The following is a 41,445-nucleotide window of genomic DNA, read 5'->3' as shown; positions in this document are numbered from 1 at the left end:
GCAGCCGCGCCGGGCGCGCCGCGCGCTGCGGGTGCCTCGGCGGGAGCCGCCGGACCCGCGGCGGCCGGCGCCGGTTCGCTCTCGATCTCGGCCTTGAGGTTCTTGGCGAATTGCCCGATCAGCTGCCCGGCGACGCTCTGGATCATGCCGACGCCGCGCCCGTACTGCGCCACGCCGCCGGAGAGGCTGAGATCCGTGTCGACATTGACGCGCGTGCCGGCCCCGCTCGGCTCCAGCCCGAAGGTCACCGTGGCGTTGGCGCCGCCGCGTCCCTTCGCATCCGAGCCCTGCGCCTTCACGCGCGCGGTCCGGCCGGCGGCGTCGACCGCCTCGAACTTGGCGGTCCCGACGAAGGTCAGCGCGACCGGCCCGAGGCGGACCGACACCCTGCCCCTGTAGGTCTCGGGATCGATCGTCTCCAGGAGTTCGGCGCCCGGCATGCAGGGCGCGATCCGCTCGATGTCCATGAGCACCGCCCAGGCCCGGTCCGGCGGAAGCGGTACGTCGAAACTGTTCTTGAGCTGCATTTGAAGGTCCTCGAGGCGGGTCCCGGCCGCGGACCGGGACGGCACGCCGATATGCACATTTTGGAGACACTAGCCAAAAAGTGAACACTTGGCCAGACGCGGCGCCGTCCAGCCCTCGTCACGTTCGCCACGCGGCATCGCGCGATCCCGCTTGACGGCGCGCGGGCCCGCATGAAAGCAGGATGAAGCAGGAACGCGGGTCGAGACCGGCGGGAGAGGAGGATTCATGGGCTTCCGGTATGACGAGATCGGCGACCGGCTGAAGGCGTTCCGGCTCGGCTCCGCGCTCAGCGCCGACGAGATCGCGCGCCGCATCGGCATTTCGCGGACGGCGCTCTACCGGCTCGAGAAGGGCGAACTCGTCAAGCTCGAGACGCTCGAGAAGCTGTCCGACCTCCTCGAGGTCTCCGTTCCGACCCTGCTCGGCGTCGGCATCGAGTGGATCCCCTCGGCGGTGAGCTATTTCGAGCGCACCCGGCAGGTGGAGGAGAAGGCCGAGCAGATCGTCGTGCTCGCCGGCCCGATCTCGTTCCTGCTCGCCTCCGACCGCTTCGAGCAGAGCCTCGAAATGGTGCTCAACGAGAGCATTCCGGAGGATGCGAGCGACCGGGCGCGCGCGCTCGCCGATATCGGCCAGATCATGGAGCTGCTGCGCGAGCGCAAGAGGGTCTACCGGCAGCGCAATCCGGGGATCGTGAACCTCATCTCGGCGATGGATATCGAGCGCTTCCTCCGGAACGGCTTCATCGGGCGCACCTTCCTGCCCGAGAAGGTGCTCGCCGAGCGCCGCGCGCTGGCGCGCGCCGAGGTGGAGCATTTCGCGTCCGTGATCGAGGACGAGCCGATGGGCGTCCAGATCGGCCTCGTCACCGGCACGCTGCCGCATACCGGCTTCCAGATCTTCCGGCAGCCGGACCGCAAGATCCTGACGATCAGCCCGTTCCGGCTCGGCGAGCAGCCGAACATCCGGCTCGGCGTCGCCATGCTGACCTCCGCGCCGGAGGCGCTCGCGCTCCACGAGCGCTCGGTGAAGGAGATGTGGCGGACCGCGCTCAAGGGACGCGCGGCCTCCGAATATCTCCGCGAGCTTCTCGCCTCGAACGGCAGGTCGGCACGGTAGGCCGGCAAGGCGCGTCCGGGCCCGCTTCCCCGGGCCGGACTGTGCGGGGAAACGGCAGTTTCGTGCGCGGAGGGACCGGCTCGCCGCCGGCCCGCAGGCGCTATCGCGCGGCCTCTCCGATCGCCGCGCGGGCATGGGCGAGCGTCTCCTTCGGCGTGGCGTAGAGGTCCGCCACGAGCTCGTCGAGCTCCTTGCCGGTGATCGGGCTGACCTCCAGACCGCGGGCCTCCGCCTCGGCCAGGAAGTCCGGGTCCTTCATGGTCGCCTCGAAGGCCTTGCGCAGCGCCTCGGCACGCTCGGGCGGCAGGCCGGGAGGTGCCGCATAGGGCCGCCCCATGACCTGGCGGCCGAGCACGAGCTTCAGCACCTGCTTCTGCTCGTCCGTCTGCGCGATGTTCATGACGTTCGGGACGTCCGGCAGGTCCTCGATCGGGTGCAGCGACATCTGGAGCAGGATGTTCAGCTTCTTGTCGCGCACCCAGTCGGCCTGCGCGGTCTTGATGACGTTCCAGGACCAGCCGCAGCGTCCGTCGACCTCGCCGCGCTCGATGGCGAGCGTCATCTCGTTGGTTCCGGGATAGCCGGTGACGAGCTCCATCGGCACGTCGAACAGGCTCTTCACGACGCTCGAGAAGATGTCCGGATCGGACCCCGAACCCTCGCCGGCCACCTTGAACGGCGTCTTCTGGGCGTCCTCCCAGGTCTTGACCGGGGAGGTGTGCCAGGTGACGCAGACGCTCTTCTCTTCCGCGATGCTGCCCAGCCAGGTGAACTTGGAAGGATCGAACTGGGTGCTGCTGGTCCCGATCAGCGGTTCCATGGCGAGCCCGCGCGCGAAGGTCCCGAACACGGTGCCGTCCTTCGGCGCCACGTTGAAGATGTAGTTCGCCGCCTTCAGGCTGCCGGCGCCCGGCATGTTCTGCGGAACGACGGTCGGGTTGCCCGGGATGTGCTTGCCCATGTGCTGCGCCAGCACGCGGGAATAGGTGTCGTAGCCGCCGCCGACGCTGTAGCCGATGATCAGGTTGACGGTCTTCCCCTTGTAGAAGTCTTCGACGGAGTCCGCCTTCGCCTGGCCCGCGAGCGGCACGGCCAAAGCGAGGAGCAGGCTCGAGGCGAGCCGAGTGAGCATTGCAGGTTTCCCTTCCTGTGTTCCCCGATTTCGGAGGCCTCATCCCGAGGGATGCCCCTGGCCCCGTTGCGCCAGTTCATCGCGCCAAAATTGGCAAGTCAACGCCATTCAGGAATTCGTATCATTTTTTGGAAGATCGCGCGGAATCTAGACACTCCACGCTGATGTCGCCCGCGCATCTCCCGGCCGGAGCGCCTGCGCTGGCTCCCGCCCGATGGCGCGGCGGGCCTCATCGGGCGAAAGAGGCAGGACGGACGCTGCCGGGAGCCAATCTGTACGAAAAACGGGATTCAGGCTTGATTTCTGAACCGCGCCCGATGTCAATGATGCGCTGCACTACGCACCGAATTGCCGCCCGGCAAGCGCCGGCGGCGCATCCGAGCCCCAGGTCGCCCGCATGAAGCACGTCGAGTATCCGGCTCCCCCGCCAGCGCGCGAGCGCCGCGTGATCGGTCACGGCGTGACGCGGATCGAGGACCGCCCGCTCGTCACCGGACAGGGCGCGTTCGCGGGCGACATCAATTTCCCGCGGCAGATCCATATGCGCGTCGTCAGATCCGCTCACGCCCACGGCCGGATCCTCGGCATCGACGCGGAGGCCGCGCGCGACACGCCGGGCGTGGTGGCCGTCTGGACGCATGACGACATCGCGGACCTGCCGCCGATCGACTTCCGGGACCCGACCGCCGAGGTGCTGAAGCCCTATCGCCAGCCGGTGCTCGCCGCGGGGCGCGTCCGCTATGTCGGCGATCCCGTCGCCGCCGTCTTCGCCGAGGACCCTTACCTGGCCGAGGACGCAGCCGAGCGCGTCGCCGTCGACGTCGAGCCGCTCGACGTGGTGGTCGACGCGGCCGGCGCGACCGGCTGGTTCGGGGACGGGCTCGGCAGCGAGCCGATCGTCGTCGACTACAGCTACGGAGACATCGCGGCGGCGTTCGCGGCGGCGGCCGAGATCGTCGAGCTGGACCTCGCGATCGGCCGGCATTCCGGCGTCCCGATGGAGACCCGCGGCGCCATCGGGCGCTACGATGCGCGCAACGACATCCTCGAGCTCTTCGGCGCCGCCAAGGTGCCGCACCGGAACCGGGAAACGCTGGTCCGAATGCTGAAGCGGCCCCCGGCCTCCATCCATCTGCACGAGGGCAATGTCGGCGGCGGGTTCGGAATCCGCGGCGAGCTCTATCCGGAGGACGTGCTCGTGCTGGTGGCGGCGATGCGCCTCGGCCGCCCCGTGAAGTGGATCGAGGACCGCCGCGAACACATGATGGCGGCGAACCAGTCGCGCCAGCAGCGCCACGTCGTGCGCGCCGCCGTCGACGCGTCGGGCCGCCTTCTCGGCCTCGACGCCGTGATCTACCACGACCAGGGGGCCTATGTGCGCACCCACGCGGCGCGCGTGGTGGGGCGGACGATGAGCATGCTGCCGGGACCCTACCGGATCCCGGCCTACCGCGCGTCGGGCCGGTACCGGCTCACCAACAAGACTCCGGCCGCCACCTACCGCGCCCCCGGCCGCTACGAGGGCACCTTCGTGCGCGAGCGCCTGATGGATGCGGTAGCCGAGCGGCTCGGCATCGACCGGGTCGAGATCCGGCGCCGGAACCTCATTCCGGGCGAGGCGATGCCCTGCACCATCGCGTTCGACCAGCCGGGGGCCGAGGCGCTTGCGCTCGATTCCGGGGATTATCCCGCGCTCTTGGAAGCAGGGTTGCGGCGGTTCGGATGGGACGAGCTCCAGGCGGAGATCCGCGGCCGCCGCGAAGCCGGCGAGGCGGTCGGCCTCGGCGTCGCCACGTTCCTCGAGGAGAGCGGCCGCGGCCCCGCGGACGGCGCCCGCGTCAGCGTCGACACCAGCGGCACGGTCGAGGTGCTGACCGGCGGCGCCTCGGTCGGCCAGGGCTTCGCCACCATCATGGCCCAGATCGCCGCCGAGGCGCTCGGCGTCGCGTACGGCCGGATCCGGGTCATCCACGGCCAGACCGACCGGATACCGTACGGCATCGGTGCCCATGCCGCGCGCGCCACGGTGCTGACCGGAAATGCGGTGCATGTCGCGGCGACGAACCTCCGCCGCAAGGCGCTCGAGGTCGCCGCGGAGATCCTGCAGACGCCGGCCGATCTCCTCGCGATCGTCGACGGGACGATCCGCCGGAACGACGTGCCGGCCGGCCCCTCCATCTCGCTCGGCGACCTCGCGCGCCGGATGGCGCCCGGATCGGAGGTGCTGGGCGATCGCGATCCCGGCCTCTCCGCGGAAGGTTGGTTCAACACGGACGAGACGGTCTTCCCATACGGCGCGCATTTCGCCGTCGTCCGCGTCGACCGCGACACCGGGCAGGCGGTGGTCGAGCGTTTCCTCATCGCCTACGACGTCGGCCGCGCGATCAACCCGCTCCTCGTCGAGGGGCAACTCGTCGGCGCCTGCGTCCAGGGGCTCGGCGGCGCCCTCCTCGAGGAGTTCACCTATTCCGAGACCGGCGAGCCGCTGGCGGTGACCTTCGCGGATTACCTGATCCCGACCGCGTCCGAGGTGCCGCCGATCGACTGCCTCATCGCCGAGGACGCGCCGAGCCCGCGCAACCCGCTCGGGGTGAAGGGTGCGGGGGAAGGCGGCATCAATGCGGTCGGCGCGGTGGTCGCGAGCGCGATCGACGATGCGCTCGGCATCCCGGGCGCGGTGACCCGGCTGCCGGTCACGCCGCGCCGCGTCCGGGAGATCCTGCGGGCGCAGGCCGGCGGGGCGCCGGGTTGAAGCCGGCCGTGCTCCGTCGGTAGGGGCGCCGCATGGTGAGCTGGTCGGCGCTCTTCTTCCTGCTGCTGGCAATTGCCGCCGGCTTTGCCTGCCTCAAGGTCGGCGGGCCCGAGCTCCTGGAATCGAGCGCCGTCGACGCCGTCTGGCAGCTCCTCGACTTCGTGCCCGAGCTGACGATGGGGCTCCTCATCGCGGGCTTCAGCTCGGTCCTGCTGCCGCGGGAGAGGATCGCGCGTGCGCTCGGCGGCCAGTCGGGATTCCGGGGCATCCTGCTCGCCACCGCCATCGGCTCGTTCATGCCGGGCGGTCCGTTCGCCTCCTTCCCGCTCGTCTTCGCGCTGAGCCAGGCCGGCGCCGACATCGGCGCGCTGATCGCGTTCCTCGTTGCCTGGGCGACGATCGGCATCAACCGTCTCGTGGTCTGGGAAATCCCGCTGATGGGGATGAAGTTCGGCATTCTCCGGCTCGCCTGCAGCATCCCCCTGCCGATCCTGGCGGGTCTCCTCGCGCGCTGGCTCACCGTGCGGTTTCCCCTGCTGAGGGTGGAGCGGACCGATGATTGAGCCCGCGAGCCTCCTCCTCTTCGCCCTCACGATCGTGCTCGGCACGCTCGTCCTGCTGAAGCGGCGCGAGCGGCTCGGCGACGCGCTCCGGCTGGCCGGCCGCCAGGGCGGACGGATGCTGATCCCGCTCTGCCTGGCGGTCTTCGTGGGCTCGGCCCTCGCCCGTCTGGTGCCGACCGAATCGATCGGCGCCCTGATCGGCGCGGAGAGCGGCTGGCGCGGGATCGCGGCCGCGTCCCTGATCGGCGCCTTCGTGCCGGGCGGCCCGATGGCGGCCTTCCCGATCGCCCTGCTGGTCTGGCGCATGGGCGCCGGCCAGGCCCAGCTCGTCACCTTCCTGGCGGCCTGGTCGATCTTCGCCGTGCACCGCGTCGTCTCCTACGAGCTGCCGCTCCTCGGCGGCCGCTTCGTGGTCGTGCGGCTCTGCTCGTCATGGTTCCTGCCCCCGGTCGCCGGGGTGCTCGCCTCGATCTGGCTCGCCCTGACATGAGCCGGGACGTGAGCCGGGATGCGGGACGGCCGGGCCCGTCTCCGCCGGACGCGATCAGATCCGGAACTCGTCGCCGCGCTTTCGCCCCTGGGTGACCGGAACGAAGAGGTCGTCGGGGGACATCGGCCGGCGGATGAGCCCCTGCTCGTAGGAATAGCCGGCGAGGGTCGCGAGCGCATGCCGGTTGCGGTCGGTCAGCCCGTATTCCCAGGGATCGGGGCCGAGCACCTCCTGCTGCTCCTCCCAGGCCTCGCGGTACCAGGCGAGCGGGACGATGCGCGGATTCTCCATGCGCTTCATGGCGATCGCCTTCGCCTCGTTGAACGCGTTGAACATGTTCACGGCGACCCAGGGATACCGCTCGAGGACTTCGTTCTTGATGCCGAGCACATGCATGATCGGGAAGATCCCGGTCTTCCCGAAATAGCGGATCTCCTCGGCCTTGTAGTCCGGGAACAGGCGCGCGACGCGCGGGTCCTTGCTGACGAGCGGCTTGATGAGGCTCGAATGGATGAGCGCGTCGAGCTCGCCATCGGCGAGCATCGCCTCGACCGACCTGTCGTGCGGCAGCCGCGTCGTCCTCAGATCCGGCGGCGGCGTGAAATCGACGTCCTCGTCGAGCTCGGTGACCCATTCGATGGACCGGTGCGGCACGCCGTATTCGTGCTCGAGGATGCCGCGCATCCAGTGCCCGGCCGTGACGAGGAAGGATTTCAGGCCGACCTTCCTGCCGATCAGGTCGGTCGGCCTGGTGATGCCCTTCGTGGTGTTGATGTAGACGAAGCCGTGCCGGAAGCGCCGGTGCAGGAAGACCGGGAGGGCGTTGATCGGATAGCCGTTGTCGCGCGCGACGATGTAGGAGGAGGCCGAGGTCTCCGCCATGTCGAAGTCGCGGTTTCGCAGGAAGCGCCAGTGCCGCGTCGTGGAATCCATGCCGGTCAGCACCGTGAGCTCGATGCCGTCCGGCTGGACGATCCCCTCCTTCAGGGGACGCACGATCTCGTAGTCGCCGCAGGCGAGCGTCAGCTGAATCTTCTTCGACATTTCGGTCCGTCCTGGTGGTCGTGGGCAGCTCTTGCGGGCGGGGCGGGCGCCTCCGGGCCTCAGACGAGGCCCGTTGCGAAGCGCAGCGCGGGGAACTGGTCCCCGAGATAGGATTGCGGCCAGGGAACGTTGAAGACGTAGCCGAAGCAGATCCAGATGAAGGCGACGGTGATCACCGTCACGCCGACCGAATAGGCCCAGCTCTGCCTGAATTCGAAGCGGCTCTGGGCGAGCACGAGGACGAACAGCGCCGGCAGCAGCCCGACCAGCGCGGCGAGCACGAGGAAGCCGCCGAACCAGAGGAAGAACCGGAGCGGCCTGTTGGCGACGATCCAGGCGGCCGCGCGGCGGGGCGCGCTCATGCCGGCGGCCGTGTCCGGCTCCGCCGCGCGCGGCGCGAAGAGCTCCACCACGAGCGTCGCCAGCGCGAAGAAGAGGGCGGCCGAGCCGGCGATCTGGGGAACGATCCTCGCCGCGTGCGGCCAGGCCGTGGAGGTCCAGAGCGCCGCGGCGATCACGGCGATCACGGCGAGCGTGAAGAGCGCCTGTGCGCTCACCTGGAAGTGGCGGACGTGGCTTTTGCGGAGGTCGCGGATGGTGGCGCCGAGATGCGTCTTCAGCGGTCCGTAGATGACGTAGGCGGATGCGAGGAACACCGCCAGGACGACCGGGCGGAGCACCCATTCCCAGCCATAGGCCTGCGTGGAGATGAAGAAATAGCGCTCGAAGAGGGCGCCCAGCACGAAGCCGAGCATCATCGGCGGCCGCGGCCAGCCGTTCTCCTTCATGCACCAGCCGACGAGCCCGAAGATGGCGAGGGAATAGAGGTCGCCCCAGCTCGCCGAGCCCTGATAGGCGCTGATCACGATGAAGGCGATGACGAGCGGCACGAGCTTGCCGGCGCGCACGGTCGACAGGCGCGCGAAGAGCCCGCTTGCGGAGAGGCAGATGAGGGTGCCGATGACGTTGGCGAGCGTGAGGCTCCAGACGATCGAATAGGTGAGGTCGAGATGCTTGCCGAGCATTTCGGGGCCGGGCACCAGGCCGTGCAGCAGGAACGCGCTGAGGAGCACGGCCATGCCGGCCCCGCCCGGCACGCCGAAGGCGATGGTGGGCAGGAGCGCGCCGCCCTCCTTCGCGCTGTTGGCGGCTTCCGGCGCGATCACGCCCCTGATGTCGCCCTTGCCGAAGCTCTCGGCATTCTTCGAGAAGCGCTGCGCCTGGCCGTAGACGATCCAGTCGATGGAGGCGGAGCCGATGCCGGGGACGGCGCCGAGGAAGGTTCCGACCCAGGAGGAGCGCAGCACCAGCCCCATGTTGCGGCGCACCTCGCGGAGCCCCTCATATTGCGCCCGGAGGCGGAAATCCGGCTTGGCGCCGTCGCGCACGACCGAGCCGCGGGAGACGAAGAGCTCGATCATCTCCGGAACGGCGAAGAGCCCGAGGGTGAACGGGACGAGCGGCAGGTGGTCCCACAGGTAGAAGCTGCCGAAGGTCCAGCGCATGGTGCCGGTCTGCGGGGTGAAGCCGATCATCGCGATCATCAGCCCGATCGCGGCGCCCGCCAGGCCCTTCAGGGGCGCCTTTCCGCTCAGCGTGCCCACCATCGAGAGCCCGAACACGGCGAAGGAGAGGAGCTCCGGCGAGGCGAGGAAGAGGACGAGCGGCCGGATGATCGGGATGCAGAGGGCGAGCAGCACCGCGCCGAAGAGGCCGCCAAAGAGCGCGGCCGAATAGCCGGCGCCGAGCGCCTGCCCGGCGCGCCCGAGCTTGGCGAGGGCATGGCCGTCCATCACCGTCGCGGAGGCGCCGACCGTTCCCGGCACGCCGAACAGGATGGCGGGGATGAGGTCGGAGGTGGTCGTCACGGCGTGCATGCCGACGAGGAGGGCGAGCGCGGCATAGGGATCCATGCCGTAGGTGAACGGGATGAGGATCGCGAGCCCGATCACCCCGCCGAGCCCCGGTATGACCCCGATCACCAGGCCGATGAGCACGCCCCCGACGAGCGCCACCATGCGGTAGGGATCGAGCACGATGGCGAGCGCGTGACCCAGCATATCCATCCGTCACTCCCCACAGCGATCGGAGATGTTCAATTTCTGGCCACGAGAGCGGACGAAGCGCTTGGAAGGTGGTCGAGCCGGAATCCGCGCATGCCGCGAATGCCGCCGCATGCCCCGCCACGGCCTCGGAAAGCTCATCATGACAAGAGCTTACCCCTGGTTCCCCTCCCCGGAGTCCTGAGGGCGAAGCTCACGCGACAAGCTTTGCCCGGGCGGGGAGGCATGTCAACCGACTGTTCAAAAAAACGTACAAATCCCGCATCCGGCACGGCGGCCGGCAGAAGGGCCGGCAGAAGGGCCAAGAGGGCGGCCGGGGGACGGACGCCGCGCGGGCGCGCGTCCCGGGGTGCGCGAACCGGTCGCTGGTCGCCGGGCGTGGACCCCAGGAACTCCGAATGCGGATTTCTTCTTTTCCTGGAATGGACGTCCGATCGGTCGCTTTGGTCGTGAACGAGAAGGCCGGCGCGACGGCCGGAATTTCCCGCCGCGACCTCGCTGCCTTGTTCCGGGAGGCCGGCTTCGCCCCGCGCATCATGGAAGGCGCCGACGCGGCCGAGTGCCTGGCGGCGGCGCGGAGTGCCGGCGCGGACGCGATCGCCGTGCTCGGCGGCGACGGCACCGTGAGCCATGCCGCGCAGGCCCTCGCCGGGACGGGGATTCCGCTCGCGATCCTCCCGGGCGGCACGGCCAATCTGCTTGCGCGCGACATCGGCATGCCGCTCGACCTCGCGTCGGCGGTGGCAGCACTCGCCGCCGCCGTCCCGCTCGCCATCGATCTCGGCGAGGTGAACGGCCGCATCTTCGTCAGCAAGTGCACGATCGGGCTCGCCGCGACCTTCTCCGAGATCCGGCGCAGGCTGAAGGCGAGGATCGGCGCCAGGAGCTGGGCCGGCCTCGCGGCCGCCTTCCTGCTGCTGTTCCGGCGGGCGCCCCGGCTCCGCGTGCGGGTCAATGTGGACGGCGCGTGCGAGGAAGTGCGGGTCCGCTTCCTGGCCGTCCTCAACAACGAATATGACGAGGGGCTCGGCCGGATGTTCCGGCGCTCGCGGCTCGATGGCGGCCATCTGACCCTCTATACGGTGCGCCATATCGGCCCGCTCGGCTTCCTGCGGCTGGCGGCCCGCATGGCCGTCGGGCACTGGAAGAAGAGCCGCTATCTCCGCTATCGCCGGGCGGAGAAGGTCGAAATCGAGAGCCGGCGCCCGCTCCTCCACGTCACCATCGACGGCGATCTCTGCCGCCTCGCGCCGCCGCTCCGTTTCAGCGTCCGCAAGCGGTCGCTGGTGCTGATGGTGCCGCAGGGCCGTTCGCGGCGGCAGCCGGGCGCGCGCACGGCGAAGGCGGCCGGGACGAAGGAACGCGCGGCGGCTAGCGGGTCGGATTGGCGGAAGTCCGCCGGCTTCCTACCTGTGCCGTGCACAATTGACAGGTCGATATTCTGGTCCTACCGTATGACGGTACTCCTACCATACGGGCCTGACCTGAATCGGTCCGATCCAGAGCGCCCCGCCCGATGGCGCGGGGCTTCGTCGAGGACAGGACCATGAGCAACCTTCAGCACGAGACCGTGCTCGACGTCCGGCATTGGACGGATTCGCTGTTCAGCTTCAGGACCACGCGCGACCAGTCGTTCCGCTTCCGCAGCGGCCAGTTCACCATGATCGGCATCGAGATCGAGGGAAGGCCGCTGCTCCGGGCCTATTCCATGGCGAGCGCGCACCACGAGGAGACGCTCGAATTCTTCTCGATCAAGGTGCAGGACGGCCCGCTCACCTCCCGGCTCCAGCATCTGCGCGAGGGCGACGCCATCCTCGTCGGGCGCAAGCCGACCGGCACGCTGGTCTACGACAATCTCCTGCCCGGGAGCGCGCTCTGGCTGCTGTCGACCGGGACCGGGCTCGCGCCGTTTCTCTCGATCATCAAGGACCCCGAGACCTACGAGCGGTTCGAACGCGTGGTGCTCGTCCACGGCGTCCGCCACATCGCCGAGCTCGCCTACCAGGATCTGATCACGCGCGACCTTCCCGAGCACGAATTCATCGGCGAGGAGATCCGGGAGAAGCTCGTCTATTATCCGACGGTGACCCGCGAGCCCTACCGCAACCGCGGCCGCATCACCGACCTTGTCACGTCAGGCCGCCTGTTCGACGATCTCGCGACGCCGGCCTTCGACGAGGCGCGCGACCGGATCATGCTCTGCGGCAGCCCGGACATGCTCGCCGACATGCGCGGCCACCTGCTCGGGATCGGCTTCTCGGAAGGGAGCCAGGCCGAGCCCGGCCATTTCGTGGTCGAGAAGGCGTTCGTGGAACGCTGACCCGCGCCGGCCGGACTAGCTGTCCGCCGGTTCCCGGCCCGAATAGAGCGTGGTGAGGCGCGCCGCCGTCTCGCGCGCGACCGCGCCCAGGCTCTCGATCCGCTCTGCCGGCATCCGCACCGAGGGTGCCGAGATCGAGACCGCGCCGACCGGCTCGCCCCACTCGTCGAGGATGGCGGCGGCGACGCAGCGCATGCCCGGCGTGTGCTCCTCGTCGTCGATCGCGTAGCCGCGGGAGGTGGTCTCGGCGAGCCGCTTCATCAGCTTCTTGCGGCTGTGCGCGGTGTTGGGCGTGAAGGTCTCGAGCTCCAGCCGCTCCACGAGCTGCGCCTGGCGCTCCGGCGAGGAGGCGGCGAGCACCGCCTTGCCGGCGGCGGAGGCGTGGAAGGGCAGGCGGCGGCCGAGCCGGAAGAAGGCCCGCACGGCGGCGTGGCTCTCGGCCTGGGCGACGCAGACGATCTCGTCGCCGTCGACCACGGTCACGTTCACGGTTTCGTCGACCGCCTCCAGCACCTCGCGGATGATCGGGCGCGCTATCTCCGGCAGCTTGCGGATCCTGAGATAGGCGGAGCCCAGCCGGAACAGGCCGACCCCGACCATCCAGAGCCCGGTCGCCGGGTCGTGGCTCGCGAGCCCGCGGTTCTGCAGCGTCGCGAGCAGCCGGTGCACGGTCGAGACGGGGTAGCCGGTGCGCCGCGCGATCTCGCTGAGGCTGACGCCGTCCGCTGCTGCCACGGCCTCAAGGATGGAGATCGCCCGGTCGAGCGACTGCACCTCGGAAGCCGGCTCGCCGCCGGCCGACGCTGGGCGGCCCCGCCGCGGCCTCTGAACTGCCTGATCCTGCATGCGCTCCCTATACACCGCCGGAGCGCGGACGCTCCATCCGCATTCCGTCTGCGACATTTTCGAAGAGCGAGATAAGAACCCACTTGACGGAAAACATTTGATGGGATCAATTTCCATCAGACAGTAAATGAGACGAATTTCCACGATGCGGCCAAGTCGCGGGGCGGATCGTCTCCGGAGGAGGAACGGACATGGCTCGCATGACGGCGATGGAAGCGGCGATCCGCGTGCTGGAGAGCGAAGGCGTCGAGACGGCCTTCGGGATTCCCGGGGCGGCGATCCTGCCGTTCTACGATGCGCTTCGCGGCAGCTCGATCCGGCACTATGTCGTGCGCCACGAGGAGGGCGGCACGCATGCGGCGGAGGGCTACAGCCGCGCCGCGCCGGGCCGGATCGGCGTCTGCGTCGGAACCTCCGGTCCGGCCGGAACCAACATGGTGACGGGCCTCTATTCGGCCTTCGCCGATTCGGTGCCGATCCTGTGCATCACCGGCCAGGCGCCGCGCGCCAAGCTCCACAAGGAGGATTTCCAGGCGATCGACGTCGCCGCGATCACCGCGCCGGTGACCAAGTGGTCGGTCTGCGTGATGGAGGGCGCCCAGGTCCCCTGGGTGTTCCGCAAGGCGTTCCAGCTGATGCGCTCGGGCCGGCCCGGCCCCGTCCACATCGACCTGCCGATCGACGTCCAGAAGGAGATGATCGAATACGACCCGGAGGCGGACGGGCCGCTCGCCGTCGACCGGCCGAGCCCGAACGGCAATGCGGTCGCCCGCCTCTTCGACATGCTCGCCGAGGCCGAGCGGCCGGTGATCGTCGCGGGCGGCGGGGTCGTCCTCGCCGAGGCGTCCGAACTCCTCGTGGAATTTGCCGAGCTGACCGGCACGCCCGTGGTGCCGACCCTGATGGGCTGGGGGACGATCCCGGACGACCATCCGCTCAATGCCGGCATGGTCGGCCTGCAGACGCAGCACCGCTACGGCAACGCGAACTTCCTCAGGAGCGACCTCGTCATCGGAATCGGGAACCGCTGGGCGAACCGGCACACCGGCACCACCGAGATCTACCGCGGCGACCGCAAGTTCGTGCATGTCGACGTCGAGCCGACGCAGATCGGCCGCGTCTTCTGCCCGGATCTCGGCATCGTCGCGGATGCGCGGCTCGCGCTCGAGGCGTTCGTCGCCGAGGCGCGCCGCCGTGCGCTCCCCGACCGCGGCGGCTGGGCGGCCGAGTGCCGCGAGCGCAAGAGGACGATGCTCCGCCGCACCGATTTCGACGACAAGCCGATCAAGCCGCAGCGCGTGTTCCAGGAGATCAACAGGACCTTCGACGGCGATACCCGCTTCGTCACCGCGATCGGCCTCTACCAGATCGCCTCGGGCCAGTTTCAGAAGATCCAGAAGCCCCGCAACTACATCATCTGCGGGCAGGCCGGGCCGCTCGGCTGGGAGATCTCGGCCTCGACCGGCGCGAAGCTCGCCGATCCGTCGGCGGAGGTCGTGGCCGTGGTCGGCGACTATTCCTTCCAGTTCCTGATCGAGGAACTGGCCGTCGCCGCGCAGTACAACATCCCCTTCGTGATGGTGGTCCTCAACAACGCCTATCTCGGGCTGATCCGCCAGGCGGAGCGCGGCTATGGCATGGACTACGAGGTCCAGCTCTCGTTCCGCAACATCAACGCGCCCGAGATCGGCGAGTATGGTGTCGACCACGTCCGCGCCGTGGAGGCGTTCGGCTGCATCGGCGCGCGCGTCTTCAACCCGGAGGACATCGCTCCGACTCTGGAATGGGCGCGGCGGGAGGCGGCGGAGCGGCGGGTGCCGGTCGTGGTCGACATCATCACGGAGCGCGTCACGAACATCGCGATGGGCACCGAGATCGACAAGGTCGTCGAGTTCGAGGAGGTCGTGGACCTTCCGGCGCTCGAGCCGGCGGAGTAGGAACGGCGCCAGCACAGAGGAGGGAACGATGCCGCGCTTCTCGGCCAATCTGACGATGCTCTTTAACGAGGTGCCGTTCCTCGACCGCTTCGAGGCGGCCGCCCAGGCCGGCTTCCGCGGGGTCGAGTTCCTGTTCCCGTACGATTTCGCGGCCGACGAGATCGCCGCGCGCCTGCAGCGCCATTCGCTCGCGCTGGCGCTCCACAACCTCCCGGCCGGCGACTGGCCCGGCGGGGAGCGCGGCATCGCCTGCATTCCCGGCCGCGAGGCGGAGTTCCGCCAGGGCGTCGAGACGGCCATCGCCTATGCCAGGGCGCTCCATTGCCCGCAGCTCAACTGCCTCGCCGGCATCGCGCCGTCGGGCACCGATCCGCAGCTGGTCCGCTCGGTCTTCGTGGACAATCTGCGCTATGCCGCCGGGCGGCTCGCGGAAGAGGGGCTCAGGCTCCTGACCGAGCCGATCAACACCCGCGACATTCCGGGCTTCTTCCTGACCACCACCCGGCAGGCCCGCGAGATCCTGAATCTCGTCGGCAGCGACAATCTCTACATCCAGTACGACGCCTACCACATGCAGGTCATGGAAGGCGATCTCGCGCGGACGATCGAAGCCAATCTCGACCGGATCGCGCATATCCAGATCGCCGACAATCCGGGCCGGCACGAGCCGGGGACCGGCGAGATCAACTTCGATTTCCTCTTCCGCCACCTCGACGCGATCGGATATCCGGGCTGGGTCGGGTGCGAATACAAGCCGGCCGGCAGGACCCGCGACGGCCTGGGCTGGATGGGGCCCGTGCAGCAGCAACGCGCCGTCGCCTAGGGAAACGTCATGGATCTGGGTTTCATCGGACTGGGCGTCATGGGCCGGCCCATGGCCGGCCATCTCATCGCCGCCGGGCACGATCTCTACCTTCATTCCCGCAGCGGCGTGCCCCAGGACCTCGCCGGCACCTGCAGGGAGGCCTGCGCAACGCAGCGCGACGTGGCCGCCCGCGCCGAGATCGTGTTCCTGATGGTGCCCGACACGGCCGATGTCGAGGCGGTGCTCTTCGGCGCGGACGGGGTCGCGGCCGGCCTCTCGCCCGGCAAGGTCGTCGTCGACATGAGCTCGATCTCGCCGATCGAGACGAAGGCGTTCGCCCGCCGGATCGAGGCGCTCGGCTGCTCCTATCTCGACGCCCCGGTCTCCGGCGGCGAGGTCGGCGCGAAGGCGGCGAGCCTCACCATCATGGTGGGGGGTCCGGAGGAGGCCTTCGCCAGGGTCGAGCCCCTCTTCCGCCTGATGGGCAAGAACATCACCCATGTGGGCGGCAACGGCGACGGGCAGACCACCAAGGTCGCGAACCAGATCATCGTCGCGCTGACGATCGAGGCGGTGTCCGAGGCGCTCGTCTTCGCCGCCAAGGCCGGCGCCGATCCGTCCAAGGTGCGCCAGGCGCTGATGGGCGGCTTCGCCTCCTCGCGCATCCTCGAGGTGCATGGCGAGCGCATGATCAAGCGGACCTTCGCGCCGGGTTTCCGCATCGAGCTCCACCAGAAGGACCTGAACCTCGCGCTGCAGGGGGCGAAGGCCCTCAAGATGGCGCTGCCCAACACCGCCACCTGCCAGGAGCTCTTCAATGTCTGCGCGGCGCATGGCGGCGGCGGCTCCGACCATTCGGCGCTGGTGCAGGCGCTCGAGATGATGGCGGACCACGCCGTCGGCGCGGCGTCCGGCGGCGACTGACCGCCTCGCTACAAGTCGATCGTCGAGACCGGGATCGTGGCGCGGCCCCGGCGGGCCGCGAAGGCCGCGCTCGTCCCGCGGGCAGGAAAGGACGCGGAATGGCGCACTGGCTTCGCTTCGAGAAGGACGGCGGTTCCGGGTTCGGAACGCTCGCGGACGGCGCGATCGCCGTTCACGACGGCTCGATGTTCGACGACCCGCGCCCGACGGGCGAAAGGCTGCCGCTCGAAGCCGTCCGCCTGCGCACGCCCTGCGATCCCGGCAAGATCATCGCGCTCTGGAACAACTTCCATGCCCTCTCCGCGAAGCTCGGCGTCGGGATGCCCGCGGACCCGCTCTACCTCCTGAAGGCGCCGACGAGCGCCCTTGCCCCGGGCGAGACCATCCGCCGGCCGGCCGCCTATGCCGGAAGGATCGCCTATGAGGGCGAGCTCGGGATCGTGATCGGCCGCCGGTGCCGGGATGCGGCGCCGGCGGAGGCGGCCGCGGCGATCTTCGGCTACACCTGCGTGAACGACGTAACGGCGGCCGACCTGATCGGCAGGGATCCCCATTTCCCGCAATGGGCCCGGGCCAAGAGCTTCGACGGGTTCGGCCCGTTCGGTCCGGTGATCGCGACCGGGCTCGATCCGTCCGGCCTCGTCGTCCGGACGCTCCTCGACGGCGAGGAACGGCAGAACTATCCGATCGGCGACATGATCTTCCCGGCCGCCGAGCTGGTGCGGCGGCTCTCGCAGGACATGTCGCTCGAGCCGGGCGACCTCGTCTGCTGCGGGACCTCGATCGGGATCGGGAGCATGAAGGGGCCGACGAACCGGATCGAGGTCTCGATCGACGGAATCGGAACGCTGTCGAACACCTTCCTGTCCTAGCGACGTTTCCGCAATGCAAAAACGAATCCCGTTGACAGACTGGCATTATGTATACCACCATCCTTCCACCGGACCGGAGACGGTTCGGATCTGACCTCAAGGGAGGATGAGATGCGCGTCGAGCAGATCCTGCGGAAGAAGGGGACGAAGGTCGTCACGGTCCGCATGAACGAGAGCTTGCAGACCGCCGCGCAGCTGATGCGGCGCGAGAATATCGGTGCGGTCGTCGTGAAGGATGTCTGCGGCACCGAGGGGGAGGTCGTGGTCGGCATGCTCTCGGAGCGCGACATTCTGCGCGCCGTTGCCGATCGCGGCGCGTCCGCGCTCGCGCTGCCGGCCTCGGTCTTCATGTCGCGGCCGGTCATCTCCTGCGGTCCCGGGGATACGCTGGATGCCGTCCAGGCCCTGATGGACGAGCACCACATCCGTCACGTCCCGGTGCTCGACGAGCACACGCTGATCGGCGTCCTCTCGATCCGCGACGTGCTTGGCGCCGAGCTCGGCGGCGCCCGAGAGACCGTGCCACTCTCGTCCTGGCGGAGCGTCCGGGTCTCGACGCTCGGCGCCAGTTCGTAGCATGGCGGCAGGCCGGGCCCCGGCCGCCGCCGTCATTGACTCGTCCGGCCGCGGTTCGCACTATCCCGGACCGATGCCGGGCGGCGCGGGGCACCGCGCCGAGGCAACAGAGAACAAGCGGATCGCCGCAAGGCTCGTCCTGCCGCAGATCCGCGGAAGTGGGAAGGAAAGGTCGTGAAAGCCAGGAGCGTGATGACCAGCCCGGTCATCTCCGTCGGCCCGGACACGCCGATTTCTGAAATCGCCGCCCTTCTGATCGAACGCCGGATCAGCGGCGTGCCGGTCGTGGATGGCGGCGGCCGCCTCGTCGGGATCGTGAGCGAGGGCGACCTCCTCCGCCGCGCCGAGATCGCCACCGAACCGCGCCGCCCGCACTGGCTCGAGCTGCTGACCGACCGCTCGATCCAGGCCGCCGATTTCGTCAGGTCGCACGGCCTCACGGCCGCCGATGTCATGACGCGCGACGTCGTCACGGCGGACCCCGAGACCGACCTCGCGCAAATCGCGGAAACGCTGGAGCGGCGCTGCATCAAGCGGGTCCCGATCGTCGAGAACGGCACCCCGGTCGGCATCGTGAGCCGCGCGAACCTTCTGCACGGGCTGGTCGCCGGGCGTCACGCTCCGGTGGCCGGCGGGGTCTCGGACGATGCGATCCGGGACGCCCTCAACGAGGAGCTCCGCGACGAGGGCTGGATCGATCTCACGCGCATGAACATCGTCGTTACCGACGGCGTCGTCCATCTCTGGGGGATCGTGAAGTCGGATGAGCAGGCGCGCGCACTCGAAGTCGCCGCCCGCAACGTCGCGGGCGTCCAGCGCGTCGAGAACCATCTGGCGCCCGACCTCTTCACGAACGATTCCGGCTGATCGCGCCGGCCGGCGACGGCGGGGCCGCTCAGTCGGCCTCTTCCTCGATCTCCTCCATGTCGTCGTCCGAAAGGCCGAAATGGTGGCCGATCTCGTGGATCAGGACGTGCTCGATGATCGCCTCGATGCGCTCGTCGTGCTCCTCCCAATAAGCGAGGATCGGCCGGCGGTAGAGCCAGATGCGGTTCGGCATCGCGCCGGTGAAGGGCGTCGAGGAGCCGTGCGCGAGCCCGACCCCCTCGAAGAGGCCCATCAGGTCGAGCGGGTCGTCGAGCCCGAGATCCTCCAGCGCGTCGCGGTCGGGCAGCTCGGCGACCCGGATCTCGATCTCGCCGGTCAGCGCGCGGAACTCGGGCGGCAGCCGGCCGTAGGCGGCCGCCGCCATGCGCTCGAAGTCCTCGATGGAGGGAAGGCGGTACGGGGGAAGGCCGGGTCGCCGGCCGGATGCGTGCGACATGCCGGAAAGATAGGCGGCGGCGCGCACGGGCGGAAGCGTCTGCGTTCCGCGTTTCGCGCCGCTCCGGCCGTGGCCCGAAGTAGGACGGGCGGAGCCGTGCAGCCCCGCCCGCCCGTCAAGATCGGGTGCCGACGGTCAGGCCGTGCGGCCCCATTCCCTGACGTCGACGAAGCGCCCGGCCACCGCCGCGGCGGCCGCCATTGCCGGCGAGACGAGATGGGTGCGGCCCTTGTAGCCCTGGCGGCCCTCGAAATTCCGGTTCGAGGTCGAGGCGCAGCGCTCCTCGGGGGCGAGCTTGTCGGCGTTCATCGCGAGGCACATCGAGCAGCCCGGCTCGCGCCAGTCGAAGCCGGCCGCCCGGAACACCTTGTCGAGGCCCTCGGCCTCGGCCTGCGCCTTGACCAGCCCCGAGCCCGGCACGACCATCGCGCGGACCCGCTCGCTGACCCGGCGGCCCTCGACGATCTTCGCCGCGGCGCGCAGGTCCTCGATCCGTCCATTGGTGCACGATCCGATGAAGACGCGGTCGAGCGCGATGTCGGTCATGCGGGTCCCGGGGGTCAGGCCCATATATTTGAGCGCCCGCCATTTCGACGCCCGCTTCGTCTCGTCCGGGATCCGGTCGGGGTCGGGCACGAGGCCGGTCACGGCGACCACGTCCTCCGGGGAGGAGCCCCAGCTCACGATCGGCGGCAGGTTCGCGGCGTCGAGCCGCACCTCGCGGTCGAAATGGGCGCCTTCGTCCGAGGGGAGCCGCTCCCAATAGGCCCGGGCCATGTCCCATGCCTTGCCCTTCGGCGCGCGCGGACGGTCCTTGATATAGGCGTAGGTCGTCTCGTCGGGCGCCACCATGCCGGCGCGGGCGCCGCCCTCGATCGACATGTTGCAGAGCGTCATCCTGCCTTCCATCGAGAGCGAACGGATCGCCTCGCCGGCATATTCGATGACGTGGCCGGTGCCGCCGCCGGTGCCGATCTCGCCGATGATGGCGAGGATGATGTCCTTCGCGGTGACGCCGTCCGGCAGCGTGCCGTCGACGAGCACGCGCATGTTCTTCGCCTTCTTCTGGATGAGCGTCTGCGTGGCGAGCACGTGCTCCACCTCGCTCGTGCCGATCCCGTAGGCGAGCGCGCCGAAGGCGCCGTGCGTGGAGGTGTGGCTGTCGCCGCAGACGATCGTCATGCCCGGCAGCGTGAAGCCCTGCTCCGGGCCGATGATGTGGACGATGCCCTGCCGGATGTCCCGCTCGCTGTAATATTCGATCCCGAACTCGCGGGCGTTTTCGGCGAGCGTCTCCACCTGCAGGCGAGATTCCGGATCGGCGATGCCCTCGCTGCGGTCGGAGGTCGGCACGTTGTGGTCGACGACGGCGAGGGTCCGCTCCGGCGCATGCACCGGGCGGTGCGCCATGCGCAGGCCCTCGAAGGCCTGCGGGCTCGTCACCTCGTGGACGAGGTGGCGGTCGATATAGAGGAGGGCGGTGCCGTCCGGCTGCTGGTCGACGACGTGGTCGGCCCAGATCTTGTCGTAGAGGGTTTTCGGTTCGCTCATGGTCGTGTCTCGGAAATGCGTTGGTTCGGCGGCTCTTGCCGGCGCGTCGCGGCGCCGGTCACGCGGGCGTAATGAGCGAACCGTCGGCCGCGTGGAGGCGCGCGAAGAACCGCCAGGGCAGGCGCGCATGGTCGCAGATCGCGGCGAATCCGAGCGTCGTCCGCGCGCGCGCGGGCAGCGGCGCAACGAGGCTCGGGCCCATCCTGGTGTCGGCGATCGACGGCATGGCGGCTATATAACAGCGGCGCGCCGCGTTCACAATCGGCGCCGGGCCGGCGCTCAGCCGGCCATCGGCGCTTCTGCGGGACCGGCCTCCGCCTCGTCGCCGAACCCGTCGGGCCGTGCGAAGTCGCCCGTCGCGGAATCCATGACCCAGAGCTCGCCGGTGCTGATGTCGAACCAGGCCCCGTGCAGCGCGAGCCGGCCGCTGCCTTCCATCGCCGCGATGTCGGGGAAGGTCCTGAGATTGGCGATCGAGTGCCGGACGGAGATGCGCTCGAGCGCGGTCTCGCGCTCGGCGGCGGTCATCAGCGTGGTGCCGGAGAGCGTCTGCGTGGCGGGAGCGAGCAGGCTCACCCACTTGCCGATGAAATCGCCCTGCGAGAGCGGCTCAGGGCTCGCCTCGAGCGCCGCCTTGATGCCGCCGCAGCGGCCGTGGCCGAGCACCACGATATGGCCGACCTTCAGCACCTTGGTGGCAAATTCGAGGGCGGCGCTGGTGCCGTGGTACTCGCCGTCCGGCTCGTAGGGCGGCACCAGATTCGCGACGTTGCGGACGACGAAGAGCTCGCCCGGCCCGGCGTCGAAGATCGTCTCGGGAGCGGCGCGCGAATCGCAGCAGCCGATCACCATCACCGAGGGGCGCTGGCCCGTCTCCGCGAGGAGGCGATAGCGGGTGCGTTCGGCCTCGAGCCGTCCGGTCAGGAAGTTGCGGTAGCCTTCGAGGAGATGCGGCGGAAACTTGATCATGGCGGGTCCGGTTTGCGCCGTTCCGCGCCGCGACGCAACGCCGTAGCACGCGAATTCAGACGAGCGGCCGCGGCTTGAGGCTCGGTCGCGGCGCGAACCGCCGGATCGCGACCGGCGCCCGCGGCTGCACGAGCGCCGTCTGGAACTCGGCGAGCATCATCTCGTCGCCGCCCGCACGCGCGGTTGCCGCCACCACCTCGAACACGCTGGCGGCCGCCATTTCGAGCGCCTTGACGATGCCGCGCCCCTCCAGGAGCCGCGCGAGCAGGAGGGCGGCGAGGAGGTCGCCGGTGCCCTTCACCGCGGTCTCCACCGCCCTGTGCTCCGCCAGAACGGCGTCGCCCTCGGTCGACAGCAGGTTGCCGATATGGCCGCGCATCAGCGCCGGCACGGACGTGACGACCACGTTCGGGCAAGGCAGAAGCGCCGCGAGGGTGGCCGCATCTCCGGTCCGCCCGGGCTCGCCGGCGAGCCAGGCGCATTCGAAGGCGTTGGGCGTCGCGACGTCGGCGAGCGGCAGGAGACGGTCGCGCACCGCCGCCGCGACGCTGTCGTCGACATAGAGCCTGCCGGAATCGCCGATGACGGGATCGCAGACGAAGAGCGCGCCGGGACTGGCCTCCTTGAGGGCGCTGACGAGCCGCGCCACGGCCTCGACCTGGCCGGCATCCGCGAAATAGCCGCTCACCAGCCCCCCGACGGCGGGAAACCGGTCGGCGGCGCCGAGCGCGTCGAGCATCGCCGCGAAGGTGTCGCGGGCGATCGCCGTGCGCGGTCCCGGGCCGCGGCCGGGGTGGTGCGCGAGGAGCACGGTCGGCACCGACCACACCTCGTGGCCGAGCCGCTCGAGCGCGAAGGCCATGGCGCGGTTGCCGACGCTCCCGCGCGCCACATGGCTCGATATCGCAACGACCGGCGGACGCGGCATCAGATCACGGCCGCCTCGATCACCGGGCGGCCGGCGGCGATCCGTCCGAAGCCGAACAGGCCGAGGTCGATCGAGCGGTAGCTCCCGAACCGGATGAGTTCGGCCACGGCACGCCCGACGCCCGGCGCGTGCTGCAGCCCGTGCCCGGAAAAGCCGTTGGCGTAGAAGAGGTTCGCGATCTCAGGGTCGGGCCCGACAACGGCGTTCTGGTCGAGCGTGTTGAAATCGTAGTGGCCGGCCCAGGCATTCCTCACCTTCAGCGTCTCGAAGGCCGGGATCCGGCTGGCGAGCGCCGGCCAGAGGCGCTCCTCGAACATCGCGTGGTCGGGCTCGAAATCCTCCGGATCGGCCGCCGCGTCCTCCGCCTCGGGCGGCGAATATCCGGTGATGAAGCCGCGCCCCTCGGGACGTATCCAGACGCCCGACGGGTCGGCCACGAGCGGCATTCCCTCCGGCGCGGCCGGGCAGTCGACCACGAAGACGGAGCGCTTGCGCGGCTCGACCGGGAGCGTGCGGCCGGCGAGCGCGGCGAGCGCGCCCGCCGCCGTGCCGGCGGCGTTGACGAGGAGGCCGCATCCGACGATCTCCCCGCCGCCGAGCCGGACGGCGGCGATGCGGCCGCCGGCGGTCTCGATGCCGGCGATCCGGTCCGTGACGGCAGCGGCGCCGGCGGCGCGCGCGCCGTGCCGAAGACAGCCGAGGAGCGTCGCCGCATCGAACCAGCCTTCTCCGGCAAGGCCCAGAGAGCCGGCGCCGAGGCCAGCCGCCGCGAGCCAGGGGAACCGGCGACCGAGCGCTTCGCGGTCGAGAAGCATGACCTCCGCACCTTCGGCCCGCTGGATCGCGTGGTTGGCGGCGAGCGTCGGCGCGCCCTCCGGCGTCGCGAGGATCAGATAGCCGCCTTCGCGCAGCTGAGGGTCGAATTCGGGGCCGTGCTCCGCCGGGAGCCCTTTCAGGAATTCCAGCCCGAAGCGGGAGAGCCTGATGTTCTCCGGCGTCGAGAATTGCTGCCGGATGGAGGCGGCGGAGAGCATGCTCGCCGCGCGGCGGAAGGTCGGGTCCGGCTCCACGAGCGCCACGGTTCCGGGAAAGCCGAGCTCGCGCTTCAGAAAGTAGGCGACGGCCGACCCGACCGCGCCGCCTCCCGCGATCACGACGTCGAAGGTCCTGTCATATGCCATTCCGCCAGCTCCGCCCGGACGGCGCCGCCGTCCCGCTCGCGCGAATCGAGGCCCGATCCTTGCACGCCGAAGGGCCTCCCGCTAAAGCCCGGATATGACGAAATTCCGCCCGCGCCGATCCGTGCTCTATGTCCCGGCCGACAAGCCTCGCGCGATCGAGAAGGCGCGGACGCTCGCCGCCGACGCGATCATCCTCGACCTCGAGGATGCGGTCCTGCCCGAGACCAAGGCCGAAACCCGCGAGGCGCTCCGGGTGGCGGTCGCCTCGCTCAAGGGCGAGCGCGAGGTCATCGTGCGGGTGAACGGGCTTGAGACCGACTTCGCGACCGAGGACATGCTCGCCGCGGTCGGCGCCGGCGCCGACGCGATCCTCGTTCCGAAGATCACCGGCGCCGCCGACGTCCGGACCGCTGCCGCGGCGCTTGCGGATGCCGATTCCTCAGCCCGCCTCTGGGTCATGATGGAGACGCCGAAGGCGCTCCTTTCGGTCGCCGAGATCGCGGCCGCGGCGGAGGATTCCGCGGTTCCGCTCGACTGCCTGGTCCTCGGCACCAACGACATCGTCCTGGAGACGCGGGTCGCGGCGCGGCGCGACCGGGCGCCGCTGGTCCCGTGGCTCTCCGACGTGGTGCTCGCGGCGCGCGCCTTCGGCCTCGACGTCATCGACGGCGTCCTCAACGACTTCCGCGACGCCGCGCGCCTCGAGGAGGAATGCCGGCAGGCGCGCGATCTCGGCATGGACGGCAAGAGCGTCATCCATCCCTCCCAGATCGAGACCGCGAACCGCATCTTCACGCCCGGAGAGGCCGAAATCGCCGAGGCACGCGCCATCGTGGAGGCTTTCGCCAGGCCCGAGAATGCCGGCCGCGGCGTCATCGCCGTCGACGGGCAGATGGTCGAGCGGCTCCATCTCGGCCAGGCCGAGCGGCTTCTGGGCTTCGCGGAGGCCTTCGCGCGGCGGGGCGCCGCATGAGGCTCTATCGCCTTCTGACCGGACCGGACGATGCCGCCTTCTGCAAGAAGGTGTCGGAGGCGCTCAACAAAGGCTGGCGGCTCGAAGGCTCGCCGGCGCTGACCTTCGATCCCGTCCAGGGCCGCGTCATCGGCGCCCAGGCGGTGGTCAAGGACGTTCCCGGCGAATGGGACGATTCCATGAAGGGCGACGACTTCAAGCTCGGCCAGCAATAGCCGTCCGCAGCCGCTCCCTGCCGGCTTCCCCCCGCCCGCTGCCCTTGCCGTTCCGGGAACGCGGTCCATCCTTCCCCGGGCGCCGCGCCGTCGCGCGGATCAGCAACCTGAGTCAGGGAGGCACAAGAACATGATCCTGAGGATCTCGCTCGCGGCCGCGGCGGCCGCTCTCCTCGTGTCGCAGCCGGCGGCCGCCCAGCAGGGCGGCGCGGCGGAGGCGCTGGTCGCCAAGGCGGCCATGAAGGATGCCGACGGCAAGGACCACGGCACGGTGACCCTCACGCAGACGCCGTCGGGCGTGCTCGTCCACGCCGAGCTCACCGGCCTCACCCCCGGGCCGCACGGGTTCCACTTCCATGCGGTCGGCGAGTGCACGCCTCCCTTCCAGTCGGCCGGCGGCCACTACAATCCCGACGAGGCGAAGCACGGCTTCGTGAGCGAGGACGGCCCGCATGCCGGCGACATGCCGAACATCTTCGCCGACGGATCGGGCAATGCGACCGCCGACGTCCTCACGGCCTTCGTGTCGCTCGACGAGAACGACGAGAACTCGCTCTTCGACGAGGACGGCACCGCGATCATGGTCCATTCGGGGCCGGACGACTATCGGACCGATCCGGCAGGCGGATCGGGGAACAGGATGCTCTGCGGCCTCGTGGAATAAAAGATACCAGCGGCTGGCGCTAAGTCGCGTCCGCCGCGGCAATTTTGTCATTTTATTGCGTCGCATCATTTGAACTCGCGCGCGCTTGGCTCTATGAGCGTGTCCACATTCGGATACCGCAGGAGCTCCGGCCATGGCGCAGACCGACGTGAAGGCGGCGCGACCCCTCTCGCCGCACCTCACGGTGTGGCGACCAACGATCACGTATGTGATGTCGATCGTCCACCGCATCACCGGCGGCGCCCTCTATTTCGGCATGCTCCTCCTCGCCTGGTGGCTGGTTGCGATCGCGAGCGGGCCGGAAGCCTTCGGCACCGTCGACCGCTTCCTCGGATCCTGGTTCGGCATGCTGATCCTGTTCGGCTTCACCTGGGCCCTCCTGCACCACCTGCTCGGCGGCATCCGCCATCTCATCTGGGACACCGGCGCCGGTTTCAGCCGGGCGGGCCGAAACGGGCTCGCCTGGGCGACCATCATCGGGTCCGTCCTGCTCACGATCCTCGTCTGGATCGTGGGCTTCGTCGCGCGTTAGGAAGAGCGAGATGCGTACAGCGCTTGGAGAAGTCCGCGGCCTCGGCTCCGCCAAGGCGGGTACCGGCCATTTCGTCGTTCAGCGGCTGACCTCGGTCAGCGGCGCCATCCTCATCACCGCCTTCGTCATTCTCGTGATCGCGCTGAACGGGGCGAGCTACGAGGAGGTGCGCGCCACGCTCGCCTCGCCGCTGGTGACGGTGATCATGCTCGGCGCGGTCATCTCGACCGTCATCCACATGCGGATCGGCATGCAGGTCATCATCGAGGACTACGTCCACGGCGACCTGCCGAAGCTTGCGCTCGTCGCCGGCAACTGGATCCTCGCCTGGGCCATCGGGCTCACCTGTATCGTGGCGATCCTGAAGATCGCCTTCGGAGGCTGAGATGGCCGAACCTGCCACAGCGAACGGGGCGGCGCCGGCCGTCAACGGACGCGCCTATCCCGTCACGGACCACGAATTCGACGTCGTCGTCGTCGGCGCCGGCGGCGCCGGGCTCCGCGCCACGCTCGGCTGCAGCCAGGCCGGCCTGCGGACCGCCTGCATCACCAAGGTGTTTCCGACCCGCTCGCACACCGTCGCGGCGCAAGGCGGGATCGCCGCCTCGCTGGGCAATATGGGTCCGGACGACTGGCGCTGGCACATGTACGACACCGTCAAGGGCTCCGACTGGCTCGGCGACCAGGACGCGATCGAATATCTCTGCCGCAACGCGCCGGAGGCCGTCTACGAGCTCGAGCACTGGGGCGTGCCGTTCTCGCGCACGGAGGACGGCCGGATCTACCAGCGCCCGTTCGGCGGCATGACCACGAATTACGGCAAGGGCACCGCGCAGCGCACCTGCGCCGCCGCCGACCGCACCGGCCACGCCATGCTGCACACCATGTACGGCCAGGCGGTCCGGAACTCGGCGCAGTTCTTCGTCGAGTACTTCGCGATCGACCTCCTGATGGACGATGGCGCCTGCCGCGGCGTCGTCGCGCTCAGCATGGACGACGGCACCGTCCACCGCTTCCGGGCGCGCAAGACCATCCTCGCGACCGGCGGCTACGGCCGCGCCTACTTCTCGTGCACCTCGGCGCACACCTGCACCGGCGACGGCAACGCGATGGTGCTCCGCGCCGGCCTGCCGCTGCAGGACATGGAGTTCGTGCAGTTCCACCCGACCGGCATCTACGGCTCGGGCTGCCTCATCACCGAGGGCGCGCGCGGCGAGGGCGGCTATCTCACCAATTCGGAAGGCGAGCGCTTCATGGAGCGCTACGCGCCCTCGGCGAAGGACCTCGCCTCGCGCGACGTCGTCTCGCGCGCCATGACGATGGAGATCCGCGAGGGCCGCGGCGTCGGCAAGGAGAAGGACCACATCCATCTCCATCTCGAGCATCTCGATCCGGCGGTGCTCCACGAGCGGCTGCCGGGCATCTCCGAGACGGCGAAGATCTTCGCCGGCGTCGACGTCACGCGCGAGCCGATCCCGATCCTGCCGACCGTCCACTACAACATGGGCGGCATCCCGACGAACTATCACGGCGAGGTGCTGACCAAGGTCGACGGCGATCCGGATGCGGTCGTTCCCGGCCTGATGGCGGTCGGCGAGGCCGCCTGCGTGTCGGTCCACGGGGCGAACCGGCTCGGTTCGAACTCGCTCGTCGACCTCGTCGTGTTCGGCCGCGCGGCCGGCCAGCGCTGCGCCGATACCGTGGCGCGCGGGGAATCGCATCCGGAGCTTCCGGAAAGCGCCACCGACGTCGCCTTGACGCGGCTCGACCGCGCCCGCCACGCCAATGGCGGCACGCCGACCGCCGAGCTCCGCAGCCGGATGCAGCGCGTCATGCAGAGCAATTGCGCCGTGTTCCGCACCGGCGAGGTGCTGCAGGAGGGCCATGAGCTCATCCATGACGTCTGGCGCGGCTCGGACGACATCCGCGTCAGCGACCGGTCGCTGATCTGGAACACCGATCTCATCGAGACCCTCGAATACCAGAACCTCATCATCCAGGCCGTGGTGACCATGGATTCGGCGGTCAACCGGACCGAGAGCCGCGGCGCGCATGCCCGCGAGGATTTCCCCGACCGCGACGACGTGAACTGGATGAAGCACACGCTCGCCTTCTGCGACCAGTCGGCGCACACCGTCGCGATCGACTTCCGGCCGGTCCACACCTACACGCTCACCAACGACGTCCAGTACGTCGAGCCGAAGAAGCGGGTCTACTGACGCATGGTCCAGCTCACACTCCCGAAGAACTCAACCATCACGGAAGGCAAGGTCTGGCCGAAGCCGGCCGCCAGCAGGACCAAGGAGTTCCGGATCTACCGCTGGGATCCGGACGACGGCCGCAATCCGCGCATCGACACGTTCCACGTGAATGTCGACGATTGCGGGCCGATGGTCCTCGACGCGCTGCTCTGGATCAAGAACAAGGTCGACCCGACGCTCACGCTCCGCCGCTCCTGCCGGGAGGGCATCTGCGGTTCCTGCGCGATGAACATCGACGGCATGAACACGCTCGCCTGCACCAAGGGCTATGACGAGGTGAAGGGCGCGGTGAAGGTGTACCCGCTGCCGCACATGCCGGTCGTGAAGGACCTCGTGCCGGACCTCACGCGCTTCTACGCGCAGCACGCCTTCATCCAGCCCTGGCTGAAGACCGCCTCGCCGACCCCGCAGAAGGAATGGCGGCAGTCGCGCGAGGACCGCTCCAAGCTCGACGGGCTCTACGAGTGCATCCTCTGCGCCTGCTGCACGACCTCCTGCCCGAGCTATTGGTGGAACGGCGACCGCTATCTCGGGCCTGCCGCGCTGCTGCAGGCCTATCGCTGGCTGATCGACAGCCGCGACGAATCGACCGGCGAGCGCCTCGACGATCTCGAGGATCCGTTCCGGCTCTATCGCTGCCACACCATCATGAACTGCGCCCAGACCTGCCCGAAGGGGCTCAATCCGGCCAAGGCGATCGCCGAGATCCGGAAGATGATGGTCGAGCGCCAGGTCTGACCGCGGCGCCTCCCGACCGCCGTCCGGGCCAGCCTCAGCGGGCCGCGACCGGCTTGCCCGGCGGGGCGGCCTCAGGGCTCTCCGGGCTGCGGGGCGGGCCGGGGATGCCTTTTCCGCCGCCCGCCTTCTCGCGCGCGAAGCGGACGCATTCGGCCACCATGGGCGCGCAGAAGGCATAGCGCCCGGAGATCGAATCGTTCGCTCCGGAATAGCCGATCCGCGTTACCTTTCCGTTCTGGAACACGACCTGCATCCGGCAATCGCCGCCGCCGTTCACGTTCATCGAGGCGCCGACGATGGTCGGCAGCACCGGGAGGCTGACGCCGACGGAGGACGCCGTCGTCTTCTCGTAGCTCCAGATCTCGAGCGTGTTCTGCTCGTAGCGTTTCGAGGGGAAGCCGGCGCAGAGGCGCATCTCGTTCTCGTTGAGGCCGACAAGCGCGGTGCGCGCCTCCTGGACAGGGCCGAACCGGGACGTGACGCAGCCGGCGAGCAGCACCGGGCCGAGCGCCACCGCCGACGCGCGAAGAACCGTGCGGACGAAAGCTCGTGCGCGCATCGCTCGTGGCCTCTGTCTCTGTGGAGGCACTCTTCGTCGAAGCCGCCGCTCCGCGCTCCCCATCGGCCCGGCGCCGGCGCCCTGTTTGACGACTTAGGCTGGCCGGCCGGGCCCGCAACCCGTCCGGCACCGAAAATGCTGCGCTGCGTCAGGAGCGCGCAGGCGCATCGCGAACCGGGCAGGCGGTCTTCGCGATCGCGGCGTTTCGTCCTAGGCTCCGACCCGTGAAGGAGATCGAGGGGACGTTTCCGTGATCGACCATATCGGCCTCGGCTTTTCCGATTTCGCGGCCGCCAGGCGCTTCTACGTGGAGGCGCTCGCGCCGCTCGGCATCGGCGTGGTCATGGAGGTGACCAAGGCGGAGACGGGCGGAAGCTACGAGGGCGCCGGGCTCGGCTCGGCGGGCAAGCCGTTCTTCTGGGTCCGGGGCGGCGGCCGGACCGCCCCGAAGGTGCACATCGCCTTCGCCGCGGAGGACCGCGCTTCGGTCGACGCCTTCCATGCGGCGGCGCTCGCGGCCGGCGGCCGCGACAACGGTGCGCCGGGGCTCCGCCCGGACTACCATCCGAACTATTACGCCGCCTTCGTGCTCGACCCGGACGGCCACAACATCGAGGCGGTTTGCCACAAGCCCGCCTGAGGCGCGGCCCGCCGGCTGCGGCCCGGCTTCACGGCCTGGCCGGGAAGATCATGCAGCTGCCGCTGCCATGCGCGAACAGGCGGCCCTCGTCGTCGCGCAGCCATGCCTCGGCGGTCGCCAGCCGCCGGCCGCGATGGATGATGCGGCCCTCGCAATGCATCGTCCCGGTCGAGGCCGTGATCGGGCGGATGAGGCTCACCTTGAACTCGACCGTGGTGTAGCCGTCGCCGGCCGAAAGCGTCGCGTGGACCGCGTAGGAGAGCGCCGAATCGAGGAGCGATGCCGCCCAGCCGCCATGCACCGCGCCGAGATTGTTGTAGAACATCTGGCTCGCGCAGCCGCGGAAGAGCGCCCGGCCGTACTCGACCTCCGCGAGGTGGAAATCGAGCACGCCGCCCATCGGCGCCTGCGGGTGGTCGCCGGCGATGATCCGGCGCAGGAAGGCGAGGCCGTCCTCCGAATCGGCCGCCGGCGCGGAGAGGTTCTCGCCTTCCGCCATCTCAGTCCTTCACGGTCGCGATGTCCGGCGCGTCGACCGCCTTCATGCCGACCACGTGATAGCCGGCATCGACATGGTGCACCTCGCCCGTCACCGAGCGGCCCATGTCGGAAAGCAGGTAGACGGCCGAGTGCCCGACATCCTCGATGGAGACGGTCCGCCGCAGCGGCGCATTGTACTCGTTCCACTTCAGGATGTAGCGGAAATCGCCGATGCCCGAGGCCGCCAGCGTCTTGATCGGGCCGGCGGAGATCGCGTTGACGCGGATGCCCTTGGGGCCGAGATCGACGGCCAGATAGCGCACGCTCGCCTCCAGCGCCGCCTTGGCGACGCCCATCACGTTATAGTGCGGCATCACCTTCTCCGCGCCGTAATAGGTCAGCGTGAGGATGGAGCCGCCATTCGTCATTAGCCTTTCGGCGCGCTGCGCGATCGCCGTCAGCGAATAGCAGGAGATCTGCATCGTCCGGGCGAAGTTCGCCTCGGTGGTGTCGACATAGCGCCCGTCGAGCTCGTTCTTCTCGGAGAAGGCGATGGCATGGACCAGGAAATCGAGCTCGCCCCATTCCTCGCGCAGCCTCGCGAAGACGGCGTCGATCGTCTCGCCGGAGGTGACGTCGCAGTGCCCGATGACGAGGGCGTCGAGCTCGGCCGCAAGCGGCTCGACGCGCTTGCGCAGCGCGTCGCCCTGGAACGTGAAGGCGAGCTCCGCGCCGGCCTCGTGCGCCGCCTTGGCGATGCCCCAGGCGAGCGAACGATTGTTCGCGACCCCCATGATGAGGCCCCGCTTGCCGCGCATCAGTCCGTTGTTCTCGGCGCTCATCTGGTCCTGCCCGCTCTGCCGACGGCAAGAGACTACCCGACCGCCGCTGCCGGCCCTAATGGCATGACGTGCCGCGGCCATCAAGCCGCCTCGACGGCGCCGGTATGGCCCCTTATGTTCCGGCCATGGCTGAAGATCCTGACAGCGCCCGGCTTCTCGCGAGGCTCGCCGCCATCGTCGGAGAGCGGAACGTCCTCACCGATCCCGCCGAGCAGGCGCGCTATTTGGAGGAATGGCGCGGCCTCTATCACGGCCTTACGCCGGCGGTGATTCGACCCGCCACGGCGGACGAGGTGGCGGCGGTGCTGAAGGTGGCGTCGGAGACCCGCACGCCGGTGGTGCCGCAGAGCGGGAACACCGGTCTCGTGGGCGGCCAGGTGCCGGACGAGAGCGGGCACGAGCTCGTCGTCTCGCTCGACCGGCTCGACCGCATCCGCGCGATCGACGTGGAGGGCGGCACCATGACGGTCGAGGCCGGCACGGTGCTCCAGCGGGTCCAGGAGGCTGCCGAGGAGGCGGGGCTCTTCTTTCCGCTCTCGCTCGGCTCGCAGGGTTCCTGCCGGATCGGGGGCAACATCTCGTCGAATGCGGGCGGCACCGGCGTGCTCTCCTACGGCAATACGCGCAGCCTCGTGCTCGGGCTCGAGGTCGCGCTGCCGAGCGGCGAGCTCTGGAACGGGCTGCGGGCGCTGCACAAGGACAATTCGGGCTACGACCTGAAGCAGCTCTTCATCGGCGCGGAAGGAACGCTCGGGATCGTCACCGCCGCCGTCCTGAAGCTCTTCGCCAAGCCGCGGGGCAGGAGCGTCGCCTTCGTCGGGCTCTCCGCGCCGCGCCAGGCGCTCGGCCTCTTCCAGCTCGCGCGGGAGCGGACGGGCTCGCTCCTCACCGGCTTCGAGCTGATCGGCCGGACCGGACTGGAATTCGCCGTCCGGCATCTCCCGGGCGCGCGCGATCCGCTCGCCGAGGCGCATTCCTGGTACGTCCTGCTTGAAATATCGTCGGGCCGCAGCGAGGCGGACGCGCAGGAGCTGATGGAGGCGGTCCTGTCGGCCGCCTTCCAGGACGGGCTGCTGGCCGATGCGACGATCGCGAGCTCCGGCGAGCAGCAGGCCGCGTTCTGGGAGCTGCGTCACGGCCTGAGCGAGGTGCAGAAGCACGAGGGCGCCTCGGTGAAGCACGACGTGTCCGTCGCGGTCCATCTCATCCCGGAATTCATCGAGCGGGCGCTCGCCGCGGTCACGGCAACCGTCCCGGGCTGCCGGCCGGTTCCGTTCGGCCACATGGGCGACGGCAACATCCACTTCAACATCAGCCAGCCGGTCGGCGCTGCGCCGGGAGGCTTCATGGCGCGCGCCGGCGCCCTCAACGACGCCGTGCACGGCATCATCGCCGATCTCGGCGGCTCGATCGCCGCCGAGCACGGGATCGGCCGCTCGAAGCGGGAGCTCCTGAGGCGCGTGCGCGCGCCGCTCGAACTCGACCTGATGCGGCGCGTGAAGGCGGCGATCGACCCGCTCGGGATCATGAATCCCGGCCGGGTGATCTGACCGGACCGGCAGGTGACGGACGCCGTCGAGCCCGCGGCCGGCGCGGGCGGCCTCACCGAAGCGGCGAGCGTGGTGCTCCTCCGCCCGGATTCGGTCCTCCTGGTCGAGCGCGGCAGGCCGCCGGTCGCGGGTCGCTGGAGCTTTCCGGGAGGCCGGCTCGAATCCGGCGAGGCGCCGGAGAATGCGGCGCGCCGGGAGCTCTTCGAGGAGACCGGGATCCGCGCGGGGCGGCTGGTCCGGCTCGGGCGCTTCCACCCGGTCGGGGACCGCGCGCCGATCGTCCTCACGGTCTTTGCCGGGCACGCGCCGGAAGGTGTCGAGCCGGTCGCGGCAGACGACGCCTGCGCGGCAGAGTTCGTGCCGTTCGCGCGCGTCGGCGAGCGCCCGCTCACCCCGGGCGCCCTCGGCTGGGTCGCCCGGGCGATCGAGGCGGTCGGTCCCGCCGCGCCGTCCCTCTGCCGGAACGGCGGAAGCGGCGCGGCGTTGTCCGACCGGAGTCCCGGCGGTCCGCCGCCGATGGAGGCAGGCATGGCAGACACTGGCGCCGGCGCGCGCGTTTCCCCGACCCCGCTGATCGCCAGCGACCGCGTGGAGGGCACCGCCGTGCTGCGGCGGGACGGCGAGCGGATCGGCACGATCGAGCGGGTGATGATTGACAAGATGAGCGGCAGGGTGGCCTATGCCGTCATGGCGTTCGGCGGGTTCCTGGGGCTCGGCGAACGCTATTTCACCCTGCCCTGGTCGAAGCTCGACTACGATCCGGCCCTCGACGGCTACGTCGTCGACGTGACGGAGGACCAGCTCAAGGCTGCCCCGGATGTGGACGCGGAAGGCGAAGTCTGGACCGATCGCCGCCGGGAAGAAGAGCTCCACCGCTATTACGAGGCCCCGCCCTATTGGTGAGCGCACCCTGGATGCCGGGCTCGTGAGAGCCCGCGCGCTCGCGCTCCTGCTCGCGCTCGCCCTGGTCCCCGGCCTTCCGGGGATTGCCGCGCGCGCCGCGCAGAAATCCGGGACGCCGGCCCCGGCCGCGCCGGCCGCGCCCGCGCCCGAGCCGCCGCCTCCGGTCTACGACGCGTCCCTGCAGCGCCTCGCCGAGATCCTCGGCGCGCTGCATTTCCTGCGCGGCCTCTGCGGCGAGGACGACGCCGCGCTCTGGCAGGAGGAGATGCAGGCGCTGCTCGACGCCGAGAAGCCGGCGCCGACGCGCCGGGCGCAGCTCGTCGCGCGGTTCAACTACGGCTACGCGACCTACGATTCGGTCTACCGCACCTGCACGCCCAACGCGCGGCGCGCCATCGCGCTCTATCTCCAGGAAGGCCGCCGCCTCTCGGCCGACATCCGACGCCGGTTCGGCCAGTGACGCCGGCGTTAACGCATTCGTTACCGTTCTCGCCCGCCGGCCGCATGCCGTGGTATTGAGGTCGGACAGTCGAAAGGGGGGACGCGTGACCGGACCGGTGGACAGTGAAGGCGACGATCTGGGTCATCAGAAGCGGGAGGCCATGCGCCTCGTCTTCGAGGCCTGGGAAGAGGCGTCCGGGGCGGGAGTCGAACCGGAGGTGCTGGCGCATGTCTCGCTCTTCGCGGCGCTCCGCAACCTGGTCGAGATCTATGGCGAGGACGCGACGGCGGAATTCGCCGCGCGCCTTTCCGAGCGCATCCTCGACGGCGAGTTCACGGCCCCCATTCTGCTAAACTAGCTGCTGGATCCCGAGCTGGAGGAGGATCAGGGCGGCGAAGCCGATCAGCGCGAAGCCCGCCCAGTGGCTGAGCCGGTTGAGCCAGTCCTCGGGCAGGCGGTGGCGGTGCGTCGCGATCGTCGTCGCGACGAGCGTCCACCAGCAGAGGCAGCCGATCGCGACGCCGAGGACCAGCGTGAGGGCGGCGCCGATGTCGCCCTCCTCGGGCGCGAGCGGTCCGAGCGCGGAGAACAGGACGGCCGAGCCGAGCAGCGCGCCGGGATTGGTGATGGTGAGCGTGAAGGCGCCCAGGAACGCGCCGACGGCGCTTCGCCCGCCCGCGGCGCCGGGCCCCCTCAGCCGCGAATGCCGGCGCGCGATCCGCCATCCGACGGCAACGAGGAGCGCGGCTCCGACGATCTGCAGCAGCACGGCGTGATCTTCGAGCTCGTCGGAGATCGCCGAGACGCCGAAGGCGGCGACCGCCGCGAAGACCGTGTCGGCGAGCGCCCCGCCCGTGCCGGCCGCCATGGCCGCCGCGAAGCCCCGATGCACGGCGCGCTCCGCCGTCATGATGGCCACCGCTCCGACCGGTATCGAGACGGCAATTCCGATCAGGAAGCCGATCAGAACGTGGATCAGTGCGGACATCGCATCTCGGAGAACGGGGGAGCGCCGGTTTCGGCGCTTTCAACGCGCCATTCCGAGGGCTATCAGATTCCGCTCATCGAGACACGGGCTGCGCATGCGGAGGGACAGATGAGATCGGCACGGCTCGCTTCGGCGGCGATCCTCGGCTTCGTGGCCATGGCCGTCCATGCGCAGGCGTCGGGCGAGCCGGTTCGGTCCGCAGAGACGCGGCCAACATGGCTCGCCCAGGCCGGCACACAGATGCCGGCGATCGCGCCCGGCGGCCCGGGCGAGGAGGCGCCGGGGGCGGAGCCGCCTGCCGCGCCGGAGGGGCCGGAGGGAATGCCGCAGGAGCCGGGGGCGGAGCCGGACAACCCGGACGCCGCTCAGGGGCCGATGGAAGCGCCCCCGCCGGAGGGCGGCCCGTCCGAGAGCGGCCCGTCTGACGAGGGCGCGCCGGCGCCAGGCGAGGTCCCGGAATCGGCCGAGCCGACGCCCGGGCCGGGTGCCCCGGAGCCTTCGGCCCCGGGCGAAGGCAAGATCCTGACGCAGCCGCCGCCCGGGCCCGATTCGGCCCTGCCGAGCATCCTGCGCTCGCCCGACGACATGCCCGAGCCTGTCCGGAAGACCTGGGCGGACATCATGGCGGCCGCCCGCTCCGGCGACATCGAGCGCCTCCGGCCGCTGATCCGGCGCCAGGCCGACCCCCCGCTCTTTGCGCTCGACGCGGAGCTCGACGACCCGGTCGAGTACCTGAAGAGCCTTTCCGGCGACCCGGAGGGCCGGGAGATCCTGGCGATTCTTCTCGAGGTGCTCGAGGCCGGCTTCGTCCATGTCGACCAGGGCACGGCCGACGACATGTATGTCTGGCCCTATTTCGCGCAATATCCGATCGACGCGCTGTCGCCCGAGCAGATGGTGGAGATGTACACGCTCCTCACCTCCGCGGACTATCAGGAGATGCGCTCCTACGGCGCCTACATCTTCTTCAGGGTCGGCATTTCCCCGGACGGCCGCTGGCGCTTCTTCGTCGCCGGCGATTGAGCGGCTATTCCGCCGGTGCGGCCGATTCCCGCGCCGGCAGCATGCCCTTCAGCGCGTCCAGCGAGGGGCGCGCCGCCAGGATCGTCGTGTCGATGCCGAGGCGCTTGCGCGCGGCGAGCGCGAGCCAGAAGGCGCGCAGGCAGAGCGCGGCCGAGGTGCCGAGCGCCGCACCGGCGATCCCGAACGGGATGATGAGGGCGACGTTGAGCGCGACGTTGATCGCGATCGTCACGACATAGGTCCAGGCCGCCCAGGGGGCGTGGCCGGTCATGTTGAGGAGATCCTCCGCCGGGCCGGCGGCGACCCGGACGATCAGCCCGACGCTGAGGATCAAGAGCGTGACGAACCCTGCGTCGTAATTGGAGCCGAAGAGGCCGAGGAGCAGGTGCCCGCCGGCGATCACCGCCAGCGCGACGAGGACGGAGATCGCCGTCGTCCAGAACGTCACCTCGTGGGTGATGCGCGTCAGCCGCTCCGAATTGCCGAGCGCGTGGTTGGCGGAGAACAGCTGGGCCGTGCCGACCGAGGCTGCGAACGGGATGAGCTGGATCACCTGGATGATCCGCGTCGCGGCGAAATAGATCGCGAGCTCGTCCGGCCCCACGAAGAAGGAAAGCACCAGCACGTCGGCGAAGGCGAAGAGCTGCGCGGTCCCGTACATCACCGAGAAGGGGATCGAGCCCTTGATCCACTCGACCCGGCGGTAGGCGGCCGGGCCGTCCTCGACCACCTTGGAGAGCCGGCGGGTGATGCTCATCCATTGCGACACGAGCGAGACGAGAAGCGTCGCGATCAGGCAGACATAGGCGGTGGCGGCGGTCGGAGCGGCGCCGAGCGCGACGGCGAGCACCATCAGGATGAGCAGCAGGCCGTGGCGCATGATGTAGACGGGAAAGAGCGCCGGCATCGTCCACGAATAGGCGCGCCCGACCCCCTCCAGATAGCCCTGCAGCGAGGCGAAGGGCAGGCCTATCAGCATCAGGAGCAGCGGCAGGACGTAGGCGCTCTCCAGGAGGTCGCGCGCGATCAGGATCAGCGCGGCGCTGAGGAGACCGAAGCCCACTGCAGCGATGGCGACCACGACCCAGCCGGCCCGCAGGAAACCGCGGAGATGGTCGAAGTCGCCGCGCTCGCGATATTGCGGAAGGTAGCGGATCGGCGCCTCGGCGAAGCCGAGATTGGCGACCGTGCCGATCACCAGGAACCAGACCCAGACATAGGCGAACACGCCGTACTCGAACTGGCCCATCAGCCGGGCCATCACCACCTGCGCCACATAGACGAGGACGGCGTTGGCGAGCCGGATCACGAAGGCGAGGATCGTCGCGCGGCGCGCCAGCGACGGCTCGTCCTCGGCCGTCATCGTATGGCGGACGATGGCCCAGACGCGTCTGCCGATCTCGGCGTAGGAATTGCCGTTCTTCAAGCGCGCCTCGCCGCTGGCTGGTGCCCCGTGCTCGATGCGGAGATTTAGCAGATGCCGCTTAAGGAGCTGTAAGCTAACCGCCCGCGTGGTTACCGTTTGGCCCGCCCCAGGCGTTTCCGGCCGGTGAGCCGGCCCGGCGTGCGGGCTTGTTGCGCGCGGCGGCTCCGCTAGCCTAGAGATGCCGTCAGACCCCGGAGAAGCGTGCGATCATGCCGATAGCCTGCCTTCACGACCGTGCGATCCTGTCGGTCTCCGGTCCCGATGCCGCGGCCTTCCTCCAGAACATCGTGACGGCCGACGTCGCGGCGGTCGGGCCGGAGGCTCCCGGCTACGGTGCGCTGCTCACGCCGCAGGGCAAGATCCTCGCCGATTTCCTCCTGCACCGGCAGAGCGAGGGCTTTGCGGTCGACCTCCGCGCCGATCAGGCCGCGGGCATCGCCAAACGGCTCGCGCTCTACCGGCTCCGCGCGCGGGTCGAGATCGGTCCGCCCGCCGACGACCTTTCCGTCTTCGCCGCCTGGGACGGCGCGGAGGCGGGCCGGCCCCCCGATCCGCGTCTCGCCGCGCTCGGCGGCCGCTGGGTGGCGCCGCAGGCGAGCGTCTTCGCGGATGCCGAGCAGGAGGCCTGGCACCGGCACCGGATCGCGCTCGCCGTCCCCGAGGGCGGCCTCGATTTCGTCTTCGGCGACGCCTTTCCGCACGACGCGGCCATGGATTCCCTGAACGGCGTCGCATTCGGGAAGGGCTGCTACATCGGCCAGGAGGTGGTCAGCCGGATGCGCCATCGCGGCACGGCCCGGCGCCGCATCGTGGCGGTGCACGGCGAAGGCCCGCTGCCGGAGCCGGGCGCGGAGATCGTCGCCGGCGAGCGTCCGCTCGGCCGTCTCGGCTCTTCCGCCGGCGCGACCGGTATCGGCCTGGTCCGCCTCGACCGGCTCCGGGAAGCGCTCGATCTCGGCCTGCCGGTCCGCGCCGGCCCGGAGGAGGTGAAGCTCGCGCTGCCGGCCTGGGCGACCTATGGCTGGCCGGACGCGGGAGGGGAGGCCTGATGCCCGACCGGTCGGGCGCGCCCCCGCGCGCGTGGCAGCGCATGCTGTCGGGCCGCCGGCTCGACCTTCTCGATCCGTCGCCGCTCGACATCGAACTCGCCGACATCGCCCACGGGCTCGCCCGCGTCGCCCGCTGGAACGGCCAGACGCGCGGCGACCATGCCTATTCGGTCGCCCAGCACTCGCTGCTCGTCGAGCGGATCGCCATGATGCGACGGCCCGCTTCGGCTCCTGCCGAGCGGCTGACGGCGCTCCTCCACGACGCGCCGGAATACGTGATCGGCGACATCATCTCGCCGTTCAAGGCGGTCCTCGGCGGCCGCTACAAGGCGGTGGAGCAGCGTCTCCTCGCCGCGATCCGCATCCGCTACGGCCTGCCGCCGGAGCCTCCCCGTCCGCTCGCCGCGGCCGTCAAGCGGGCCGACCAGGTGGCCGCCTACCTGGAGGCGACCATGCTCGCCGGCTTCTCGGACGCGGAGGCGCGGCGCTATTTTGGCAGGCCGGAGGAATTCGCGTCCGGCGATCTCGGCGATCTGCTCGAGCCCTGGTCCGCAGTCCGGGCCGAATCCCGCTATATCGAGGCCGTTGCGGTGCAGGCGGCGCAGATCGGAAGCATGGCGGAGCGGAGCGAAATCGCTGCCTCCGGCTGAGGAGCGAAGATGAGCACCATCCATGTCTGTCCGCTGTCGCGGCTCGGCGAGACGGTCGAGATCTGCGGCGCCCGGCATGTCGTCACCCTGCTCGGCGACCTCACGCGCGTGAGCCGGCCGGCATGCGTCAGCGAGGCCGACCATCTCGTGCTCGGCTTCAACGATATCGCCGAGCCGATGGAGGGCTTCGTGGCGCCCGGCGAGGCCCATGTGCGCCGGTTCCTCGATTTCGTGCAGCGCTGGGACCGTTCCGCGCCGCTCGTGATCCACTGCTTCGCGGGGGTGAGCCGTTCGACGGCGGCCGCCTATACGGCGCTCTGCGCGCTCCGGCCGGATCTCGACGAGGAGCAGACCGCCTGGCGGCTCCGCAGCCTCTCGCCGCAGGCAACGCCGAACCGGCTCTTCGTCTCGATCGCAGATGCCCTCCTTGCCCGCGACGGAAGGATGATCGCCGCGGTCGAGCGGATCGGCCGCGGGGCCGACTGCTTCGAGGGCACGGTCTTCTCGCTCGACGTCGCGGATGGCTGAGCCTTTGCCGCATCCGCCCGGTCCGCCCGTCCGTCCGCCGGCGATCGAAATCGGCCTCAACGCGGCCATCGTCGCCGTCGACGGCCACACGCCGCTCATCCTCGTCATCGCGCCGCCGGCCCAGGATGGCACCGAGAGCCTCCCGTTCGGCCTGTTCGACCCGCTCCGCCACCGCACGATGGAGATCGGGCTCCGCGACTGGGTGGTGGCGCAGACGCAGCTCCGGCTTGGCTACGTGGAGCAGCTCTATACGTTCGGCGACCGCGGCCGGCTGGCCCAGCCCGGCGATGCCGCGCCGCACGTCATGTCGGTCGGCTATCTCGCGCTCACGCGGCGCTCGGCGGATTCCGCGGAGGCGCTCGCCCGGTCGCGCGCCGAATGGCGCGACTGGTACGATTATTTCCCCTGGGAGGACTGGCGCGGCGGACCGCCGCCCCAGCTCGCCTCCGTCATCCTTCCCGCGCTCGCCGCCTGGTGCGCACGGCCGCCGGAGGAGCCGGCATCCAGCCATCCGATCGGCCGGCGCGACCGCGTCCGCCTTGCCTTCGGTCAGGACGGGCTGCCCTGGGACGAGGAGAGGGTGCTCGAGCGCTTCGAGCTCCTCTACGAGGCGGGGCTCGCGGAAGAGGCGGTGCGCGACGGGCGGGCCTCCCCCGGTCCCTGGCCGGACCCGCCCCGGCTCGGCCGGCCCATGCAGCACGACCACCGGCGCATCCTGGCGACGGCGATCTCGCGGCTCCGCGGCAAGCTGAAATACCGTCCCGTCGTGTTCGAGCTGATGGCGGAGACGTTCACGCTGACGGAGCTTCAGCGCACGGTGGAGGCGATCTCGGGCCGCCATCTCCACAAGCAGAACTTCCGAAGGCTGGTGGAGCAGGGCGATCTCGTCGAGAGGACCGGCGGGGCGAGCCTCTCCACAGGCGGCCGCCCGGCCGCGCTCTTCCGGTTCCGGCGCGAGGTCATGCAGGAGCGGCCGGCGCCGGGCCTTCGGCTCGGGGTCCGCTCGTGAAGCGCACGCCGCGCCGCCCCCGCCGGCGCGCCCGGCGTCCGGCCCGCAG

At 70.0% G+C, this 41,445-nt stretch carries 45 protein-coding genes and 1 pseudogene; 30 read left to right on the top strand and 16 right to left on the bottom strand.

The features are described 5' to 3' along the window. Positions 1-527: SRPBCC family protein (locus tag E4O86_RS10770; protein ID WP_161140544.1), on the bottom strand; the 527-nt coding region annotated here is incomplete at its 3' end. 226 nt (positions 528-753) lie between these two features. Between E4O86_RS10770 and E4O86_RS10765 the strand changes: the two genes are divergently transcribed. Then, a complete protein-coding gene (locus E4O86_RS10765) occupies positions 754-1,647 on the top strand; it encodes a helix-turn-helix domain-containing protein (RefSeq protein ID WP_161140543.1) in 894 nt (297 codons plus the stop codon). Positions 1,648-1,747: 100 nt separating this feature from the next. On the opposite strand, the gene E4O86_RS10760 is transcribed toward E4O86_RS10765, so the two are convergent. Next, positions 1,748-2,779 (bottom strand): Bug family tripartite tricarboxylate transporter substrate binding protein, encoded by a 1,032-nt coding sequence (locus E4O86_RS10760; RefSeq protein WP_161140542.1) that lies wholly within the window; start codon positions 2,777-2,779, stop codon positions 1,748-1,750. 397 nt (positions 2,780-3,176) lie between these two features. On the opposite strand from E4O86_RS10760, the gene E4O86_RS10755 reads away from it, so the two are divergent. The 3 genes from E4O86_RS10755 to E4O86_RS10745 are packed head-to-tail and all read left to right on the top strand — an operon-like array spanning position 3,177 to position 6,584. Next, positions 3,177-5,531, top strand: a complete 2,355-nt coding sequence (locus E4O86_RS10755; protein WP_161140541.1) for a xanthine dehydrogenase family protein molybdopterin-binding subunit — start codon at positions 3,177-3,179, stop codon at positions 5,529-5,531. A 32-nt stretch (positions 5,532-5,563) separates the two neighbouring features. Then, positions 5,564-6,094 (top strand): permease, encoded by a 531-nt coding sequence (locus tag E4O86_RS10750; protein ID WP_161140540.1) that lies wholly within the window; start codon positions 5,564-5,566, stop codon positions 6,092-6,094. Continuing rightward, entirely contained in the window at positions 6,087-6,584 is a 498-nt protein-coding gene (locus E4O86_RS10745) for a hypothetical protein (RefSeq protein WP_161140539.1), read from the top strand. The genes E4O86_RS10750 and E4O86_RS10745 overlap by 8 nt, the downstream gene beginning before the upstream one ends. Before the next feature lie 54 nt (positions 6,585-6,638). On the opposite strand, the gene E4O86_RS10740 is transcribed toward E4O86_RS10745, so the two are convergent. Both E4O86_RS10740 and E4O86_RS10735 read right to left on the bottom strand, forming a co-directional pair. Next, positions 6,639-7,628: an ABC transporter substrate-binding protein gene (locus tag E4O86_RS10740; RefSeq protein WP_161140538.1), complete on the bottom strand. Its 990-nt coding sequence runs from the start codon at positions 7,626-7,628 to the stop codon at positions 6,639-6,641. 59 nt (positions 7,629-7,687) lie between these two features. Then, positions 7,688-9,694, bottom strand: a complete 2,007-nt coding sequence (locus tag E4O86_RS10735; RefSeq protein ID WP_161140537.1) for a tripartite tricarboxylate transporter permease — start codon at positions 9,692-9,694, stop codon at positions 7,688-7,690. A 395-nt stretch (positions 9,695-10,089) separates the two neighbouring features. Here E4O86_RS10735 and E4O86_RS10730 point away from each other — a divergent pair, with 395 nt between their 5' ends. Both E4O86_RS10730 and E4O86_RS10725 read left to right on the top strand, forming a co-directional pair. Beyond that, a complete protein-coding gene (locus E4O86_RS10730) occupies positions 10,090-11,241 on the top strand; it encodes a diacylglycerol/lipid kinase family protein (RefSeq protein ID WP_161140536.1) in 1,152 nt (383 codons plus the stop codon). After that, entirely contained in the window at positions 11,238-12,011 is a 774-nt protein-coding gene (locus tag E4O86_RS10725; RefSeq protein WP_161140535.1) for a ferredoxin--NADP reductase, read from the top strand. The genes E4O86_RS10730 and E4O86_RS10725 overlap by 4 nt, the downstream gene beginning before the upstream one ends. A 15-nt stretch (positions 12,012-12,026) precedes the next feature. Here the strand turns inward: E4O86_RS10725 and E4O86_RS10720 are convergent, their stop codons facing one another. Beyond that, on the bottom strand, positions 12,027-12,785 hold the full coding sequence (locus E4O86_RS10720; protein WP_343039143.1) for an IclR family transcriptional regulator: 759 nt from the start codon (positions 12,783-12,785) through the stop codon (positions 12,027-12,029). Positions 12,786-13,048: 263 nt separating this feature from the next. Between E4O86_RS10720 and gcl the strand changes: the two genes are divergently transcribed. The 6 genes from gcl to E4O86_RS10690 all read left to right on the top strand — a co-directional run bounded on the left by gcl (position 13,049) and on the right by E4O86_RS10690 (position 18,838). Next, positions 13,049-14,794, top strand: coding sequence for a glyoxylate carboligase (gcl, locus tag E4O86_RS10715; protein ID WP_161140533.1), 1,746 nt, complete (start codon positions 13,049-13,051; stop codon positions 14,792-14,794). Between the two features lie 28 nt (positions 14,795-14,822). Further along, entirely contained in the window at positions 14,823-15,617 is a 795-nt protein-coding gene (otnI, locus tag E4O86_RS10710) for a 2-oxo-tetronate isomerase (protein WP_161140532.1), read from the top strand. Between the two features lie 9 nt (positions 15,618-15,626). After that, a complete protein-coding gene (glxR, locus tag E4O86_RS10705; RefSeq protein ID WP_161140531.1) occupies positions 15,627-16,523 on the top strand; it encodes a 2-hydroxy-3-oxopropionate reductase in 897 nt (298 codons plus the stop codon). Between the two features lie 98 nt (positions 16,524-16,621). Then, positions 16,622-17,395 carry a fumarylacetoacetate hydrolase family protein gene (locus E4O86_RS10700; RefSeq protein WP_161140530.1) on the top strand — a complete coding sequence of 258 codons (774 nt, stop codon included), beginning with the start codon at positions 16,622-16,624 and terminating at the stop codon, positions 17,393-17,395. A 111-nt stretch (positions 17,396-17,506) separates the two neighbouring features. Beyond that, positions 17,507-17,971 (top strand): CBS domain-containing protein, encoded by a 465-nt coding sequence (locus tag E4O86_RS10695; RefSeq protein ID WP_161140529.1) that lies wholly within the window; start codon positions 17,507-17,509, stop codon positions 17,969-17,971. A gap of 174 nt (positions 17,972-18,145) precedes the next feature. Then, a complete protein-coding gene (locus E4O86_RS10690; RefSeq protein WP_161140528.1) occupies positions 18,146-18,838 on the top strand; it encodes a CBS domain-containing protein in 693 nt (230 codons plus the stop codon). A 28-nt stretch (positions 18,839-18,866) separates the two neighbouring features. Here the strand turns inward: E4O86_RS10690 and E4O86_RS10685 are convergent, their stop codons facing one another. From E4O86_RS10685 to E4O86_RS10660, 6 genes are all read right to left on the bottom strand, one after another. Then, complete coding sequence (locus tag E4O86_RS10685) at positions 18,867-19,223, bottom strand: metallopeptidase family protein (RefSeq protein ID WP_246206336.1); 357 nt, start codon at positions 19,221-19,223, stop codon at positions 18,867-18,869. 207 nt (positions 19,224-19,430) lie between these two features. Beyond that, a complete protein-coding gene (leuC, locus tag E4O86_RS10680) occupies positions 19,431-20,846 on the bottom strand; it encodes a 3-isopropylmalate dehydratase large subunit (protein ID WP_161140527.1) in 1,416 nt (471 codons plus the stop codon). A 58-nt stretch (positions 20,847-20,904) separates the two neighbouring features. Continuing rightward, positions 20,905-21,105, bottom strand: a complete 201-nt coding sequence (locus E4O86_RS10675) for a hypothetical protein (RefSeq protein WP_161140526.1) — start codon at positions 21,103-21,105, stop codon at positions 20,905-20,907. A 20-nt stretch (positions 21,106-21,125) separates the two neighbouring features. Next, positions 21,126-21,815 (bottom strand): carbonic anhydrase, encoded by a 690-nt coding sequence (locus E4O86_RS10670; RefSeq protein ID WP_161140525.1) that lies wholly within the window; start codon positions 21,813-21,815, stop codon positions 21,126-21,128. 55 nt (positions 21,816-21,870) lie between these two features. Continuing rightward, a complete protein-coding gene (pdxY, locus tag E4O86_RS10665) occupies positions 21,871-22,743 on the bottom strand; it encodes a pyridoxal kinase (RefSeq protein ID WP_161140524.1) in 873 nt (290 codons plus the stop codon). Further along, complete coding sequence (locus E4O86_RS10660) at positions 22,743-23,924, bottom strand: NAD(P)/FAD-dependent oxidoreductase (RefSeq protein WP_161140523.1); 1,182 nt, start codon at positions 23,922-23,924, stop codon at positions 22,743-22,745. The genes pdxY and E4O86_RS10660 overlap by 1 nt, the downstream gene beginning before the upstream one ends. A 94-nt stretch (positions 23,925-24,018) precedes the next feature. Between E4O86_RS10660 and E4O86_RS10655 the strand changes: the two genes are divergently transcribed. The 7 genes from E4O86_RS10655 to E4O86_RS10625 all read left to right on the top strand — a co-directional run bounded on the left by E4O86_RS10655 (position 24,019) and on the right by E4O86_RS10625 (position 29,307). Next, positions 24,019-24,897 carry an HpcH/HpaI aldolase/citrate lyase family protein gene (locus E4O86_RS10655; protein ID WP_161140522.1) on the top strand — a complete coding sequence of 293 codons (879 nt, stop codon included), beginning with the start codon at positions 24,019-24,021 and terminating at the stop codon, positions 24,895-24,897. After that, complete coding sequence (locus E4O86_RS10650) at positions 24,894-25,112, top strand: DUF1737 domain-containing protein (RefSeq protein ID WP_161140521.1); 219 nt, start codon at positions 24,894-24,896, stop codon at positions 25,110-25,112. The genes E4O86_RS10655 and E4O86_RS10650 overlap by 4 nt, the downstream gene beginning before the upstream one ends. Positions 25,113-25,242: 130 nt before the next feature. Continuing rightward, complete coding sequence (locus E4O86_RS10645) at positions 25,243-25,776, top strand: superoxide dismutase family protein (protein ID WP_161140520.1); 534 nt, start codon at positions 25,243-25,245, stop codon at positions 25,774-25,776. A 133-nt stretch (positions 25,777-25,909) separates the two neighbouring features. After that, positions 25,910-26,308 carry a succinate dehydrogenase, cytochrome b556 subunit gene (gene sdhC, locus E4O86_RS10640; protein WP_161140519.1) on the top strand — a complete coding sequence of 133 codons (399 nt, stop codon included), beginning with the start codon at positions 25,910-25,912 and terminating at the stop codon, positions 26,306-26,308. 10 nt (positions 26,309-26,318) lie between these two features. Beyond that, complete coding sequence (gene sdhD, locus E4O86_RS10635; protein WP_161140518.1) at positions 26,319-26,693, top strand: succinate dehydrogenase, hydrophobic membrane anchor protein; 375 nt, start codon at positions 26,319-26,321, stop codon at positions 26,691-26,693. A gap of 1 nt (position 26,694) precedes the next feature. Continuing rightward, positions 26,695-28,527 (top strand): succinate dehydrogenase flavoprotein subunit, encoded by a 1,833-nt coding sequence (gene sdhA, locus E4O86_RS10630; protein ID WP_161140517.1) that lies wholly within the window; start codon positions 26,695-26,697, stop codon positions 28,525-28,527. A gap of 3 nt (positions 28,528-28,530) precedes the next feature. Then, positions 28,531-29,307, top strand: a complete 777-nt coding sequence (locus E4O86_RS10625) for a succinate dehydrogenase iron-sulfur subunit (protein ID WP_161140516.1) — start codon at positions 28,531-28,533, stop codon at positions 29,305-29,307. A gap of 34 nt (positions 29,308-29,341) precedes the next feature. On the opposite strand, the gene E4O86_RS10620 is transcribed toward E4O86_RS10625, so the two are convergent. After that, positions 29,342-29,866 (bottom strand): hypothetical protein, encoded by a 525-nt coding sequence (locus E4O86_RS10620; RefSeq protein WP_161140515.1) that lies wholly within the window; start codon positions 29,864-29,866, stop codon positions 29,342-29,344. A gap of 250 nt (positions 29,867-30,116) precedes the next feature. On the opposite strand from E4O86_RS10620, the gene E4O86_RS10615 reads away from it, so the two are divergent. Continuing rightward, complete coding sequence (locus E4O86_RS10615) at positions 30,117-30,506, top strand: VOC family protein (protein ID WP_161140514.1); 390 nt, start codon at positions 30,117-30,119, stop codon at positions 30,504-30,506. A gap of 28 nt (positions 30,507-30,534) precedes the next feature. On the opposite strand, the gene E4O86_RS10610 is transcribed toward E4O86_RS10615, so the two are convergent. After that, positions 30,535-31,005 (bottom strand): PaaI family thioesterase, encoded by a 471-nt coding sequence (locus E4O86_RS10610; protein WP_161140513.1) that lies wholly within the window; start codon positions 31,003-31,005, stop codon positions 30,535-30,537. Position 31,006: 1 nt separating this feature from the next. Further along, a complete protein-coding gene (gene fabI, locus E4O86_RS10605) occupies positions 31,007-31,828 on the bottom strand; it encodes an enoyl-ACP reductase FabI (RefSeq protein ID WP_161140512.1) in 822 nt (273 codons plus the stop codon). Between the two features lie 125 nt (positions 31,829-31,953). Between fabI and E4O86_RS10600 the strand changes: the two genes are divergently transcribed. The 5 genes and pseudogenes from E4O86_RS10600 (at position 31,954) to E4O86_RS10585 (ending at position 35,081) form a co-directional block, all read left to right on the top strand. Then, positions 31,954-33,378 carry an FAD-binding oxidoreductase gene (locus E4O86_RS10600; RefSeq protein ID WP_161140511.1) on the top strand — a complete coding sequence of 475 codons (1,425 nt, stop codon included), beginning with the start codon at positions 31,954-31,956 and terminating at the stop codon, positions 33,376-33,378. Positions 33,379-33,390: 12 nt separating this feature from the next. Then, positions 33,391-33,768, top strand: a pseudogene (locus E4O86_RS23555) (NUDIX domain-containing protein); the annotation flags it as partial. Positions 33,769-33,894: 126 nt separating this feature from the next. Next, entirely contained in the window at positions 33,895-34,281 is a 387-nt protein-coding gene (locus E4O86_RS23550) for a PRC-barrel domain-containing protein (protein WP_246206338.1), read from the top strand. A 22-nt stretch (positions 34,282-34,303) separates the two neighbouring features. Then, positions 34,304-34,741 (top strand): TIGR02301 family protein, encoded by a 438-nt coding sequence (locus E4O86_RS10590; RefSeq protein WP_343039142.1) that lies wholly within the window; start codon positions 34,304-34,306, stop codon positions 34,739-34,741. An 85-nt stretch (positions 34,742-34,826) separates the two neighbouring features. Beyond that, positions 34,827-35,081, top strand: coding sequence for a hypothetical protein (locus E4O86_RS10585; protein ID WP_161140508.1), 255 nt, complete (start codon positions 34,827-34,829; stop codon positions 35,079-35,081). Here the strand turns inward: E4O86_RS10585 and E4O86_RS10580 are convergent. Beyond that, positions 35,073-35,711 carry a LysE family translocator gene (locus E4O86_RS10580; protein WP_161140507.1) on the bottom strand — a complete coding sequence of 213 codons (639 nt, stop codon included), beginning with the start codon at positions 35,709-35,711 and terminating at the stop codon, positions 35,073-35,075. The two genes, E4O86_RS10585 and E4O86_RS10580, sit on opposite strands and share 9 nt — an antisense overlap. Positions 35,712-35,819: 108 nt before the next feature. On the opposite strand from E4O86_RS10580, the gene E4O86_RS10575 reads away from it, so the two are divergent. Next, positions 35,820-36,734 (top strand): hypothetical protein, encoded by a 915-nt coding sequence (locus tag E4O86_RS10575; RefSeq protein ID WP_161140506.1) that lies wholly within the window; start codon positions 35,820-35,822, stop codon positions 36,732-36,734. A 4-nt stretch (positions 36,735-36,738) separates the two neighbouring features. On the opposite strand, the gene E4O86_RS10570 is transcribed toward E4O86_RS10575, so the two are convergent. Further along, positions 36,739-38,160, bottom strand: coding sequence for a lipopolysaccharide biosynthesis protein (locus E4O86_RS10570; RefSeq protein WP_161140505.1), 1,422 nt, complete (start codon positions 38,158-38,160; stop codon positions 36,739-36,741). Positions 38,161-38,369: 209 nt separating this feature from the next. Here E4O86_RS10570 and ygfZ point away from each other — a divergent pair, with 209 nt between their 5' ends. Genes ygfZ through E4O86_RS10550 form a run of 4 tightly spaced genes read left to right on the top strand, consistent with a single transcriptional unit; the run spans position 38,370 to position 41,396 of the window. Beyond that, entirely contained in the window at positions 38,370-39,209 is an 840-nt protein-coding gene (ygfZ, locus tag E4O86_RS10565) for a CAF17-like 4Fe-4S cluster assembly/insertion protein YgfZ (RefSeq protein ID WP_161140504.1), read from the top strand. Further along, positions 39,209-39,859 carry an HD domain-containing protein gene (locus E4O86_RS10560; RefSeq protein WP_161140503.1) on the top strand — a complete coding sequence of 217 codons (651 nt, stop codon included), beginning with the start codon at positions 39,209-39,211 and terminating at the stop codon, positions 39,857-39,859. The genes ygfZ and E4O86_RS10560 overlap by 1 nt, the downstream gene beginning before the upstream one ends. A gap of 9 nt (positions 39,860-39,868) precedes the next feature. Then, entirely contained in the window at positions 39,869-40,387 is a 519-nt protein-coding gene (locus E4O86_RS10555) for a tyrosine phosphatase family protein (protein WP_161140502.1), read from the top strand. Then, positions 40,380-41,396, top strand: coding sequence for an NUDIX hydrolase (locus E4O86_RS10550; RefSeq protein ID WP_161140501.1), 1,017 nt, complete (start codon positions 40,380-40,382; stop codon positions 41,394-41,396). The genes E4O86_RS10555 and E4O86_RS10550 overlap by 8 nt, the downstream gene beginning before the upstream one ends. Positions 41,397-41,445: the final 49 nt, after the last annotated feature.

Origin of the sequence: Propylenella binzhouense, from assembly GCF_009866965.1 — a bacterium.
Lineage (GTDB): Bacteria > Pseudomonadota > Alphaproteobacteria > Rhizobiales > Afifellaceae > Propylenella > Propylenella binzhouense.
The sequence above is the reverse complement of the archived record's forward strand: the minus strand, read 5'-3'. Positions and strand labels throughout refer to the sequence as shown.

What these genes read in the sequence shown, in the direction of transcription:
- sdhA (WP_161140517.1), top strand. Translation starts at nt 26,695, where the DNA reads ATGGCCGAACCTGCCACAGCGAACGGGGCGGCGCCGGCCGTCAACGGA.
- otnI (WP_161140532.1), top strand. Translation starts at nt 14,823, where the DNA reads ATGCCGCGCTTCTCGGCCAATCTGACGATGCTCTTTAACGAGGTGCCG.
- E4O86_RS10730 (WP_161140536.1), top strand. Translation starts at nt 10,090, where the DNA reads ATGCGGATTTCTTCTTTTCCTGGAATGGACGTCCGATCGGTCGCTTTG.
- E4O86_RS10610 (WP_161140513.1), bottom strand. Translation starts at nt 31,005, where the DNA reads ATGGCGGAAGGCGAGAACCTCTCCGCGCCGGCGGCCGATTCGGAGGAC.
- E4O86_RS10600 (WP_161140511.1), top strand. Translation starts at nt 31,954, where the DNA reads ATGGCTGAAGATCCTGACAGCGCCCGGCTTCTCGCGAGGCTCGCCGCC.
- E4O86_RS10735 (WP_161140537.1), bottom strand. Translation starts at nt 9,694, where the DNA reads ATGGATATGCTGGGTCACGCGCTCGCCATCGTGCTCGATCCCTACCGC.
- E4O86_RS10685 (WP_246206336.1), bottom strand. Translation starts at nt 19,223, where the DNA reads ATGGCGGCGGCCGCCTACGGCCGGCTGCCGCCCGAGTTCCGCGCGCTG.
- glxR (WP_161140531.1), top strand. Translation starts at nt 15,627, where the DNA reads ATGGATCTGGGTTTCATCGGACTGGGCGTCATGGGCCGGCCCATGGCC.
- E4O86_RS10650 (WP_161140521.1), top strand. Translation starts at nt 24,894, where the DNA reads ATGAGGCTCTATCGCCTTCTGACCGGACCGGACGATGCCGCCTTCTGC.
- E4O86_RS10765 (WP_161140543.1), top strand. Translation starts at nt 754, where the DNA reads ATGGGCTTCCGGTATGACGAGATCGGCGACCGGCTGAAGGCGTTCCGG.
- sdhC (WP_161140519.1), top strand. Translation starts at nt 25,910, where the DNA reads ATGGCGCAGACCGACGTGAAGGCGGCGCGACCCCTCTCGCCGCACCTC.
- E4O86_RS10660 (WP_161140523.1), bottom strand. Translation starts at nt 23,924, where the DNA reads ATGGCATATGACAGGACCTTCGACGTCGTGATCGCGGGAGGCGGCGCG.
- E4O86_RS10580 (WP_161140507.1), bottom strand. Translation starts at nt 35,711, where the DNA reads ATGTCCGCACTGATCCACGTTCTGATCGGCTTCCTGATCGGAATTGCC.
- E4O86_RS10740 (WP_161140538.1), bottom strand. Translation starts at nt 7,628, where the DNA reads ATGTCGAAGAAGATTCAGCTGACGCTCGCCTGCGGCGACTACGAGATC.
- gcl (WP_161140533.1), top strand. Translation starts at nt 13,049, where the DNA reads ATGGCTCGCATGACGGCGATGGAAGCGGCGATCCGCGTGCTGGAGAGC.
- E4O86_RS10695 (WP_161140529.1), top strand. Translation starts at nt 17,507, where the DNA reads ATGCGCGTCGAGCAGATCCTGCGGAAGAAGGGGACGAAGGTCGTCACG.
- E4O86_RS10550 (WP_161140501.1), top strand. Translation starts at nt 40,380, where the DNA reads ATGGCTGAGCCTTTGCCGCATCCGCCCGGTCCGCCCGTCCGTCCGCCG.
- E4O86_RS10555 (WP_161140502.1), top strand. Translation starts at nt 39,869, where the DNA reads ATGAGCACCATCCATGTCTGTCCGCTGTCGCGGCTCGGCGAGACGGTC.
- ygfZ (WP_161140504.1), top strand. Translation starts at nt 38,370, where the DNA reads ATGCCGATAGCCTGCCTTCACGACCGTGCGATCCTGTCGGTCTCCGGT.
- E4O86_RS10560 (WP_161140503.1), top strand. Translation starts at nt 39,209, where the DNA reads ATGCCCGACCGGTCGGGCGCGCCCCCGCGCGCGTGGCAGCGCATGCTG.
- E4O86_RS10620 (WP_161140515.1), bottom strand. Translation starts at nt 29,866, where the DNA reads ATGCGCGCACGAGCTTTCGTCCGCACGGTTCTTCGCGCGTCGGCGGTG.
- E4O86_RS10645 (WP_161140520.1), top strand. Translation starts at nt 25,243, where the DNA reads ATGATCCTGAGGATCTCGCTCGCGGCCGCGGCGGCCGCTCTCCTCGTG.
- E4O86_RS10625 (WP_161140516.1), top strand. Translation starts at nt 28,531, where the DNA reads ATGGTCCAGCTCACACTCCCGAAGAACTCAACCATCACGGAAGGCAAG.
- E4O86_RS10750 (WP_161140540.1), top strand. Translation starts at nt 5,564, where the DNA reads ATGGTGAGCTGGTCGGCGCTCTTCTTCCTGCTGCTGGCAATTGCCGCC.
- E4O86_RS10725 (WP_161140535.1), top strand. Translation starts at nt 11,238, where the DNA reads ATGAGCAACCTTCAGCACGAGACCGTGCTCGACGTCCGGCATTGGACG.
- E4O86_RS10755 (WP_161140541.1), top strand. Translation starts at nt 3,177, where the DNA reads ATGAAGCACGTCGAGTATCCGGCTCCCCCGCCAGCGCGCGAGCGCCGC.
- E4O86_RS10700 (WP_161140530.1), top strand. Translation starts at nt 16,622, where the DNA reads ATGGCGCACTGGCTTCGCTTCGAGAAGGACGGCGGTTCCGGGTTCGGA.
- fabI (WP_161140512.1), bottom strand. Translation starts at nt 31,828, where the DNA reads ATGAGCGCCGAGAACAACGGACTGATGCGCGGCAAGCGGGGCCTCATC.
- E4O86_RS10655 (WP_161140522.1), top strand. Translation starts at nt 24,019, where the DNA reads ATGACGAAATTCCGCCCGCGCCGATCCGTGCTCTATGTCCCGGCCGAC.
- pdxY (WP_161140524.1), bottom strand. Translation starts at nt 22,743, where the DNA reads ATGCCGCGTCCGCCGGTCGTTGCGATATCGAGCCATGTGGCGCGCGGG.
- E4O86_RS10745 (WP_161140539.1), top strand. Translation starts at nt 6,087, where the DNA reads ATGATTGAGCCCGCGAGCCTCCTCCTCTTCGCCCTCACGATCGTGCTC.
- leuC (WP_161140527.1), bottom strand. Translation starts at nt 20,846, where the DNA reads ATGAGCGAACCGAAAACCCTCTACGACAAGATCTGGGCCGACCACGTC.
- sdhD (WP_161140518.1), top strand. Translation starts at nt 26,319, where the DNA reads ATGCGTACAGCGCTTGGAGAAGTCCGCGGCCTCGGCTCCGCCAAGGCG.
- E4O86_RS10670 (WP_161140525.1), bottom strand. Translation starts at nt 21,815, where the DNA reads ATGATCAAGTTTCCGCCGCATCTCCTCGAAGGCTACCGCAACTTCCTG.
- E4O86_RS23550 (WP_246206338.1), top strand. Translation starts at nt 33,895, where the DNA reads ATGGAGGCAGGCATGGCAGACACTGGCGCCGGCGCGCGCGTTTCCCCG.
- E4O86_RS10575 (WP_161140506.1), top strand. Translation starts at nt 35,820, where the DNA reads ATGAGATCGGCACGGCTCGCTTCGGCGGCGATCCTCGGCTTCGTGGCC.
- E4O86_RS10760 (WP_161140542.1), bottom strand. Translation starts at nt 2,779, where the DNA reads ATGCTCACTCGGCTCGCCTCGAGCCTGCTCCTCGCTTTGGCCGTGCCG.